At 58.7% G+C, this 57,518-nt stretch carries 49 protein-coding genes, 6 tRNA genes and 1 rRNA gene (1 of these 56 running past the window's edge); 12 read left to right on the top strand and 44 right to left on the bottom strand.

The window, feature by feature from the left end; translation table 11 throughout:
• From CYR55_RS15425 to CYR55_RS15385, 9 genes are all read right to left on the bottom strand, one after another.
• Window positions 1–489: the start of an AbrB family transcriptional regulator gene (locus CYR55_RS15425; protein WP_241522165.1), read on the bottom strand. 579 nt of this gene lie to the left of the window's left edge; the window shows 489 of its 1,068 coding nt (coding positions 1–489); it begins with the start codon at window positions 487–489; the stop codon falls past the left edge of the window.
• Window positions 490–623: 134 nt separating this feature from the next.
• Window positions 624–1,574 carry a magnesium/cobalt transporter CorA gene (gene corA, locus CYR55_RS15420; protein WP_101817265.1) on the bottom strand — a complete coding sequence of 317 codons (951 nt, stop codon included), beginning with the start codon at window positions 1,572–1,574 and terminating at the stop codon, window positions 624–626.
• A gap of 383 nt (window positions 1,575–1,957) precedes the next feature.
• Window positions 1,958–4,120, bottom strand: a complete 2,163-nt coding sequence (uvrD, locus tag CYR55_RS15415) for a DNA helicase II (protein ID WP_101817264.1) — start codon at window positions 4,118–4,120, stop codon at window positions 1,958–1,960.
• A gap of 86 nt (window positions 4,121–4,206) precedes the next feature.
• On the bottom strand, window positions 4,207–4,923 hold the full coding sequence (gene yigB / locus CYR55_RS15410) for a 5-amino-6-(5-phospho-D-ribitylamino)uracil phosphatase YigB (protein ID WP_101817263.1): 717 nt from the start codon (window positions 4,921–4,923) through the stop codon (window positions 4,207–4,209).
• On the bottom strand, window positions 4,923–5,849 hold the full coding sequence (xerC, locus tag CYR55_RS15405) for a tyrosine recombinase XerC (RefSeq protein ID WP_101817262.1): 927 nt from the start codon (window positions 5,847–5,849) through the stop codon (window positions 4,923–4,925). The genes yigB and xerC overlap by 1 nt, the downstream gene beginning before the upstream one ends.
• Window positions 5,846–6,550: a DUF484 domain-containing protein gene (locus CYR55_RS15400; protein ID WP_101817261.1), complete on the bottom strand. Its 705-nt coding sequence runs from the start codon at window positions 6,548–6,550 to the stop codon at window positions 5,846–5,848. Before CYR55_RS15400 ends, xerC begins: the two co-directional genes overlap by 4 nt.
• On the bottom strand, window positions 6,547–7,371 hold the full coding sequence (dapF, locus tag CYR55_RS15395) for a diaminopimelate epimerase (RefSeq protein WP_101817260.1): 825 nt from the start codon (window positions 7,369–7,371) through the stop codon (window positions 6,547–6,549). The genes CYR55_RS15400 and dapF overlap by 4 nt, the downstream gene beginning before the upstream one ends.
• A 76-nt stretch (window positions 7,372–7,447) precedes the next feature.
• The gene (gene lptM, locus CYR55_RS23825) at window positions 7,448–7,642 is read right to left on the bottom strand and encodes an LPS translocon maturation chaperone LptM (RefSeq protein WP_101817259.1); all 195 of its coding nucleotides are present in this window, start codon (window positions 7,640–7,642) and stop codon (window positions 7,448–7,450) included.
• Between the two features lie 159 nt (window positions 7,643–7,801).
• On the bottom strand, window positions 7,802–10,357 hold the full coding sequence (locus CYR55_RS15385; protein ID WP_101817258.1) for a class I adenylate cyclase: 2,556 nt from the start codon (window positions 10,355–10,357) through the stop codon (window positions 7,802–7,804).
• 314 nt (window positions 10,358–10,671) lie between these two features.
• Between CYR55_RS15385 and hemC the strand changes: the two genes are divergently transcribed.
• The 6 genes from hemC (at window position 10,672) to CYR55_RS15355 (ending at window position 16,204) form a co-directional block, all read left to right on the top strand.
• Window positions 10,672–11,613, top strand: a complete 942-nt coding sequence (gene hemC / locus CYR55_RS15380; protein ID WP_101817257.1) for a hydroxymethylbilane synthase — start codon at window positions 10,672–10,674, stop codon at window positions 11,611–11,613.
• A complete protein-coding gene (gene hemD / locus CYR55_RS15375) occupies window positions 11,610–12,350 on the top strand; it encodes a uroporphyrinogen-III synthase (RefSeq protein WP_101817256.1) in 741 nt (246 codons plus the stop codon). The genes hemC and hemD overlap by 4 nt, the downstream gene beginning before the upstream one ends.
• 22 nt (window positions 12,351–12,372) lie before the next feature.
• On the top strand, window positions 12,373–13,500 hold the full coding sequence (gene hemX, locus CYR55_RS15370) for a uroporphyrinogen-III C-methyltransferase (RefSeq protein WP_101817255.1): 1,128 nt from the start codon (window positions 12,373–12,375) through the stop codon (window positions 13,498–13,500).
• Window positions 13,501–13,503: 3 nt separating this feature from the next.
• Window positions 13,504–14,697, top strand: a complete 1,194-nt coding sequence (gene hemY, locus CYR55_RS15365; RefSeq protein ID WP_101817254.1) for a protoheme IX biogenesis protein HemY — start codon at window positions 13,504–13,506, stop codon at window positions 14,695–14,697.
• Between the two features lie 699 nt (window positions 14,698–15,396).
• Complete coding sequence (locus CYR55_RS15360; RefSeq protein ID WP_165699612.1) at window positions 15,397–15,792, top strand: polymorphic toxin type 44 domain-containing protein; 396 nt, start codon at window positions 15,397–15,399, stop codon at window positions 15,790–15,792.
• Window positions 15,770–16,204 (top strand): hypothetical protein, encoded by a 435-nt coding sequence (locus tag CYR55_RS15355; RefSeq protein ID WP_101817252.1) that lies wholly within the window; start codon window positions 15,770–15,772, stop codon window positions 16,202–16,204. The genes CYR55_RS15360 and CYR55_RS15355 overlap by 23 nt, the downstream gene beginning before the upstream one ends.
• A 219-nt stretch (window positions 16,205–16,423) precedes the next feature.
• Here CYR55_RS15355 and CYR55_RS15350 read toward each other — a convergent pair.
• The 18 genes from CYR55_RS15350 to trxA all read right to left on the bottom strand — a co-directional run bounded on the left by CYR55_RS15350 (window position 16,424) and on the right by trxA (window position 32,913).
• Window positions 16,424–16,500 (bottom strand) — tRNA-Pro (locus tag CYR55_RS15350).
• Window positions 16,501–16,556: 56 nt separating this feature from the next.
• Window positions 16,557–16,643, bottom strand: a tRNA-Leu gene (locus CYR55_RS15345).
• Between the two features lie 13 nt (window positions 16,644–16,656).
• A tRNA-His gene (locus CYR55_RS15340) sits at window positions 16,657–16,732 on the bottom strand.
• An 85-nt stretch (window positions 16,733–16,817) separates the two neighbouring features.
• Window positions 16,818–16,894, bottom strand: a tRNA-Arg gene (locus tag CYR55_RS15335).
• A gap of 143 nt (window positions 16,895–17,037) precedes the next feature.
• Entirely contained in the window at window positions 17,038–18,432 is a 1,395-nt protein-coding gene (thrP, locus tag CYR55_RS15330) for a bifunctional threonine/serine APC transporter ThrP (RefSeq protein ID WP_101817251.1), read from the bottom strand.
• A gap of 314 nt (window positions 18,433–18,746) precedes the next feature.
• Entirely contained in the window at window positions 18,747–19,487 is a 741-nt protein-coding gene (wecG, locus tag CYR55_RS15325; protein WP_101817250.1) for a lipopolysaccharide N-acetylmannosaminouronosyltransferase, read from the bottom strand.
• Window positions 19,488–19,495: 8 nt separating this feature from the next.
• Window positions 19,496–20,866: an ECA oligosaccharide polymerase gene (gene wzyE / locus CYR55_RS15320; protein WP_101817249.1), complete on the bottom strand. Its 1,371-nt coding sequence runs from the start codon at window positions 20,864–20,866 to the stop codon at window positions 19,496–19,498.
• Window positions 20,863–21,948, bottom strand: a complete 1,086-nt coding sequence (locus CYR55_RS15315; RefSeq protein WP_101817248.1) for a TDP-N-acetylfucosamine:lipid II N-acetylfucosaminyltransferase — start codon at window positions 21,946–21,948, stop codon at window positions 20,863–20,865. The genes wzyE and CYR55_RS15315 overlap by 4 nt, the downstream gene beginning before the upstream one ends.
• Complete coding sequence (gene wzxE / locus CYR55_RS15310; RefSeq protein WP_101817247.1) at window positions 21,945–23,195, bottom strand: lipid III flippase WzxE; 1,251 nt, start codon at window positions 23,193–23,195, stop codon at window positions 21,945–21,947. The genes CYR55_RS15315 and wzxE overlap by 4 nt, the downstream gene beginning before the upstream one ends.
• A 1-nt stretch (window position 23,196) precedes the next feature.
• Entirely contained in the window at window positions 23,197–24,327 is a 1,131-nt protein-coding gene (rffA, locus tag CYR55_RS15305; RefSeq protein WP_101817246.1) for a dTDP-4-amino-4,6-dideoxygalactose transaminase, read from the bottom strand.
• 4 nt (window positions 24,328–24,331) lie between these two features.
• A complete protein-coding gene (rffC, locus tag CYR55_RS15300; RefSeq protein WP_101817245.1) occupies window positions 24,332–25,039 on the bottom strand; it encodes a dTDP-4-amino-4,6-dideoxy-D-galactose acyltransferase in 708 nt (235 codons plus the stop codon).
• Window positions 25,017–25,898: a glucose-1-phosphate thymidylyltransferase RfbA gene (rfbA, locus tag CYR55_RS15295; RefSeq protein WP_072931276.1), complete on the bottom strand. Its 882-nt coding sequence runs from the start codon at window positions 25,896–25,898 to the stop codon at window positions 25,017–25,019. Before rfbA ends, rffC begins: the two co-directional genes overlap by 23 nt.
• Window positions 25,899–25,960: 62 nt before the next feature.
• Window positions 25,961–27,223 carry a UDP-N-acetyl-D-mannosamine dehydrogenase gene (gene wecC, locus CYR55_RS15290; RefSeq protein WP_101817244.1) on the bottom strand — a complete coding sequence of 421 codons (1,263 nt, stop codon included), beginning with the start codon at window positions 27,221–27,223 and terminating at the stop codon, window positions 25,961–25,963.
• Entirely contained in the window at window positions 27,220–28,350 is a 1,131-nt protein-coding gene (gene wecB, locus CYR55_RS15285; RefSeq protein WP_101817243.1) for a non-hydrolyzing UDP-N-acetylglucosamine 2-epimerase, read from the bottom strand. The genes wecC and wecB overlap by 4 nt, the downstream gene beginning before the upstream one ends.
• Before the next feature lie 66 nt (window positions 28,351–28,416).
• The gene (wzzE, locus tag CYR55_RS15280; RefSeq protein ID WP_101817242.1) at window positions 28,417–29,466 is read right to left on the bottom strand and encodes an ECA polysaccharide chain length modulation protein; all 1,050 of its coding nucleotides are present in this window, start codon (window positions 29,464–29,466) and stop codon (window positions 28,417–28,419) included.
• Between the two features lie 20 nt (window positions 29,467–29,486).
• A complete protein-coding gene (wecA, locus tag CYR55_RS15275; protein WP_101817241.1) occupies window positions 29,487–30,584 on the bottom strand; it encodes a UDP-N-acetylglucosamine--undecaprenyl-phosphate N-acetylglucosaminephosphotransferase in 1,098 nt (365 codons plus the stop codon).
• Window positions 30,585–30,881: 297 nt separating this feature from the next.
• On the bottom strand, window positions 30,882–32,141 hold the full coding sequence (gene rho / locus CYR55_RS15270; protein WP_072931267.1) for a transcription termination factor Rho: 1,260 nt from the start codon (window positions 32,139–32,141) through the stop codon (window positions 30,882–30,884).
• Between the two features lie 445 nt (window positions 32,142–32,586).
• Window positions 32,587–32,913 (bottom strand): thioredoxin TrxA, encoded by a 327-nt coding sequence (gene trxA, locus CYR55_RS15265; RefSeq protein WP_072931266.1) that lies wholly within the window; start codon window positions 32,911–32,913, stop codon window positions 32,587–32,589.
• 118 nt (window positions 32,914–33,031) lie between these two features.
• On the opposite strand from trxA, the gene rhlB reads away from it, so the two are divergent.
• The gene (gene rhlB, locus CYR55_RS15260; protein ID WP_101817240.1) at window positions 33,032–34,324 is read left to right on the top strand and encodes an ATP-dependent RNA helicase RhlB; all 1,293 of its coding nucleotides are present in this window, start codon (window positions 33,032–33,034) and stop codon (window positions 34,322–34,324) included.
• A gap of 5 nt (window positions 34,325–34,329) precedes the next feature.
• Window positions 34,330–35,820 (top strand): guanosine-5'-triphosphate,3'-diphosphate diphosphatase, encoded by a 1,491-nt coding sequence (gppA, locus tag CYR55_RS15255; protein ID WP_101817239.1) that lies wholly within the window; start codon window positions 34,330–34,332, stop codon window positions 35,818–35,820.
• 71 nt (window positions 35,821–35,891) lie between these two features.
• On the opposite strand, the gene rep is transcribed toward gppA, so the two are convergent.
• Window positions 35,892–37,913 (bottom strand): DNA helicase Rep, encoded by a 2,022-nt coding sequence (gene rep, locus CYR55_RS15250; RefSeq protein WP_101817238.1) that lies wholly within the window; start codon window positions 37,911–37,913, stop codon window positions 35,892–35,894.
• Window positions 37,914–38,084: 171 nt separating this feature from the next.
• Here rep and ppiC point away from each other — a divergent pair, with 171 nt between their 5' ends.
• Window positions 38,085–38,366 (top strand): peptidylprolyl isomerase PpiC, encoded by a 282-nt coding sequence (ppiC, locus tag CYR55_RS15245; RefSeq protein ID WP_101817237.1) that lies wholly within the window; start codon window positions 38,085–38,087, stop codon window positions 38,364–38,366.
• A 61-nt stretch (window positions 38,367–38,427) separates the two neighbouring features.
• Here ppiC and ilvC read toward each other — a convergent pair whose 3' ends face one another.
• Window positions 38,428–39,906 (bottom strand): ketol-acid reductoisomerase, encoded by a 1,479-nt coding sequence (ilvC, locus tag CYR55_RS15240; RefSeq protein WP_101817236.1) that lies wholly within the window; start codon window positions 39,904–39,906, stop codon window positions 38,428–38,430.
• 188 nt (window positions 39,907–40,094) lie between these two features.
• Between ilvC and ilvY the strand changes: the two genes are divergently transcribed.
• Window positions 40,095–40,976, top strand: coding sequence for an HTH-type transcriptional activator IlvY (ilvY, locus tag CYR55_RS15235; RefSeq protein ID WP_101817235.1), 882 nt, complete (start codon window positions 40,095–40,097; stop codon window positions 40,974–40,976).
• 81 nt (window positions 40,977–41,057) lie between these two features.
• Here the strand turns inward: ilvY and ilvA are convergent, their stop codons facing one another.
• The 7 genes from ilvA to CYR55_RS15200 all read right to left on the bottom strand — a co-directional run bounded on the left by ilvA (window position 41,058) and on the right by CYR55_RS15200 (window position 49,005).
• The gene (gene ilvA, locus CYR55_RS15230; protein WP_101817234.1) at window positions 41,058–42,602 is read right to left on the bottom strand and encodes a threonine ammonia-lyase, biosynthetic; all 1,545 of its coding nucleotides are present in this window, start codon (window positions 42,600–42,602) and stop codon (window positions 41,058–41,060) included.
• Between the two features lie 3 nt (window positions 42,603–42,605).
• A complete protein-coding gene (gene ilvD, locus CYR55_RS15225) occupies window positions 42,606–44,456 on the bottom strand; it encodes a dihydroxy-acid dehydratase (protein ID WP_101817233.1) in 1,851 nt (616 codons plus the stop codon).
• A 67-nt stretch (window positions 44,457–44,523) separates the two neighbouring features.
• On the bottom strand, window positions 44,524–45,453 hold the full coding sequence (locus CYR55_RS15220) for a branched-chain amino acid transaminase (protein ID WP_101817232.1): 930 nt from the start codon (window positions 45,451–45,453) through the stop codon (window positions 44,524–44,526).
• Between the two features lie 21 nt (window positions 45,454–45,474).
• Window positions 45,475–45,732: an acetolactate synthase 2 small subunit gene (gene ilvM / locus CYR55_RS15215; RefSeq protein ID WP_101817231.1), complete on the bottom strand. Its 258-nt coding sequence runs from the start codon at window positions 45,730–45,732 to the stop codon at window positions 45,475–45,477.
• Window positions 45,729–47,375: an acetolactate synthase 2 catalytic subunit gene (gene ilvG, locus CYR55_RS15210; RefSeq protein WP_101817230.1), complete on the bottom strand. Its 1,647-nt coding sequence runs from the start codon at window positions 47,373–47,375 to the stop codon at window positions 45,729–45,731. Before ilvG ends, ilvM begins: the two co-directional genes overlap by 4 nt.
• A gap of 141 nt (window positions 47,376–47,516) precedes the next feature.
• A complete protein-coding gene (gene ilvL / locus CYR55_RS15205; protein WP_072931242.1) occupies window positions 47,517–47,615 on the bottom strand; it encodes an ilv operon leader peptide in 99 nt (32 codons plus the stop codon).
• A gap of 133 nt (window positions 47,616–47,748) precedes the next feature.
• Entirely contained in the window at window positions 47,749–49,005 is a 1,257-nt protein-coding gene (locus tag CYR55_RS15200) for an MFS transporter (protein WP_101817229.1), read from the bottom strand.
• Between the two features lie 322 nt (window positions 49,006–49,327).
• Between CYR55_RS15200 and CYR55_RS15195 the strand changes: the two genes are divergently transcribed.
• Entirely contained in the window at window positions 49,328–50,851 is a 1,524-nt protein-coding gene (locus CYR55_RS15195; protein WP_101817228.1) for a YifB family Mg chelatase-like AAA ATPase, read from the top strand.
• Window positions 50,852–50,889: 38 nt separating this feature from the next.
• Here CYR55_RS15195 and CYR55_RS15190 read toward each other — a convergent pair whose 3' ends face one another.
• Complete coding sequence (locus CYR55_RS15190) at window positions 50,890–51,228, bottom strand: MaoP family protein (protein ID WP_101817227.1); 339 nt, start codon at window positions 51,226–51,228, stop codon at window positions 50,890–50,892.
• 119 nt (window positions 51,229–51,347) lie between these two features.
• Between CYR55_RS15190 and hdfR the strand changes: the two genes are divergently transcribed.
• Complete coding sequence (gene hdfR, locus CYR55_RS15185; protein WP_101817326.1) at window positions 51,348–52,175, top strand: HTH-type transcriptional regulator HdfR; 828 nt, start codon at window positions 51,348–51,350, stop codon at window positions 52,173–52,175.
• Here the strand turns inward: hdfR and yjfF are convergent.
• From yjfF to rrf, 7 genes are all read right to left on the bottom strand, one after another.
• Complete coding sequence (gene yjfF, locus CYR55_RS15180; protein ID WP_101817226.1) at window positions 52,172–53,170, bottom strand: galactofuranose ABC transporter, permease protein YjfF; 999 nt, start codon at window positions 53,168–53,170, stop codon at window positions 52,172–52,174. The two genes, hdfR and yjfF, sit on opposite strands and share 4 nt — an antisense overlap.
• Window positions 53,170–54,189: a galactofuranose ABC transporter, ATP-binding protein YtfT gene (gene ytfT, locus CYR55_RS15175; protein WP_101817225.1), complete on the bottom strand. Its 1,020-nt coding sequence runs from the start codon at window positions 54,187–54,189 to the stop codon at window positions 53,170–53,172. Before ytfT ends, yjfF begins: the two co-directional genes overlap by 1 nt.
• A 9-nt stretch (window positions 54,190–54,198) precedes the next feature.
• The gene (gene ytfR / locus CYR55_RS15170) at window positions 54,199–55,704 is read right to left on the bottom strand and encodes a galactofuranose ABC transporter, ATP-binding protein YtfR (RefSeq protein WP_101817224.1); all 1,506 of its coding nucleotides are present in this window, start codon (window positions 55,702–55,704) and stop codon (window positions 54,199–54,201) included.
• A 78-nt stretch (window positions 55,705–55,782) separates the two neighbouring features.
• Window positions 55,783–56,739 (bottom strand): galactofuranose ABC transporter, galactofuranose-binding protein YtfQ, encoded by a 957-nt coding sequence (gene ytfQ / locus CYR55_RS15165; RefSeq protein ID WP_101817223.1) that lies wholly within the window; start codon window positions 56,737–56,739, stop codon window positions 55,783–55,785.
• A 447-nt stretch (window positions 56,740–57,186) separates the two neighbouring features.
• Window positions 57,187–57,262 (bottom strand) — tRNA-Trp (locus CYR55_RS15160).
• Between the two features lie 8 nt (window positions 57,263–57,270).
• Window positions 57,271–57,347 (bottom strand) — tRNA-Asp (locus tag CYR55_RS15155).
• 79 nt (window positions 57,348–57,426) lie between these two features.
• Window positions 57,427–57,518, bottom strand: a 5S ribosomal RNA gene (gene rrf, locus CYR55_RS15150); the annotation flags it as partial.

The following is a 57,518-nucleotide window of genomic DNA, read 5'->3' as shown; positions in this document are numbered from 1 at the left end:
CACCAGCGCAGCGGCGGTGGCGACAAACAGCACCCGCAGATATTGCATAAAGGCCACCAGCCGCACATCCGCACCGAAATCACCGGCCATCGCCACCATCGCGGACGCCCCGCCGGGCGACGATCCCCAGGCACCGGTCGGCCCCGGCAGCGCGCTGAAGCGCACCAGCAGCCAGCCGGAGAGGCCGCTCGCCAGCAGGGTGCCGAACAGCACCGCCACCACCATCGGCCAGTCATTCAGCAGCGGCGTAAGAATACCGGGCGACAGGCTCTGGGCGATCATGCAGCCCAGAATGCCCTGCGAGAGGGTGAAACAGCGCGACGGCACGCGGATCGATGCGCCCAGCAACCCCATCACCACCCCGACGATCATCGGCCCCAGCAGCAGCGCCGCCGGCAGGTGACAAGCCTGAAAGCCAAAGCCAACGATCACGGAAAATAACAACAGCAGTGCCCACTGGCGGGCGGGCGACATCCTTTTTATCTGCATGGTGCGTATATCTACATTTCGTTAACAATGAAGGCGATAGTGTACGCTGGATCGGGCAGGAAAAGGCGATGAAGTGTGCGGGAAATCACAGAAAGGGCAAACGGCTCCCCGGCAACCCGGGGAGCAAAAGGCGGTTACAGCCAGTTTTTGCGCTTGAAGTAGAGGTAAGGTGCCAGCCCGGCCAGGATCATCAGGCCAATCGCCGCCGGGTAACCGAATGACCACTTCAGCTCCGGCATAAATTCGAAGTTCATCCCGTAGCTGGAGGCCACCAGCGTCGGCGGCAGGAACACCACGGAAACCACCGAGAAGATTTTGATGATGCGGTTCTGCTCGATGTTGATAAAGCCCATCGCCGCCTGCATCAGGAAGTTCACCTTCTGGAACAGGGATTCGTTGTGCGGCAGCAGGGATTCGATGTCACGCAGCACTTCGCGCGCCTGCTCCAGCTGGCCGTTCGGCAGCCGCGCCTTGCGCACCAGGAAGTTGAGCGCCCGCTGGGTATCCATCAGGCAAAGGCGCACTTTCCAGCCGACATCCTCCAGCTCCGCCAGCGTGGAGAGCGCCGCATCATATTCATCGCCCTGATGTCCTTCCATGATCACCCGGCTCAGTTTTTCCAGGTCGCTGTAGATGTTCTCAATCTCATCCGCCAGCTGTTCGATTTTGGTCTCAAACAGATCCAGCAGCAGCTCGTAGGCGTTGCCGTCAATCAGCATCTGGTTGCGGGCGCGCATCCGGTAGAGGCGGAACGCCGGCAGCTCCCGCTCGCGCAGGGTATAGAGGCGGCCGTCACGGATGGTAAAGGCCACGGTGGAGTTGCCGCCGTGATCCTCTGCATCTTCAAAATAGAAGAAGGAGTGAATGTGCAGGCCGTCTTCATCTTCAAAGAAGCGCGCAGAGGCTTCGATGTCATCCAGTTCCGGGCGGGTGGCCAGGCTCTGGCCCAGTTCCGTCTGTACTTTTTCGCGCTCATCCACGTCGGGCTCGATCAGATCCACCCACAGCGACGTGGTGAGATCGTCCGAGACATCCAGCTCTAAACGGGATAAGCGGCTGTTATCTAATTTGAATGCGCTCAGCATAGGCGATTGCTCCCTTGTGACGACAAAAAGAGGCAACGCAATGGATCACAGAAACCAAAAGGGTGTGTAACACCGGCGTGTTTCAGACCGCGATAGGCTCTGACTCAGGGCGACACAATGGGAGGGTCGCTGACAACCACGAAGGCTATCAGCAAGGAGGATAGCCTTAGAAGTTGCACCTTATGAACAGGTTATTGAGCCAGTATCTACTGGGTGTGTCCAAGGCGAAGATCCTCATTAAGAATAGTGCGCGCATGTTACGCTGAGACGAAAAAGACTGTCAACCGCCGCCCGGCAGTTAATGTGCAACAAACATTCACCGGCCGGGGGCGCAGGGGAAAGGCCGGGCACCGCGCGGCAGCGGGCTTCCGGCCAGGCGGGGATTATACGGTCTCGAGCCGGGCATAAGCGGCCACCAGCCACTTGATACCTTCGCCGTTAAAGGCGATCTGCAACCGGCTGTGATCGCCGCTGCCTTCCAGATTGATAATGGTGCCTTCACCAAATTTCGGGTGGCGCACACGCTGGCCGAGGCTGTAGCCGCTGTCATTTTCCATCACCGGCGCGCCCATGCGGCGGGTGTTGACCGGGCGTGAGACGCTGGCGCGCAGCCGCACCTCTTCAATGCAGTTCTCCGGCAGCTCCGCGATGAAACGCGATGGCCGGTGGAACACCTCTTTGCCGTACAGGCGGCGCGTTTCGGCGTAGGTCAGCGTGAGTTTCTGCATCGCGCGCGTGACGCCCACGTAGGCCAGCCGCCGCTCCTCTTCGAGCCGCCCACCTTCGTCCAGCGCCATCTGACTTGGGAACATGCCCTCTTCCATGCCGACGATAAACACCTGCTTAAACTCCAGCCCTTTCGCGGAGTGCAGCGTCATCAGCTGCACGGCGTCCTGATAGGCGTCCGCCTGCCCTTCGCCCGCTTCCAGCGCGGCGTGGGAGAGAAACGCCTGCAACGGCATCAGGTCTTCATTTTCATCCTGATAACTGTACTGGCGCGTGGCGTTGACCAGTTCCTCAAGGTTTTCGATGCGCGCCTGGCCCTTCTCGCCCTTCTCCTGCTCGTACATCATCCACAGGCCGGAATCCTTGATCACCCGGTCAGTCTGCACATGCAGCGGCATCTCGCTGGTGTCATGCGCCAGCGCATCCACCAGCTCGGTAAAGCGTTGCAGCGCCGAGGCGGCCCGGCCTGCCAGCGCCTTCTCCTGCAACAGGGCGCGGGTCGATTGCCACAGCGTCAGCTGGCGCTCACGCGCCGTCTGGCGCACCACGTCAATGGTGCGGTCGCCGATGCCGCGGGTCGGCGTATTCACCACGCGCTCAAAGGCGGCGTCGTCATTGCGGTTGGCGATCAGGCGCAGGTATGCCAGCGAATCCTTGATCTCCTGCCGTTCGAAGAAGCGCATCCCGCCGTAGATGCGGTACGGCATCGACACCTGTAACAGCGCCTCTTCCAGCACGCGCGACTGGGCGTTGCTGCGGTAGAGGATCGCGCAGTCATTCAGCGCGTTACCCGTTTCCTGCCAGGTTTTGATGCGGTTCACCACGAAACGCGCTTCATCCAGTTCGTTGAACGCGCAGTAGATCGAGATACGCTCGCCCTCGGCGTCTTCCGTCCAGAGGTTTTTGCCCATCCGCCCGTTGTTGTTGGCGATCAGGGTGTTGGCGGCGGTCAGGATGTTACTGGTGGAGCGGTAATTCTGCTCCAGGCGGATGGTTTCCGCCTTCGGGAAGTCTTTGAGGAAGCGCTGGATGTTCTCCACCTGCGCGCCGCGCCAGCCGTAAATGGACTGGTCATCGTCGCCGACAATCATCACATTGGCCTGATCCCCGGCCAGCAAACGGATCCAGGCATACTGGATGCTGTTGGTGTCCTGGAACTCATCCACCAGAATGTTGGTGAAGCGCTCGCGGTAGTGGTTGAGGATATGCGGTTTGTTGAGCCACAGCTCATGGGCGCGCAGCAGCAGCTCGGCGAAATCCACCAGCCCGGCGCGGTCGCACGCCTCCTGATATGCCTGATAGACGCGCAGCCAGGTCTGCTCCACCGGGTTGCCGTAGCTCTCGATATGGTGCGGGCGCAGGCCGTCATCTTTTTTGCCGTTGATGTACCACATCGCCTGGCGCGCCGGCCACTGCTTCTCATCCAGGTTCATCGCCTTGATCAGGCGCTTGAGCAGGCGCAGCTGGTCTTCGCTGTCGAGGATTTGGAAATCCTGCGGCAGCCGCGCATCCAGATGGTGGGCGCGCAGCAGGCGGTGCGCCAGCCCGTGGAAGGTGCCGATCCACATGCCGCCCTGGCTGGTGCCGATCAGGTGCTCAATGCGGTGGCGCATTTCGGCCGCCGCTTTGTTGGTGAAGGTCACCGCCATAATTGAATAGGGTGAGCAATTCTCCACGGAGAGCAGCCAGGCGATGCGGTGCACCAGCACCCGCGTTTTGCCGCTGCCCGCGCCGGCCAACACCAACAGGTTGCTGCGTGGCGCCGCCACGGCTTCGCGTTGTTTATCATTCAGGCTGTCGAGCAGGTCAGAAACGTCCATAGGCACCGTCTGTCTGGGTAAGGAGAAAACGCCGGGCAATAAGATGCCGGGCATTTCACTGGGGATATATACAGAATTGCAGAGGATTATAACAATGCTGTCAGCGAAGCCAACCGCGAAATCTCGATATGGGGCAATAAGCGCGCGTCGCGGATTTTCATCAGATTGCCTTCGCGCAGGTTAATCCAGCAGGATTGCATGCCGCAGCGCACCGATCCGGCCACGTCGGTGGTGAGGTCATCCCCGACGTGCAGGATTTCACGCAGCGGCAGGTCGAGCTGGCGCGCTGCCAGGTGGTACATATCTTCATACGGCTTGGCGCGGCCATGCGGCCCGGAGCGCAGCACACATTCAAAATAGTCACTCAGCCCAAAAGCCGCCGGATCGGCATTGCCGTTGGTCACTGCCACCAGCGGCCAGCGCGCCGCCAGCGCCTTCAGGGTGTCGTGCGTCTCCTGCGGCACCTCAATCCGGCTGCGCCACTGGGCAAAATGCGCCATCGCCTCGTCTGCGCCCTGTGTCGCGTCTGCGTCACTCAGCCCCAGCCGGGTCAGGCCCAGGTGCACCGCCCGCCAGCGCCACTGGGTAACATCGTGGTAAATCTCCGGCTCCTGTTGCCGCAATTCGGCACGCAGCTGCTGGAAGTGGCCGGATTCCACTTCCGCCAGCAGCGGATGGTAGCCGCGCAGGAAGTTCATCGACTCCTGCTCGGTGCGGCGGATCACCGGCACGTTGTCATACAGCGTGTCATCCAGATCGAAGGTAAGGGCCGAAATGGCCTGTAACGGACGATAGACGATCATCAGGATTTTCCTCGTTTGGCTCGCGGGTGCGCGGCATCATACACCGATGCCAGATGCTGGAAGTCGAGATGAGTATAGATCTGGGTGGTAGAAAGGTTGGCGTGACCGAGCAGCTCCTGCACCGCGCGCAGATCGCCGCTCGACTCCAGCATATGTGTGGCAAACGAGTGGCGCAATTTATGCGGGTGAATATGGCTGTTCACCCCCTGTTTGATGCCCCACTCGGCAAAGCGTTTCTGCACGTTGCGCGCCGAGATGCGTTTCCCCTGTTTCGACAGGAACAGCGCGTCATCCAAGGGGCCGAACTGGTCACGCAGCGCCAGCCACTTTTCCAGCCACTCAAGTGCGGTCTTGCCGATCGGCACTTTGCGCTCTTTGCTGCCCTTGCCCAGCACCCACACTTCGCCGCCCACGCGGTCAACATGGCGGCAGTCAATGCCCACCGTTTCCGCCAGACGCAGCCCGGCACCGTACATGATCTCCAGCATCGCCCGGTCGCGGATTGCCAGTGGGTCATTGAAATCGATGGAGAGCAGCTTATCAACTTCGTCCACGTCCATGTTTTTCGGCAGGTGGCGTGCCGCGCGCGGCGTGGAGATGCCTTTGGCAGGGTTGGCCGGCAACGCGCCCTGGCTGACCATCCAGTCCAGGAAACTGCGCAACGCGGACATCCGCAACGCCAGGCTGGCGGCTTTCAGGCCGCTGCGTTTGCTGTTGGCGGCCAGTGATCGTACGCGGGCCGGGTCAAGCTGCGGCCACGCCTGCACGCCGGCTTTGGCGGCCATCTCTACCAGTACGGCAAGTTCATGGTGATAACTTTTAATTGTCAGCGGGCTGAGCTGCCGTTCGTTTTTCAGGAAGCGCAGGAAGCGTTCCACCGGTTCACTGAGCGCCGGGAACAGGGTATCGCCCGCTGCGCCGGTCATGCGCGTTCCACCCAGCGTGCCAGCAGGCCGGGCAACATGCGCGCCAGCTGGTCGAGCATCACGGTGCCCATGCCGGTATGGTAGTGATGCGGATCACGGCTGCTGAAGATCAGCATCCCCAGCCCGCCCTGTTCCCCCATCAGCGACAGCGCAACCGAACCGACCTGCTTCGCCTGCGGCAACAGCAGCAGCAATTCCGGGCCGGTGAGGCTGCCGAGGAAGTGGTTATCCTCGCCCATGCGGGGAATGCGGAACGCCTCGAACGCCATGCGCGACAGCCCCAGATGGGTAAAGTGCGACGGCGCGCCCAGTTTCCAGCTTTCAGAGAAGAGGCGGACATGTGCCCCGGCCAGCCCGAGGCTGCGCGCCCAGCGGTGCAGGCGGTCGAGCATATCCTGTAAACTTTCGGCGCCGGCCAGATCGGCCTGTAGCTGAATCAGGCGGCCAAACAGTGACTCGTTCACCGTGGCCTGCTCCATCAGCAGGGTGATCTCTTCTTCCAGGTGGCGTATCTGGTTGCGCTGGCGGCCAAGCTGCCACTCTACCAGCGACACCGACCCGCGCACCGGGTGCGGCACCCGCAGCTGCTCCACGCGGCGTGCGTTGCGGATAAAGAAATCAGGATGTTGCAGCAGATAGTGCATCACCCGCTCATCGTTAAGGTCAGCGACGGCGGTCGCCTGATCGTCTGCATTACTCATAAATGAATGAACCCGTCATATACATGGGTGGCCGGCCCGGTCATAAACAGCGGGTGGCCCGGCCCCTTCCAGCGGATGTTCAGGTTGCCGCCCGGCAACTCCACCAGCACGCTTTCGGTAAGCAGCTCCTGAAGAATACCGACGGCTGCCGCCGCACAGGCGCCGCTGCCGCAGGCCTGGGTTTCACCGGCCCCGCGCTCAAACACGCGCAGCTTGATGTGATCGCGGCTGACTACCTGCATAAAGCCGACGTTCACGCGCTCCGGGAAGCGGTCATGGTTTTCCAGCACCGGCCCCAGGGTTTCCACCTCAGCGGTCAGCACATCTTCTACCTGCAGCACGCAGTGCGGGTTGCCCATCGACACCACGCCGCACAGGATAGTTTTCTCCGCGGCGCGCAGGATATAGGTTTTTTCCGCTTTGGCGGCGCGGAACGGTACTCCTTGCGGCTCGAAATTCGGCTCGCCCATGTTCACACAGACGTCGTCATTTTCCGTCACGCTCAGTACCATGCGGCCGGTCTGGGTGCTGACGCGGATGTCGCGTTTATTGGTCAGCCCTTTCAGGCGGACAAAGCGGGCGAAGCAGCGGGCGCCGTTGCCGCACTGGGCCACTTCACTGCCGTCAGCATTAAAGATGCGGTAATGGAAATCCAGCTCCGGGTCGTAGGGCGGTTCGACAATCAACAGCTGGTCAAAGCCGACGCCGGTATGACGATCGGCCAGCCGCCGGATCAGGTCGGGTGAGAAATAAACGTTCTGTGTTACGGCATCAACAACCATGAAGTCGTTGCCCAGCCCATGCATTTTGGAGAACTGCATATCTTACTCCGCTTACTGCCGGCGAATTCCGGACGCCGGGTGCGCCTGGCAGGCCGCGCCTGCCTGAGCCACCCTGTTACATACCGGCAGACGATGAGGTGCTCTGCGTACCGGACGATGATTGTTGGTTTCGCTGCCCTTCACCGGTGGAGGGTGAGGTGGCGGCCTTTGGCTTTTCCGCCGGGGGGAAATAGAGCGGGCCTTTCAGGCCACAGCCGGAAAGCCCCAGCAACGTGACCGCAGCCAGCGCCCAGCGTAATTGTTTTTTCATTCTATTGATGCCTGTGTTTCGTGCGTCCAAGCTCTCTATAATCGCAGGTGGATCATGAAAAGCAATAGGAATTGCATCTGAGCGGCGGCATTGCTTTCGCGGGTGCGCCATAAAAAAGGGCCCGGCAAGCCGGACCCTTTTCCAGAGCGGTGGCAGGCATTAATGCAGCTGGTAAAACTGCTTCAGCGACTGCGGCAATGCATCGTTGTTTACGGCCAGGTTCAGCGCGGTGAGCGCCTTGCTGCGGAACGGGATCACCTGCTTGCGCCCCTCAAGTACCACGATCTGGTAGAACTGCGGCAGGTTGAAGTTAATAAAGCTGGAGCCGTACGTGAAGCGGTCATGGGAGGAGGAGTAAAAACGGCTGACATCCTTTACCAGCTCCTCTTTGCTGCCTTCACAGTGATGGAACACCTCAATCCTGTTCGACTCATCAAGAATATAGATGTTGAAGCCGCGGTCATCCGGCGAGTCTTCAAAGAAGAACTGGATAATGCCTTCGCTGGCGTAGCCGTCCACCACCGCCGGCAGGTGCACCTGATCGGACTCCATCTTCACGGACAGGCCATGCAGCTTGTTGTTGGAGATGGCCCCGTAAAATTCCACCGCGTTTTCCAGCTTCTGGACGGAAACGCTTAAGCGCTCAAAGAACAGCCCCCAGGTCTGGCCGGACACCCGCACCGCCTTGAAGCGCCCCGGCTCGTGCCGGGTGCTGGAAAGACGCAGCTCAATGCATTCGGACACCAGCTGTTGCAGGCGCGTGCGGATAAGCCCGCGCAGGTGCTGGCTGTAACAGAAGACTTCCACTGACTCCGGCGGCGCGGCATCCTGGTGCATTTTGCCGAGGATGGTTTTCAGCGCTTCCAGCACCGCCTGTTCGCCGCTGAAATGCAGCGTCCGCACCTCGTTCCAGGAGTTGCGGTAGAGCAGGTCAATACTGCCCACCAGGCACTGCTGCTGCTGGCCGAAACTGAACACGTCAAGTTTGCGGAAATCAAAATGCACCACCTGGTTGCGGAACGCCGCAGTCGGGTCGTGCTCGAGATTGACGATAATCGCCAGATGGCGGATCTCACACGGGCTGTAGAGCGCTTTCGGCGTCGGGGCCGGCAGGCGCAGCGGGAAGTGGTGCGACACATCCGCCACCAGCTCCTGCAATTTGGCGATATCACACAGGCTGCCGCCTTTAATATGCAGGCGGGTGCGCGGCGTCAGCAAACCGTTGAAATAAGCCCACGCCACCAGCTTGTTCAGGTAGCGGTTATATTCCAGCGGCTGGTGGCTGATGATGGCATCCATCGACGGCGCCTGGTTATAGAGATACCAGCCGGTGCGGTTGGCACGGCCCACCGGGACATGGATAAAGGTCAGATCGTTTTCTGACAGATCCGGCGAAATCTGTGGGTTTACCAGCGTCACTTTGCCCGGCAGTGCCTCAAAGGCGGCGTAGAGTTTGCGGGTCAGTACGCCGATGTCCTGCGGGCTGGCGCTGACGCTTAAATTATTGCGGCGGGCGAAACGGATCAGGTTGCGGTAGCTCTGCATCATCGCATCCAGCAGTTCGTTATGCGCCTCGCGTACCCGGCCGATTTTCCAGTTGTTGCGGTTGTCCAGAATCGCCAGCTTCTCGCTGCTCCAGCCCCACTCCTGCACCAGCTGCACCAGAATTTCACGCCGCCAGCCCACGCATTCGCGCCCCTGTGACAACTTTTCGCACACTTTCAGGTAGAAGCAGCGGCGCACCAGATCGAGGCGGGTTTCATCCTCAATCGCCGTCAGGTAACGGGTCACGCGATCCAGCATCATGCAGTAGGCGTCCAGCCCGAAAGAGACGATCTCCCCATCGTGCAGGCGGCGTTTGATGTCCATCGCCAGCAGTTGGGTCTGTGGGTACTCCCAGGAATAGGCTTCCAGCAGCAGGGTTTTCAGCACCGCCTTGTAGGGCGAGTCGATGCTTTTATAGAGCTGCCACAGGCTGGCACCGAAATACTCTTCCGCTGACAGCGTGCTCAGGCCGCCGAGATCCAGCCACTCATTCGGCGTCAGCGCGCCCTGCGCGTAAAGCGACATGACGTAGTCGTCATAATTGCTCTCTTCCTCGCACGGCACCATGTTCCACAAAATGCGCTTGCCGGCCAGCCGTACCGCGCTGCGGTAGAACTCATCCAGCAACAGAATATGTTGGGTGGAACCGCAATCCTCACCGCCCAGGCTGCCGCTCTCATTGTGGCGGAAGCGGTTCTCATCAATCAGGAAGAAGCTGACTTCAATGCCCAGATCGGCGGCCCAGGCCTCCAGCAGGCTGCATTTCTGTTGCAGGCGCTGGCGCTCTTCCGGGTCGAGCCAGGATTGGTGGCAGACCCAGATGTCGAGGTCTGAGCTGTCGCTCTGGCCGATTGAGGAGGTGCTGCCCATGGTGTAAAGGGCCGTTACCGGCAATTCGCCATGGGGGGTCTTATCCAGAGGTTTGCCGATTTTTTCTTCTAAATCAGCAAGATAACGCGATTGCTTTTCATCAGGCGTGAACAGGCAAATGCCGCATGGAACGCTGCCTTCAAGGTAGCCGGGCATCAGAGGGTGGTGGTAATGCAATAAGATCGGCAGCAGACTGTAGACCTGTTGGAAAACCGGCCCGGTGGCCGCCAGGGCGCGATCGACACGCAATTGGTTGATCGCATCCAGTCTCTGCTTGAGTGTCTCAATGTAGAGGTACAAGACGTTTCGCCTGATTTATCCCAGTGTCTTTTAAAATCCCCGTTTTCCACCCTGTCTCTGTTTTAGACGAATAATTGACAGGTAATTGCTGGAAACGTGATCAATTTAACACCTTGCTGATTGACCGTAAAGAAAGTATAGCACCAGACTTATTCTGGTCCCTTTGTATACTCTTCTCCACCCGCCATGTCATGTAAAACCTGTTGGGCGTGCCGTTCTGACCAATCTCTTCCCGGCATACCGGGGCTTCTTCCGCTGACAGCTTTCCCCGGTAGATGGTAGGATGTGGGCGAAATCGTAAAACGGTAACAAGCATGTTAGACAAAATTATCCGGATTGCCACCCGTCAAAGTCCGCTGGCCCTGTGGCAGGCTCACTACGTTCAACACTGCCTGGAGGCAGCCCACCCCGGCCTGCGCGTCGAGCTGGTGCCGATGGTGACACGCGGCGACATTATTCTTGATACACCGCTGGCGAAAGTGGGCGGCAAAGGGCTGTTCGTTAAAGAGCTGGAGCTGGCCCTGCTGGAAAACCGCGCAGACATCGCCGTGCATTCCATGAAAGATGTGCCGGTTGCCTTCCCGGAAGGCCTGGGGCTGGTGACCATCTGCGAGCGCGACGACCCGCGTGACGCCTTCGTCTCCCCGAATTTTGAAAGCCTGGCGCACCTGCCGCCGGGCAGCGTGGTCGGCACCTCCAGCCTGCGCCGCCAGTGCCAGTTGCGTGAAATGCGCCCGGACCTGGTGATCCGCGACTTGCGCGGCAACGTCGGCACCCGGCTTGCGAAACTCGACAGCGGCCAGTATGACGCCATCATCCTCGCGGTGGCCGGGCTGAAACGCCTGGGGCTGGAATCACGCATCCGTAATGCCATCTCGCCGGAAGAGTGTTTGCCGGCAGTGGGCCAGGGCGCGGTGGGTATCGAGTGCCGGCTGGACGACAGCGTCACCCGCGCCCTGCTGGCGCCGCTGAACCACACGGAAACGGACATCCGCGTCCGTGCCGAACGGGCGATGAACACCCGCCTGGAAGGTGGTTGCCAGGTGCCGATCGGCAGCTACGCGGTGCTGGAAGGCGATCGCCTCTGGCTGCGTGCGCTGGTCGGCGCGCCGGACGGCAGCGAGATCGTGCGCGGTGAGCGCCACGGCAGCGCCGCAGACGCCGAGCAGATGGGCATCGACCTGGCCGAAGAGCTGCTTTCGCGCGGCGCGCGTGAGATCCTCGCCGAGGTCTATCAGGGGAACCCGCCTGCATGACCATTCTGGTGACCCGCCCTTCCCCGTCAGGCGAACAGTTGGTCAGCCGGTTACGCCAGCTTGGCCTGGCCGCGTATCACGCGCCGCTGATTGAGTTTACCCCGGGGCGGGACGTGGCCACCCTGCCGGATCGGCTGGCGGCGTGCGCGCCGGGCGATCTGGTGTTTATCCTGTCGCAACATGTGGTGGGTTACGCCCACCATGCCCTGACCCTTCGCGGCATGGCCTGGCCGCCGGCCCTTCATTATTATGCCATCGGCCGCACCACCGGCCTGAAACTGCATACCCTCACCGGCCTGCCGGTCACCTACCCGCCGGGCAGCGAAACCAGTGAAACCCTGCTCCGCCTGCCCGACCTGCAACAGGTGGCGGGCAAAAAGGCGCTGATTTTACGCGGCAACGGTGGGCGGGAATTACTGGCCGCAACCCTGGCGGAGCGCGGGGCCGACGTCAGCTACTGCGAATGCTACCAGCGCAGCCCGATCCACTATAACGGCAGTGAGCAGAGCGCCCACTGGCAGCGCACCGGGGTCAGCAGGCTGGTGGTCACCAGCGGTGAAATGTTACAACAGCTCTATACTTTAGTTCCTGATTACTATCGGACTTCATGGTTGCTGCGCTGCAACCTGGTCGTGGTCAGCGAACGCCTGGCAACACTGGCGCGCCGGCTTGGCTGGCAGGATGTCCGTGTTGCTGACAATGCCGATAATGACGCGCTGATCCGCGCGCTACAATAACCTGACTATGGGATGTGCCAACATGACGGAACAAAAAACCCCATCCGCGCCGGAAGATGAGATCACGCCAGCGGTGGAGACACCCCTCCAGCCAGATGCTGAACCCCGTAAAGCGCAACGTACCGGCGTGGTGTTGGGTGCCGTAGCCATTGCGCTGGCACTCGCCCTGGGTGCGGGCCTTTACTACCACGGGCAACAGCAGGCCAGCGCGCAACGGGCAGAGAATGAGGCCCTGCGTACACAGTTAGCCGCGTTGCAACAGAGCCAGCAGCAGGATAAGCAGCAACAAGGGACACTGTTGCAGCAGCAGGCCAGCGCGCTGCAAAACGCCGATCAGCAACAGGCGGCGTTGGGCCGTCAGCTGAATGAGTTGCAGGAGAAAGTTGCCACCATCTCCGGCAGTGATGCCAAAACCTGGCTGCTGGCGCAGGCTGATTTTCTGGTCAAACTGGCCGGCCGCAAGCTCTGGAGCGATCAGGACGTCACCACTGCTGCGGCGCTGCTGAAAAGCGCTGACGCCAGCCTGGCAGACATGAACGACCCCAGCCTGCTGGAGGTGCGCCGCGCCATCACCGAGGATGTCAGCACCCTGTCAGTGGTATCGCAGGTGGATTTCGACGGCATTATTCTGAAAGTAAACCAGCTCTCCAATCAGGTGGATAACCTGCGCCTGGCGGATGACAACACCGATGATTCGCCAATGGATGAAGACAGCAGTACGCTGTCAGCCTCGCTGTCAGAGTGGCGCCAGAACCTGACCAAAAGCTGGCACAACTTTATGGATGACTTCATCACCATCCGTCGCCGTGATACCAGCGCCGAGCCGCTGCTGGCCCCGAACCAGGATGTTTACCTGCGTGAGAACATCCGCTCGCGTCTGTTAGTGGCCGCCCAGGCGGTGCCGCGCCACCAGAATGAAGTGTACAAACAGTCGCTGGAGACGGTTTCCGGCTGGGTGCGCTCTTACTTTGATGCCAATGACCCAGCCACCAAAGCCTTCCTGGACGATCTGGATAACCTGAGCCAGCAATCTATTTCGATGGATGTGCCTGCGGAACTGAAAAGCCAGCCGATGCTGGAAAAACTGATGCAGACCCGCGTCCGTAACCTGCTGGCGCAAGCGCCGGCCGCTGCCAGCCAGGAGGGCTAAAACATGATTCGTGTTTTAGTGCTGTTCCTCATCCTGATTGCCGGCGTGATCGTCGGGCCGCTGCTGGCCGGGCATCAGGGCTACGTCCTGATCCAGACCGATAACTACAACGTTGAAACCAGCGTGACCGGCCTGGTGATCATGGCCGTGCTGCTGTTTGTGGCGCTGTTCATCATCGAATGGATTCTGCGCCGCATTTTCCGCACCGGCGTGCGTACCCGTCGCTGGTTCCGCGGCCGCAAACGCTCTAAAGCCCACAAACAGACGCAGGCCGCGCTGGTGAAACTGGCAGAGGGCGATCACCGTCAGGCAGAAAAACTGCTGACCCGCCATGCCGACCATGCCGAGCAACCGGTGGTGAACTACCTGCTGGCGGCGGAAGCCGCACAACAGCGCGGGGATGATTTCCGCACCAACCAGTATCTGGAGCGTGCAGCGGAGATTGCCGATAACGATCAACTGCCGGTGGACATCACCCGCGTGCGCATCCAGCTGGCGCAGGGTGAAATCCATGCTGCCCGCCACGGGGTGGATAATCTGGTGGGCCAGGCGCCGCGTCATCCGGAAGTGTTGCGGCTGGCCGAGCAGGCTTACCTGCGCAGCGGAGCCTACGATGCCTTGCTGGAGATTATCCCGTCGATGGCGAAAATCCACCTGTATGACGATGCCCATCTCCAGGCCTTGCGCGAGAAGGCCTATATCGGCCTGATGAACGAAGCGATGGCGAAAGAGGGCAGCGACGGCCTGAAACGCTGGTGGAAAGCGCAGAACCGCAAAACCCGCCACGATACCGCCTTGCAAGTTGCGATGACGGAAAACCTGATCGCCTGTAACGATCATGATATGGCGCAGGAAGTGCTGCTGGATGGGCTGAAGCGTCACTACGATGAACGCCTGGTGCTGCTGATGCCGCGCCTGAAATCCGGCAACCCTGAACAGCTGGAAAAAGTCTTGCGCCAGCAGATCAAACAGCATGGTGCGACCCCGTTGCTGAACAGCACGCTGGGCCAGATGCTGATGAAACATGGCGAATGGCAGGCGGCGAGTGAGTGTTTCCGTGCCGCGCTGGCAGAGCGCCCGGACGGCTATGATTACGCCTGGCTGGCCGACACGCTGGACAAGCTGCATAAGCCTGAAGAAGCCGCCCAACTGCGCCGCGAAGGCCTGCACCTCACGCTGCAACGCCCGGAGGAGTAATTGCCCCAGCCGTTAACCGAAAGGCTCCCGATGGGAGCCTTTTTTACGTCTGCGCCTGACATACAGGCAAAAAAAAACACTTGCCCGCCGGGACAAGTGTTGAAACAAGCAAATTCAGGTCTAGGACAACCGGGGGTGGTACCTCACTCAACGTTATGTCCGCTTGGTGATAACAGGTGTTATCGATAAGGTGGACACTAGGTACCGAAATTGGCTCTGCATCATTCCAGGTTTTATGAAGCCGAAGCAGTCATAACAGGGTGAATGAGCATCTACACCTTAAGTATTGCATATCACGTGCCAGTTTTCATTTGCATGTTATAATTAATTATAACTTATTGAAAATATTATAAATTATTTATAAAAAATAAAGAAGGAATTGTCAGCCTCGGTAATACCGCTTTTGCTTTTAACCGAGTTTTGTCGCCCGAGAACGACACCCATTAAGCATTCTCTGTTTTCTATTTTAATTCAAAAGGATATATGTCACTTATTAACGACAGAGCTTCTCTTCTCACTTGCTAAAAACGACACAGAAAAAATGAAGAATAAAAACGCAGTCCTGCTTAGCCTGGCCATCTGACGATATTGTTATTACATTGATTTTAAACAAATTAGTCTTAAATATTTAATAATTTTGGCAAGTTGATTATTGATACCGTAAGCCTTTAATACACACTAAATAAAAGGTTATCGCCTATGGCATCAATACCCTTGTCAGGCCCGGCTTCGGGCGTAAAAATTATCCATAATAATATGAGGGAGGCCCGTCAACATGGAATGTCCCGGAACATGGCTACAGCGGGCACCTATTACTGGTTTTATCAAAAAGTCAGAAACAAAGGGCCTTGGGACTATAAGCAATTCGACCTTTACTGGGCAGCCTTTGGGAATTTCAATTTTGGTGCCGCAGGGACGGCAGCAGGCATACCTGCAGAGACATTACTTATGGGAGCAGGTTATGCGCAAATACGCGCTGGAACATCAAAACCAGAATGGGGGAAATGGCATCAGAAGCCCCCGTACGGTGATGATCCCACCGACCAGCGAAATATCCGGGAAGGAATAGCCTATGCCATTCAAAACGGCTATTAGATGGGTACATGGTTTTGTCACCCTGGTGCTGCTGGTTCTGGTTGCGGGGTGCTGGTTTATGCATCCTGGCGTCGCTTCTGACGCGGAAGATGAATTACAGCATACTTACCAGTTGAACAATCAGTTGTGGCTTTATATGACTGAGAATCGTCGTGGCGACGCAACGGTTCCCATTATTTACCGTTATTATTTGGGACAAGAGATTAAGGGCAGCGAGCGCGAAATAGTGAAACATCTCAATGCAGATATGCTTTTTCTGGCGGGAACCGGCACTATTTCTGCTATCCATGCTGATAATGAAAATCGGGTTGAGGTCACCTACAGTGGCGAGGTTTTCTCGTTAAGCCGCAAGGTATATTACCAGGACGCCGATCAGACCATGACTGCGCATATTAATTATCAGATTAGGTAAAGGTAAGAGAAGGGTTTTGCTGTTGTCGCCCTATCATCCGCCTGTTGTCGCAGGATGGGACTACGCCACAATCGGACTACGCGCACATAGTCCCAAATATAGTCCCAAACCATCCGGCTAAAACAGTGGCATGCCGGTAAAGGTCGGGCAATAAAATCCGGAACACTTTTGCGGATATCAGAAAGCGAAAAACCCCGCAGAGCGGGGTTATTCTGAATGTGGTCGGCGAGAGAGGATTCGAACCTCCGACCCACTGGTCCCAAACCAGTTGCGCTACCAAGCTGCGCTACTCGCCGATTTTTTACTGCTGTTTTTACTTCTTACTTCAACAACATCTGAGATGTTGTTTGTGTGGTGCGAAGAGAGGGACTTGAACCCTCACGTCCGTAAGGACACTAACACCTGAAGCTAGCGCGTCTACCAATTCCGCCACCTTCGCATCGCCACAAATCTGGGGTGGCTAATGGGACTCGAACCCACGACAACTGGAATCACAATCCAGGGCTCTACCAACTGAGCTATAGCCACCATCACATTACTGCTTTACTGCTACTTCACGCGGTACGTTCTTTCCGAAGAAAGTGTCCACCGCAGCTCTTGCACACAAACTTAATGGTGCGCCCGACAGGATTCGAACCTGAGACCTCTGCCTCCGGAGGGCAGCGCTCTATCCAGCTGAGCTACGGGCGCTTAGCGCCGTTGCGGGGCGGGATATTACGGCTTTAGTGCTGGGCTGTCTAGTGCTTTTTTAGAAGAAATATCGCGTCTGCTTAGAGTTTGTGCGTTTCGTCCTAAAAGTGAGCGCTAAAGCCTTTAATCCCGCCCCTGCCCTGCTATTCTGCGCTGTTTTTCAACGCATCCCGGCGTTTATGCATGCCTGCGCCAACGTAAATTAAGGAGACGGCGGCAATAAAAATGCCCCCTACCAGCAGAGAAATACGCGTATCCGGGTTAATTCCCATCCCTACCAGCACACAAAGCAGGAAAGCGATGGTCAGGTAGTTGGCGTATGGGAACAGCAGCGACTTAAATGGATGGGTTTTCAATGCCTGCTTATGCACCGCACGGAATTTCAGCTGGCTGACCAGCACCACGAACCACGGCACCATGCCCGGCAGCACGCTGGCACTGTAGACGTACACAAACACCTGCTCCGGGTTCGGGATGATGTAGTTCAGGCAGGAGCCGGCCAGCAGGCAAAGAATGGTGATGGCAATGCCATACACCGGCACGCCGCCTTTTGACACGCGGCCCAGGAACGCGGGCAGTTGGCGGTTTTTCGCCAGGGCATAGAGCATACGCCCGCAGCTGTACATGCCGCTGTTACAACCGGAGAGCGCCGCTGTCAGCACCACAAAGTTAATGATACCGGCCGCCGCAGTGATGCCGATCTTCGAGAAGGTCAGCACAAACGGGCTGCCGTGGGTGCCGATCTCATTCCACGGGAAAATAGTAATGATGACGAAGATCGCGCCGACGTAGAAAATCAGGATGCGCCACAGGATGTTGTTGATGGCGCGCTTCAGCGTCACCTGTGGGTTTTTGGCTTCACCGGCCGTGATGCCGACCAGCTCCACGCCCTGATAGGACGCGACAACAATACAGAGCGCAAACAGGAAGCCTTTCCAGCCACCGGCGAAGAAGCCGCCGTGAGTGGTGAGGTTCTCAAAGCCCAGCGCCTGGCCATGGTTGCCGAAGCCGAAGAAGATAACGCCCAACCCCACTACGATCATCACAATAATGGTGGTGACTTTGATCAGCGCAAACCAGAACTCAAATTCGCCGTAGAGTTTCACCGCGGCCAGGTTAGCCAACGCCACCAGCGCAATTGCCGCCAGGGCAGGCACCCATTGCGGCAAATCGGGGAACCAGTACTGCACATAGACGCCCACGGCGGTTATCTCGGAGATCCCCACCGCAATCCACATAAACCAGTAGCTCCAGGCTGTCAGGTAACCAAAGTAAGGGCTGAGGTATTTATGCGCGTAGACAGCAAACGACCCGGCGACCGGCTCCAGGTGCAGCATTTCGCCCATGGCGCGCATGATAAAGAACACAAATAACCCGGCGACGATGTACGCCAGCAGAACCGACGGCCCCGCCCATTTCAACGTACTGCCCGCCCCCATAAACAGCCCGACACCAATGGTGCCGCCCAGGGCAATCAGCTCGATATGCCGTGCCTCCAACCCCCGGTGCAACCCTTTTTTCTCTTCGTGACTCGCCATAGATCCTCTGTTTTCGCGTGTTGTGTATGCCTTCCGGACAGGCCGGAATGTTATTTTTTTGGTGGTAGACCGAAAAAGGCCGCGTAACGCCGCCTGGGGCAAGTGGGCTGGGCCGGGGATTCCCTATAGAAAGAGGATAGGGAAGAAATGGCCCAGCCGCCGTCCGGCAGGTGCCTGCCGGATTTTGCCGGGCGCTATGGTTCCGTATTTTCTCAATAGAAGCAAACCAGAATGTGCAAGCCTTGAAGCAGGCTCACCGCTTTTTTTGCAAAAAGTGTGCAGCGTACGCCCTGAATTGCAGGACGTACGCGGTTTCAGAGTTGATCGGTGAAGTGGTAACGCAGGTATTTCAGCAGCTTTAACTGACGGCCCAGCCGGCTCGGTTGCAGGATCAGCCGGTAGAGCCACTCCAGCCCGGTGTTCTGCCAGAATTTCGGCGCGCGCTTTACATGGCCGGTGAAGACATCGTAGGTGCCGCCGACCCCCATATAGAGCGCGTGCGGGTGGAGCGCCCGGCAGTCCCGCATCAGCACTTCCTGCCGTGGTGAGCCCATCGCCACGGTGACAATCGCCGCGCCGCTGGCTTTCACCCGCTCAAACAGCGGCTGGCGCTGCTCCGGTGTGAAGTAGCCGTTCTGGCTGCCGACAATATTGACGTTCCACTGCGCGCGCAGTTTCTCTTCGGTCTGGGCCAGAATCTCCGGCTTGCCGCCAATCAGGAACACCGGCGTGCCCTCCTGCCCGGCGCGCGCCATCAACGCTTCCCAAAGATCCGCCCCGGCGATGCGCGACACCTCCGCCCCCGGGTATTTGCGGCGGATAGAGCGCACAATGCTGATGCCGTCGGCGTACTTATATTCCACACCGTTAATCAGCGCATGCAATGCGGCATCGCGTTCTGTTGCCAGCACCTTTTCCGCGTTAATCGCCACCAGGGTGCCGGTGCGCACCTGGCGGCCGGCAAACAGGTGGTCAAGAAACTGCGCCATATTTTTAAACCCCCAAATCTCCAGGCCACGGATGGTGTATTTGGGGACAGAACGTAGTGAGTCCATGAATTTCCTTACAGGATGCCGTCCGCCGGGGGCGACGCCGGGGAAGCCCTTTCCCCGCAACCGCCGCGCGGCCTGATCAGGCCGCCCGCATCAAGCATCCAGTACAACAGTTTCGCCGCCACCAGACAGGCACCAAAAATCAGGCAGAAGAAGACCACACGGGAGCCAAAGGCGTCAACGCCCTCACGCGCCAGTACGATCATATTAAACACCGCCCCAAAACAGAACGCCTGCAACACCGCCGATTTATAGCGGTTATTTTCCGCTTTGCCCTGCTCATACAGCCAGTCAAACCATTTAATTACCCAGCCCACCGCCACGGCACCGAGCGGAATAAACCAGACGCCGCCCATCACCACCAGCGAGCCGATAAGCGTCGGCGAAATGGCGAGGCCGGAGTGGTTGTCCAGCACTTCCCAGGTAAAGTAGTTGGCGCTGTTGAGCACTTCCGAAGGCCGCCCCGGCCAGAGCCAGCTCGGGATGAACACGTAGAAGTCGCGCGCCATCGGCGCCAGCCCCTGGAAGTCGATCTTGTCATAGTTTTGCAGCAGCAGCGCCAGGTTCTCCCACGGCGAGAAGGTGTCGCGCGTCAGGTACAGGAAGGTGTAGAACGCCTCCGCGCCGCTGACGTCCAGGCTATAGCGCTTCAGCGCCAGCCAGAACATGCCGACGATGCCGAACACCCCGGCGGCGGCCAGCATCCACAGGGTGATCCAGCCGCGCACAATGCCGATAAACAGGAACAGCGCAAACGCGATGATGATGTTGGCGCGTGTGCCGCCGACGATCATATAGGTCAGGATGCCGAAGGCTACGGTGCTGACCAGGAAGAACAGCCAGCTGCGCAGATCCTGCCGCAGGAAGTAGACCACCAGCATCGCCGGGATGAAGAAATAGAAGAAGCGCTTCAGCGCCACGCCGGACACTTCACTGGAGAAGATCTCGCTATAGGCGTTGAGCTTAAACAGCAGGAAGCCGTTGTGCATAAAGAACACCGTGACGGTGCCTATCGCAATCAGCGCCAGCAACCCCCAGGTGAGGTGCGCCTCTATACGGTTCAGGGTGAACAGCGGTGGCCGCGCGGCGGCGGTGGCGGTGCGTAGCCGCGTTTTGTAGGCCACGTAGTAGATGGCATAGAAACAGGTGGCCGAGAGCAGCGCCTGCAACAGGAATTCCGGCGGCACCACCGCGACATCAAATTCAAACACCAGCAAGCAGGTGAGCGGGAAGCCGAAATAGAAAGTCAGCAGGTAGAGCAGCGAGAAGAAAACGTTGAAGTTAAACCGCACCCGGCGGAACTCCCGGTAGCTCACCGTCAGGATAAACAGCAGCGACGCGAGGTATACCACACTCAGCCCGCCAAATTCGCCCAGCGTCATGGTGCCTCCCCTGCGGCCTGCGCCAGGGCGCTTACCCAGCCATCAATATAGTTCGGGTTGAAGAAGGCGATCGCCTGCTTGTCCACCAGCGCCATCTGCCGTTGCGCCTCGCGCACGGTGGCGTCGTCCAGCGCATCGCCATAAAACAGCACCGGCAGGTGCTGTTCCGCCAGATCCTGCCAGAACGGGTTTTTGCGGCTCAGCACAAACGGAATGCCGGACTGAATCAGCAAACAGAGCGTGCCGATGCCCTGCTGGCGGTTAAAGATAAAGTAGCCGAGGTCACAGCGTTGCAGCAGTGCCAGGTAGTCCGGGAAGGCCATCTGCGCCGTCAGCAGGTGCAGGTTTTCCGGCGGGAACAGCGCCGCCCCCGCCTGCCGGATCTGCGCAATGTACGCCTCGTTATTGGCCGGGTAGCCCAGCGGCACCACGACCTTCACATTGCTGCCGAAATCACGGTGGATTGCCTGCAACGCCTCAATATGGCGGTTGGTGCGGTCGCCGGAGTTCCCCACCAGAATCGTCAGCGGCTGGCCGCCCGCCTGCGTCCGCGCGGGCATGCTCAGCGCCGGGACCATGCGCGTCGGGAAGTAGAGCAAAGACGCCGGAACCCGCGGGTGGCGCTGCCGGTAGTGCTGGATGTCCCCGCGCGTGGCGAACACATGGCCAACGCGCCCCTGCGCCAGCCGCCGCAACAGGTAGAAGGCGCGGAATTTCCAGCCTTTGGCCTCTTCATACAGATCTGCGCCCCAGACATGCCAGTAAACCTGCTGCGGCCGGATTTTGCGTTGCAACAGCGCCAGCCACAGCGCCGGGTTAAATTGCCCGTGCAGGAAAAATCGCGTCTGCCGATCCTGCTGCGCGCGGCGAATCACCGCTTGTGCCAGCGACGGTTTATCCGGGAAAACCTCAATCTTAAGCTCACGGAAAGCCGCGAACGCTGCGGCATCGGCAGCGACGACCATAAAGGTATTCGCCTGCCCGGCCGGGACGCGCGGCAGCAGCACCTCATTAAAGAAGCGCAGCACCGTGAGATTATGGTGTGGGATGTCAGATCCCAGAACGTGAATAAGTGTTGTCATGCCCGCCTACGATAAATCAGGAAAACAGTGCTACAGAGCAAGAAATAGACACAATAGGTGGCCATATAGGCCTGTGCCGCCCCCAGCGCGCCGTGCGCCGGAATCAGCCAGTGGGCAAAACCGGTCAGCAGCAGGAACTGGCTCAGCTCGGTGAGCAGGTAGAAGCGCAACGAGGCGCGGGCGATCACCAGATAGCCATACACATACGCCCCGACTTTCAGCACGTCACCCACCAGTTGCCAGGCGAACAGGTCACGCATCGCGGTGAATTTCTCAGAGAACAGCAGCCAGATCGCCACATCGCGCAGCAGCCAGACGCCGAAGCTCACCGCTGCCACCGCCGGTAACACAAAGGCCAGCGAGCGGCCGATCTCACGGGTGACGGCGGATTTCTCCGTCAGGCGCGACAGCGTCGGCAGCAGGTAAACGCTGAACGAGGCGGTGATAAATTGCAGGTAAGCATCAGAGATGCTGCTTACGCCCTGCCAGATGCCGACCGCGTCCCAGCCATAGTGTGCCGCCAGCAGGTTACGCATCATGATATAGGCGACCGGCAGGGTCACGGCGGTCATCAGCGCCATCAGCGTGAACTTGGCGAACTGCCCGGCCAGCAGCCGGTCCCAGCCCGGTTTCAGATCACGCAGCGGGAAGCGGCGGCGTTTCGCCAGCAGCAGCCCGGCCGGGATCACTGCCAGCGCCGGTACCAGCGCCAGCCCGGCCAGCGCACCTTCATAACCGCCCAGCCGGAAGCAGAGGATATAGGCTACCAGCCCGATCAGGCTGCCGCCGACAATCGCCAGCGCATTGCCCAGCGCGTCGCGGTAACCCTTCAGGATCGCCAGGAAAAAGTTGGCGTAAGCAATGCCCATCTGCACCAGTGCCACGCAGCGCACCACGTTCTGGTAGCGATCGTGGCCGAACAGCCCGGCGCTGATGGGCGCGGCCGCCAGCAGGAACACCAGCGCCAGCAGGGTGGAGAAACCGAGGATTAGCGTGGAAGCGGTGCCGAGCACCGCCCGCAGCCGCGTTGCGTCCTGTTGATGCTCCGCCACGTACTTAGTGACGCCGTTGAAAATACCCGCGCCGGAGAGCACGCCCAGCACGGTGATCAGTTGACGGAAGTTACCCGCCTGCCCGACCCCGCTGGGGCCGAAGCTGACGGCAAGAAGTTTGACCACAATAAGCCCGACGCCAATTTTGATTAACGTCGAGCCTGCGGTCCAGACAGATGCTTTGGCCAGTGACATATCAGGCAAAGAAGCTCAGAAGCGTATTAATGACCGTGCGTTGGTTAACATCAGGCAGGTTGTAGAACAGCGGCAGGCGTACCAACCGCTCGCTTTCGGCGGTGGTGAAGCGGTCTTCCCCGGCGAAACGGCCAAACTGCTGCCCGGCCGGGCTGCTGTGCAGCGGGATGTAGTGGAACACCGACATGATCTCCGCCTCTTTCATGTAGGCGATCAGGGCGTCACGCTCGGCGATGTCCCGCAGCTTGATGTAGAACATGTGGGCGTTGTGCACACAACTGGCCGGGATGGCGGGCAGCGCAATGCGCCCCTGCTTCGCCAGCCGTGACAGCGCTTCATAATAGTTCGTCCAGAGCAGCAGGCGGCGCTGGTTGATGCGGTCGGCCGCCTCCAGTTGCGCCCAGAGATAGCCGGCCTGAAGGTCAGACATCAGGTAACTGGAGCCGATGTCCCGCCAGGTATATTTATCAACCTGGCCGCGGAAGAACTGGCTGCGGTTGGTGCCTTTTTCACGGATGATCTCGGCACGCTCGATCAGCGTGCGGTCATTGATCAACGTCGCGCCGCCCTCACCGCCTGCGGTGTAGTTTTTGGTTTCATGGAAGCTGAAACAGCCGATGTGGCCGATGGTGCCAAGCGCTTTGCCTTTGTATTTCGACATCACGCCCTGCGCGGCATCTTCCACCACGTAAAGGCGGTACTTTTCCGCCAGCGCCATGATGGTGTCCATTTCGCAGGCCACGCCCGCGTAGTGCACCGGCACAATCGCGCGGGTGTTCTCTGTGATGGCCGCCTCGATTTTGGTCTCATCAATGTTCATGGTATCCGGGCGGATATCCACAAACACGATTTTCGCGCCGCGCAGCACAAAGGCGTTGGCGGTCGAGACAAAGGTGTAGCTCGGCATGATCACTTCATCACCCGCTTTGATGTCGAGCAGCAGCGCGGCCATCTCCAGCGACGCAGTGCAGGACGGGGTGAGCAACACTTTCGGGCAGCCAAAATTCTGTTCAATCCACTGCTGGCAGCGGCGGGTGTAGCCGCCGTCACCGCAGAGTTTGCCGCTGCTCATGGCGGACTGCATGTAATCAATTTCAGTGCCCACTACCGGTGGCGCATTAAATGGAATCATAGGATCACCTGTACAACCAAAATGAAGTGGCCGCCACTGACGCGCCACTGCCAATATAAAGACGCATTGCTGCAACGTTCCCGCTCTGGGTCGCTACGTGCAGGTGTGAACGCTGTTCTGCGCGGCACCACTGTTTGGCCGCCTGCATCAGGCAGGTGCCCACGCCGCGCCCACCGGCACCCGGCCAGGCGGCCAGCAGGCCGATGCGCGCCTCATGCTCACCGGTGCGCCGCAAGGTGACAAACCCCTGCGGCCGCTGCCGGCTATCCTCCACCAGCAGGCAAACGTGGTCAAAACTGCCGCGCACCGCGTTGGTGACCCACTGGGCATAGAAGCGGCCGCTGTCCTGCGGCAGATACCAGGGGGCACGGAAACGGCTGAGGGCGAAGGCAGCGGCAGCGGCCTGTTGCAGGGCGGAAATGTCCGCCTCACCGGCCGGCCGCACGGCCAGCGGGCTGGGGCGCACGGCGGCGTCAGGCGTGATTGTCAGGGTAAAATCGACTTCCCCTTCCGCCAGGCGAAACCCCAGGCCGGCCAGCGCATCGGCCAGCGGCAGCTCGGCGGCCGTGATTTTGGCCTGCACAATCTGGTACGCATCCAGCCGCTCGCCGGTCAGCAGTGCGGCCTCCGCAGTGAAATGAAGCTTTGCGCTGGTGCGCTGGAAGAAATCACTCTCCCAGGCCAGCGACTCAATATTGGCGTGGACGCGCATGTAACAGATCCAGCAGGTATTTGCCGTAGCCGGTTTTCGCCAGCGACTGGGCCGCGCGGCGGATCGCCTCGTCATCCAGCCAGCCGTTGCGCCAGCCAATCTCTTCCAGACAGGCGATTTTGAAGCCCTGGCGCTTTTCCACCGTCTGCACAAAGCTGCTCGCCTCGATCAGGCTGTCGTGGGTGCCGGTATCAAGCCAGGCAAAACCGCGCCCCAGCAATTCCACCGTCAGCTCACCGCGATCCAGATACATCTGGTTAATCGAGGTAATTTCCAGTTCGCCACGCACCGAGGGTTTTACCTGTTTGGCGAACTCGACCACCTGCGCATCGTAGAAATAGAGGCCGGTCACTGCCCAGTTGGAACGCGGCTTGAGCGGCTTCTCCTCCAGCGACAGGGCGCGGAAGTTCTCGTCAAACTCCACCACGCCAAAGCGTTCCGGGTCCATGACCTGATAGCCGAATACCGTCGCGCCGCGCTCACGCGCTGCCACGTTTTTCAGTTTCGGGCTGAAGGCCTGGCCGAAATAGATGTTGTCGCCCAGCACCAGGCAGGTGGGTTCGCCGTTGATGAACTCTTCACCAATCAGGAACGCCTGCGCCAGCCCGTCCGGGCTGGCCTGCACTTCATATTGCAGGCGGATGCCGAACTCTTCGCCGCTGCCCAGCAAACGCTGGTAGGAGGCCATGTCTTCCGGCGTGGAGATAATCAGGATGTCGCGGATACCCGCCAGCATCAGCACCGACAGCGGATAGTAGATCATCGGCTTGTCGTAAATCGGCAGCAGCTGTTTGGAGACGCCGCGGGTAATGGGATGAAGCCGGGTGCCGGAGCCGCCCGCCAGAATAATGCCTTTCATATGCTCTCCAGTCCCGCTGCGGCGGGGAATCGTTCAGCCCTAAACGTGCCGGTGGGTGCAGCTCAGCGCCACACCCCTTTGGTATCCACAATCCACGGCTGGCGGACAGTCGCGGCCGGAATGGCTTTAAACACCTGATGGTCCACCAGCATCACCACCACGTCCGCCCGCTGCAACGCCTCATCCAGGCTTACCAGCGTGGTATGGCCGACCAGCGCTTTCGGCAGGTGCTCAACGTGCGGCTCCACCACCAGCGTGTCGCCGCGGTGCCACTCTGCGATCAGCTGCGCAACTTCCACCGCCGGGCTTTCACGCAGGTCATCGATGTTTGGTTTGAATGCCAGGCCAAAGCAGGCGATGGTCACGTCTGACGCGCGCTGGTCATTGGCGGCCAGGCAATCCGCCACCGCGGCTTTGACCTGCTCCACCACCCAGTGCGGTTTGCTGTCATTCACTTCGCGCGCGGTGCGGATCAGCCGCGCCAGTTCCGGGTTCTGTGCCACGATGAACCACGGGTCGACCGCGATGCAGTGGCCGCCGACGCCGGGGCCAGGCTGCAGGATGTTGACGCGCGGGTGGCGGTTTGCCAGCCGGATCAGCTCCCAGACGTTGATGCCCTGCGCGGCACAAATCAGCGACAGCTCATTGGCGAACGCGATGTTCACGTCGCGGAAGCTGTTTTCGGTGAGTTTGCACATCTCGGCGGTGCGGGCGTTGGTTTCCACGCACTCCCCTTCCAGGAAGATGTTGTACAGCGCGCTGGCGCGGGCGGAACAGGCGGGCGTCATGCCGCCGATCACCCGGTCATTCTTGATAAGCTCCACCATCACCTGCCCCGGCAGCACGCGCTCCGGGCAATAGGCGATGTTGACGTCCGCCTGCTCACCCGCCTGCTGCGGGAAGGTCAGATCCGGGCGTGAGTCCGCCAGCCAGCCGGCCATCTGCTCCGTGGCGCCCACCGGTGAGGTGGACTCGAGGATCACCAGATCGCCTTTCTTCAGCACGGTGGCAATAGAGCGGGCCGCCGCCTCGACATACACCATGTCGGGCTGATGGTCGCCCTTGAACGGGGTCGGCACCGCAATCAGGAAGGCATCGGCGGGCTGCGGGGCAATCACCGCGCGCAGATACTTCTCCTCAACGGCGCGCCTGACCACCACATCCAGATCCGGCTCGACGATGTGGATTGCGCCGCGGTTAATGGTTTCCACCGCGTGTGGGTTGATGTCCACACCGATCACGTTTTTCTGGCGGGAGGCAAACGCCGCCGCCGTCGGCAGGCCGATGTAGCCCAGGCCGATCACAGAGATAGTTTCAAAACTCATGGCTTCACCTGATGGGTCTTTAATGCGTGAAGAATACGCTGGCAGGCGTGTCCGTCGCCGTAAGGGTTATGCGCCCGGCTCATGGCGTGATATTCGTTGTCATCGGTCAGCAGGCGGGTCACCTCCTGCACGATTTTTGCCATGTCGGTGCCGACCAGCCGCACGGTGCCGGCGTCCACCGCTTCCGGGCGCTCTGTGGTATCGCGCATCACCAGCACCGGTTTGCCGAGCGAAGGCGCCTCTTCCTGAATGCCGCCGGAATCGGTCAGGATCAGGTAGGCACGATCCATCAGATAGACAAACGGCAGGTAGTCCTGCGGCTCAATCAGGAAGATGTTACCGATGCCGCTGAGGATGCGGTTGACCGGCTCGCTGACGTTCGGGTTGAGGTGCACCGGGTAGACGACCTGCACGTCCGGGTGCCGGCGGGCAATCTCCGCCAGCGCGGTACAGATGCGCTCAAACCCGCCGCCGAAGCTTTCGCGCCGGTGGCCGGTCACCAGAATCAGTTTCTTGTTATTGTCTAAAAAGGCGTAGCGCCGGGCCAGCTCACCGACCAGTTCGGCATTGCCGAGGATGCGGTCACGTACCCACAGCAGTGCATCAATCACCGTGTTGCCGGTGACCACGATGCGGCTCTCCGGCGTGGACTCGCCCAGCAGGTTGCGGCGCGAATTCTCTGTCGGCGCAAAGTGCCAGGTGGCGAGGGTGCCGGTAAGCTTGCGGTTGGCCTCTTCCGGCCAGGGGGAAAAGAGATCGCCGGTGCGTAACCCGGCCTCCACGTGGCCGACCGGGATGCGCTGGTAAAACGCCGCCAGGCTGGTGGCCATGGTGGTGGTGGTATCGCCGTGCACCAGCACCACGTCCGGCCGGAACGCCTCCAGCACCGGCTTTAGCCCCTCAAGGATGCGGCAGGTGATTTCGGTCAGCCCCTGGCCGGGGCGCATGATGTTGAGATCAAAATCGGGTTCGATATCAAACAGACGCAGAACCTGATCCAACATCTCACGATGTTGAGCCGTTACGCATACTTTTGCTTCAAAGGCCTCATCCTGGGCCAGAGCGTGTACCAGCGGGGCCATTTTAATGGCTTCCGGGCGGGTGCCGAAAACAGTCAACACTTTCACAGCGAATCTCTTTTAAGTCGTGGGGACGCGGCCCGCGGGTGCCTGGCGCGTCCGTTTATCGTTCAGTTAAGCCCGTCGGCGCACCAGAGCAATTCCCGCGCCGATCAACGCTCCCACAACGCCCCACATTACCATCAGGAATGCGCGGCGCGGGCTATCACGCGTGACCGGCTCCTCCGGCGTACGCAGATAGCGGTAGGTCTGGAATTTTGCATCTAACGTCGGCCCTACGTTGAGGGTCGATAACATGGCCCGGTTCTGATCGTAACTGATGTCATAACTCGGGCCGGACGCCTGTAAAGACTCCAGGCGGGCCTGCAACATCGGCGTGCCCAATAAAAACATGTCGGAATCCGGCAGCTGCTCGGCCGGGGTATCCGTCTGGCTGCGGCTGATGTTCTGCTGGCGGGCAATTTTCAATGCCTGCTCCACGCTGTTCATCGCGCGCTTATACACCGCCGCGGCCACCGCTTCCTGCCGCTTCACCTGCGCCAGCATCGAGACGGTGCGCGCCGCCCACGCCCCCTGCAACTCATCGTTCAGGTGTTGCACCGCCCGCTGGCTGGCAAAGGCCACATACTGGCGTAACAGTTTATTGGCATCCACGGCGGTTTCTGCCGTGAGTTTCACACTGTCATTCAGGAATTTTTTGTCATCACGCGGAATGAACTGAATGGTGCTGATCAGCTTATCCAGTAATGCGGCATCCGCGTTGACATCCCCTTCCTGGCGCTGTTTGTAATAATCCGTCTGCAACCAGAAGTCACGGCGCGTGTCATAGGCCGCCAGCTGCATGATGAATTCATTATAGGCCTCATCTGAGATCGAGGGCTGGTCGCCCACCGGCGCATTGGCCGCCCGCACATCCAGGTTGCGCAGGAACTGCTGCTGCGAATAGTAGCCGCCCAGGTTATTGACCGTCGGCCGGTCAGTGATGGCCGTCGTACTCCATTTCTGCTCTACCAGGTAAGAGACGCCCAGCGCCAGAACGGCGAACAGCAAGGCCAGCCCGATTATCCAGCGTTTGCCGCGCCACAGCGCACAGCACAACCCGCGGATATCCAGTTCATTTTCTACAGGGTGTGTCTTGGAAGTCGGTAACGTCTCAGATTTCATCACTGCCGGAACACCTCGGGTTAAGATACGTGCTTATTGATCGTGGAGCGGCGCATGCGGCGCTTAATACGTTTGATAAACCGGGCCACGCGCCAGGCGCGTTTGATGCAGTAGCCATACAGCAGAAACGCCAGCAGGAACAGGAACAGCATCATCCACTCCGGCACAAACACCAGCCGTTCACCAATGACCCCGATCGCCGCCAGGATGGCCGCTGCCAGCGTAATCAGCACGAACGCCTGCCGGGAAGAGAATCCGGCGCGCATAATCAGATGGTGGATGTGCTGGCGGTCCGGCGAGAAGGGGCTCATGCCCTTGCGCAGGCGGCGGTACATGATGGCGATCATGTCCATCAGCGGAATGGCGATAAGCCACAGCGCCGTGACCGGGTTCATCGGCGGGGTTGGCCCCTGGGTGCTCTGCATCAGGATCCAGATGGCGGTAAAGCCAATCAGCGTGCTGCCGGCATCGCCCATGAACACCTTATAACGCCGGCCGAGCGCACCGAGGTTAAGCAGGATATAGGGGATGATGGCGGCAATCATCGCGAAGCACCAGAGCGCCAGGTCAACATGCCCGGCCTGATAGACCAGGATGCCCATCGCCCCGAAGGAGACGCAGGAAAGCCCGCCCAGCAGGCCGTCGATGCCGTCCACCATGTTAAAGGCGTTGATCGCGGCCCACACGGCAAACAACGTGACCAGATAGCCGAACGGCCCCAGCACCATTTCCCACGGCCCCAGGATATGCCCCAGGCTTTTCAGCGTCAGCCCGGCAAACACCATCATGGCGATGCCGACCAGCGCCTGCACCAGCGCGCGGATTTTCACGCTGATGTCATAGCGGTCATCCAGCGCCCCAACCAGCACCAGCACACCGGCGCAGCTCAGGTAAAGCAGGGAATGGGGGATATGGAAATCGGAGATCAGGAAGGTAAAACAGATTCCGGCGAAAACCGAAATGCCGCCGACCAGTGGAATCAGCCCCTGATGGCGTTTACGGTAATTAGGTTTATCAACGAGACCAATTTTCTTCGCGACTTTACGGGCAGCAAATAAAAAACAGAAGGAAAACAGGAAGATAAAGAGAAGATCAGTACTCATAGTGAGTAGATTCACAGTTAACAGCTCTCTGCAAAATGATAAGGCACTCTGGTTTGCAACCTGGCAATGTCATAAACCCTCGTGGCCTTACAGTCCTATCCTATGGTGACAGTTATGGTTCTGGCGTGTCAAAAACCTTACGGATTGCGCTGCGTGCTCACCCGGAAAATCCATTAACTTAGAAAAACAGTCACTAAAACGCCATCCGTCATTATCTGAATATGACATTCATGAAACTTTTAATGGCTTATCGTAACTATCAAAAGCAAAAAACGCCACGACTTAGCGTGGCGTTCCCCGAGTTTTACAGAATTATGAGCGCTTCATCATGTCGAAGAATTCATCATTCGTTTTGGTCATCGCGAGCTTATTAATGAGGAATTCCATCGCGTCGATTTCGCCCATCGGGTGAATAATCTTGCGGAGGATCCACATTTTTTGCAGCTCTTCCTGCGTAGCCAGCAACTCTTCTTTACGGGTACCGGAGCGGTTGTAATCAATCGCCGGGAAGACACGTTTTTCAGCAATTTTACGCGCCAGGTGCAGTTCCATGTTACCTGTACCTTTAAACTCTTCGTAAATCACTTCGTCCATCTTCGAACCGGTATCGACCAGTGCAGTCGCGATGATGGTCAGGCTGCCGCCCTCTTCCATGTTACGTGCCGCACCGAAGAAGCGTTTCGGACGGTGCAGGGCATTGGCGTCCACACCACCGGTCAGTACCTTGCCGGAAGCCGGTACCACGGTGTTGTAGGCACGCGCCAGACGGGTGATGGAGTCCAGCAGGATGATCACATCTTTTTTGTGCTCAACCAGGCGCTTGGCCTTCTCGATCACCATTTCCGCTACCTGCACGTGACGGGAAGCCGGTTCGTCGAAGGTCGACGCGACTACTTCACCCTTCACCAGACGCTGCATCTCGGTCACTTCTTCCGGGCGCTCGTCAATCAGCAGCACCATCAGCACGCAGTCCGGGTGGTTGTAGGCGATGCTCTGCGCAATGTTCTGCAGCAGCATGGTCTTACCGGCTTTCGGCGGTGCCACAATCAGGCCACGCTGGCCACGGCCAATCGGGGAGGCCAGATCCAGCACGCGTGCGGTGATGTCTTCGGTGGAACCGTTGCCGCGTTCCATACGCAGACGGGAATTGGCATGCAGCGGGGTAAGGTTTTCGAACAGGATTTTGTTGCGGGCGTTTTCTGGTTTGTCGTAGTTGACTTCGTTAACTTTCAGCAGCGCGAAATAACGCTCACCCTCTTTCGGGGGACGAATCTTACCGGAAATGGTGTCACCGGTACGAAGGTTAAAGCGGCGGATTTGGCTGGGAGAAACGTAGATGTCATCAGGACCGGCGAGGTAGGAGCTGTCTGCAGAACGGAGGAAGCCGAAGCCATCCTGCAATATCTCCAGTACGCCGTCGCCGAAGATATCCTCACCACTCTTCGCATGCTGCTTAAGAATGGAGAAGATAATGTCTTGTTTGCGCATGCGGGCCAGGTTTTCCAGCCCCATATTTTCGCCGAGAGTAATCAGCTCAGAAACCGGCGTGTTCTTTAATTCGGTAAGATTCATAATGGTGGGTTCTTAAACTCGGGGTATGTCTCGAACTTTGTCGTGAATGGTATGGCAGCGAATTCCGTGCCTGTTTACTGGCATTCAATCTCAGTGCGTTTTATCTGAAGAGAGACCGTGAGCAAAATTACGGTATTCATGAAAATGTGGCAGACTGAGAACGAAAGTGCCTAAATGATTTTAGCAAAACCGTGTGACTGTCAAATGCATCGTAAGTTTCGTGCTGGTAAATAATAACGTGATGTTATTGCCGCGCAGAAAGCAATGCGTTCAACACAGAGCAAACCCGGAAGGTTCTGGATCTACACTGTTTTAGGATTCAAACTACAGGTAAGTTCTATATGCAGTAGAAGTAAACTTAACACGCTTCTTTGCAGGCGTCTAGCGGCCAACGTGAATTTCACATTCCCCGCTAAACACCCGGCTTATCGGACGTCCGTGCCGATTACATATTGGCGGTCAGGAACTCTTTCAGCTGACCTTTAGACAGCGCGCCCACCTTGGTGGCAGCGACTTCACCGTTTCTGAACAACAGCAGGGTCGGGATACCACGGATGCCGTATTTCGGCGCGGTGCCCGGGTTGTCATCGATGTTCAGTTTGGCGATGGTCAGCTTGCCGTCAAACTCTTGCGCAATTTCATCCAGAATCGGAGCAATCATCTTACAAGGACCACACCACTCTGCCCAGAAATCGACCAGAACCAGCCCCTCGGCTTTAAGCACATCGGTGTCGAAACTGTCGTCAGTCAGGTGAATAATTTTATCGCTCATGTTTTACTCCAAAGGATTATGTCTACCTAGTTGATGTAGCATTAACCAACATTAGGTTGACTTTATTTCACCGGATACGCTTTCGTAAAGCAATAGTTAGCTGATATTCTACCACACTATGAGCAAAACACACTTAACCGAACAGAAGTTTTCCGACTTCGCCCTGCACCCCCTCGTCGTTGAAGCCCTTGAAAATAAAGGCTTTCACAACTGCACGCCTATTCAGGCGTTAGCACTGCCGATTACCGTCTCCGGACGGGATGTCGCGGGTCAGGCGCAAACCGGTACCGGCAAGACGCTGGCGTTTCTGGCGTCTACTTTCCACTATTTATTGTCGCACCCGGCTGACGCCAACCGTCAGACCAACCAGCCGCGCGCCTTGATCATGGCGCCAACCCGTGAACTGGCCGTGCAGATCCATGCGGATGCGGAAGCGTTGTCCCAGGTAACCGGCCTGAAACTCGGCCTGGCCTACGGCGGCGACGGCTATGACAAACAGCTCAAAGTGCTGGAGAGCGGCGTTGATATCCTGATCGGCACCACCGGCCGCCTGATCGACTACGCCAAGCAGAACTACATTAACCTGGGCGCGATCCAGGTCGTGGTACTGGATGAAGCTGACCGCATGTTCGACCTCGGCTTTATTAAAGACATCCGCTGGCTGTTCCGCCGGATGCCGCCGGCTGACCAGCGCCTGAACATGCTGTTCTCCGCCACCCTCTCCTACCGGGTGAAAGAGCTGGCGTTCGAGCACATGAACAACGCGGAATCCATTGAAGTGGAACCGGAGCAGAAAACCGGCCACCGCATTCAGGAAGAGCTGTTCTATCCGTCGAACGAAGAAAAGATGCGCCTGCTGCAAACGCTGCTGGAAGAAGAGTGGCCAGATCGCTGCATTATTTTCGCCAACACCAAACACCGCTGTGAAGACATCTGGGGCCATCTGGCCGCGGACGGCCACCGCGTCGGCCTGTTGACCGGTGACGTTGCCCAGAAAAAACGCCTGCGTATTCTGGATGATTTCACCAAAGGCAATATCGACATCCTGGTCGCCACCGACGTCGCCGCGCGCGGCCTGCATATTCCTGCCGTCACCCACGTCTTTAACTATGACCTGCCTGACGACTGCGAAGACTATGTGCACCGCATCGGCCGTACCGGCCGCGCCGGGGCCAGCGGCCACTCCATCAGCCTCGCCTGTGAAGAGTATGCGCTGAACCTGCCGGCGATTGAGGCCTATACCGGCCACAGCATCCCGGTGAGCAAATACAACAGCGATGCGCTGCTGACCGGCCTGCCGGCACCAAAACGTCTGGCCCGTGCGCGCACCGGCAACGGCCCGCGCCGCAACGGTTCCGCACCACGCCGTAACAGCGGGGCATCCCGCACCAACCGTAAACGTCCGGGCTAACCACGATGCTCAGTTCCTCCCTCTATGCCGCCATCGATCTGGGCTCCAACAGTTTCCATATGTTGGTGGTGCGGGAGGTGGCGGGCAGCATCCAGACGCTGGCACGCATCAAGCGCAAAGTCCGGCTGGCCGCCGGTCTGGGCAAAGATAACCGGCTGTCCCATGAGGCGATGCAGCGCGGCTGGCAATGCCTGAAACTCTTCTCGGAACGGCTGCAGGACATCCCGCGCGATCAGGTGCGGGTTGTCGCCACCGCCACGCTGCGGCTGGCGACCAACACGGATGAATTCCTGGAAACGGCGCAGGCGATCCTCGGCTGCCCGATTCAGGTGATCAGTGGGGAAGAGGAAGCGCGCCTTATCTATCACGGCGTGGCGCACACCACCGGCGGCCCGGATCAGCGTCTGGTGGTCGACATCGGCGGCGGCAGTACCGAGCTGGTGACCGGCACGGGCGCGCAGTCTACCGCGCTGTTCAGCCTGTCGATGGGCTGCGTCACCTGGCTGGAACGTTACTTCGGCGACCGCAATCTGGGTAAAGCGAATTTTGACCAGGCTGAGGAAGCCGCGCTGGCGATGATTGCGCCGGTGGCGGATGCCCTGATTGAGAAAGGCTGGCAGATTTGCGTCGGGGCGTCCGGCACGGTGCAGGCGTTGCAGGAGATCATGGTGGCGCAGGGCATGGATGAACGCATTACCCTGCCCAAACTGCAACAGCTTAAACACCGCGCCATTCAGTGCGGCAAGCTGGAAGAGCTGGAAATTGAGGGGCTGACGCTTGAGCGTGCGCTGGTGTTCCCCAGCGGCCTGTCGATTCTGATCGCCATTTTCAAGGCGCTGAACATCGACACCATGACGCTGGCCGGTGGCGCACTGCGTGAAGGGCTGGTGTACGGCATGTTGCACCTGCCGATTGAGCAGGACATCCGCCACCGCACACTGCGCAATTTGCAGCGCCGCTACCTGCTGGACAGCGAACAGGCGGCACGGGTTGCCCAGCTAGCAGAGAGTTTTGCCCTGCAACTGGCGCAGGCGTGGCAACTGGATGCTCTCGCCCGTGAATTGCTCAACAGCGCCTGTCTGATCCATGAAATCGGCCTCAGCGTTGATTTCCGTCAGGCCCCGCACCACGCGGCTTACCTGATCCGTCACCTTGACCTGCCCGGCTTTACCCCGGCGCAGAAAAAGCTGCTGGCGACGCTGCTGCAAAACCAGAACAACACCCTGGACCTCACGCTGCTTGACCAGCAGAACGCCTTGCCGCCGCGCCAGGCTCAGCGCCTCTGCCGGTTGTTACGGCTGGCGATTATCTTTGCCAGCCGCCGCCGCGATGACACCCTGCCGGCGGTGCGCCTGCATGCCGAAGAGGATGTGTTGTCGGTACAGGTGCCGCATGGCTGGCTGGAACAGCATCCGCTGCGGGCGGAAGAACTGGAACATGAGAGCCATTGGCAAAGTTATGTCCACTGGCCGCTGACCGTGGAAGAAATGACGTAACGCCTGCTCAGCAAAAAGCCCGGCTTGCCGGGCTTTTTGCTGTTTGTTATGGGCGTTTACGTAGTGCGGCGTCAGCCGCCGCGCGCTTTTGCCAGCATTTCGCGGATATTTGCCAGGCTGGACTGTCCTTTCTGCATCCGCTCCTCCGCGCTGACCACTTTGCGTTCCGTCTCCCACGCCAGATCGTCCTGCGGCAACTCCAGCAGAAAACGGCTTGGCTCCGGGCGCACCAGCTCGCCATACTGACGGCGTTCGCGGCACAGGGTAAACACCAGCTCTTTTTGCGCGCGGGTAATGCCGACGTAAGCCAGGCGGCGCTCTTCGTCCACGTTCTCTTCATCGATGCTGCTCTGGTGCGGCAACAAGCCCTCTTCCATGCCGACCAAAAAGACGTAGGGGAACTCCAGCCCCTTCGAGGCGTGCAGCGTCATCAGCTGAACCTGATCCAGCTCCTCATCGCTTTCGCCGCGCTCCATCATGTCGCGCAGGGTAAAGCGCGTCACCACCTGAGCCAGCGTCATCGGCTCATCGAGGTCGGTGCCTTCCAGCATTTCGGTCATCCAGCTGAACAGCTGGTTGACGTTCTTCATCCGCATTTCGGCGGCTTTGGCGCTGGGCGAGGTCTCATAGAGCCAGCTTTCATAGTCGATGCCGTGGATCAGGTCACGCACCGCGGCCACCGGGGTACGTTCAGCCAGGTCCGCCACGCCTTTCAGCCAGTGGGTAAAGCGCTGTAAGGATTCCAGCCCGCGCCCGGTCAGGTACTGGCCCAGCCCCAGATCGAAACTGGCGGCAAACAAACTTTTATTGCGCTGGTTGGCCCATTCGCCCAGCTTTTGCAGCGTCGCGGGGCCGATTTCACGTTTCGGCGTGTTGACGATGCGCAGGAACGCGCTGTCATCCCCTTCGTTGGTCAGAATGCGCAGATAGGCGAGTAAATCTTTAATCTCCGGCCGGGAGAAGAACGAGGTGCCGCCGGAAATCCGGTACGGGATGCGGTTTTGCATCAGCATCTTTTCAAACAGCCGCGACTGGTGGTTACCCCGGTACAGAATCGCATAGTCGCTGTACTGGGTTTTCCGCACAAAGCGGTGGGCGATCAGCTCGCCGACCACCCTTTCCGCTTCGTGATCCTCATTATTGGCGGTCACCACTTTCAGCGCCTCGCCGTAGCCCAGCTCGGAGAACAGCCGCTTCTCAAACACATGCGGGTTGTTGGCAATCAGAATATTGGCAGCCTTCAGGATGCGCCCGGTCGAGCGGTAATTCTGCTCCAGCTTGATCACCTGCAACGCCGGGAAATCCTCTTTCAGCAATACCAGGTTCTGCGGCCGCGCGCCGCGCCAGGAGTAGATCGACTGATCGTCATCGCCCACCACGGTAAAGCGTGCACGGTTGCCCACCAGCAATTTCACCAGTTCATACTGGCTGGTGTTGGTGTCCTGGTATTCATCCACCAGCAGGTAGCGGATGCGCTGCTGCCAGCGCTCACGCACTTCCTCATTGCGTTGCAGCAGCAGCGTCGGCAGCAGGATCAGGTCGTCAAAGTCCAGCACGTTACAGGCGCGGAGATGATCGTGGTAGAGGCTGTAGCAGTGGGCGAACAGCTTTTCGCGCTCGGAACGTGCCCGGCCTGCCGCGCCCTGCGGATCGACCAGATCGTTTTTCCAGTTTGAGATCGTGGAGATCAGTTGCTGGAGCAGCGTCTTGTCATTTTCCAGCCATTTTTCGGTCAGTTCTTTCAGCAGCGCCAGCTGATCCTGATCGTCAAACAGCGAGAAGTTGGATTTCATGCCGAGTGCGGCATATTCACGTTTGATAATCTCCAGCCCCAGCGTATGGAAGGTAGAAATCATCAGCCCGCGCGCCTCCTTGCGGCCCATGGTCTGGGCGACACGCTCTTTCATCTCGCGCGCGGCCTTGTTGGTAAAGGTCACGGCGGCGATATGGCGTGCCTGATAGCCACACTCACGGATCAGGTGGGCGATTTTGTTGGTGATCACCCGGGTTTTTCCGGAGCCGGCCCCGGCCAGAACCAGGCAAGGTCCTGTGACAAATTCGACGGCGTGTTGTTGGCTGGGGTTTAATCGCATGGCGCTATTTTGCTCAAGAGATGGACGGGCGGCGATTGTATCAGAAAGGCGGGCGGAGATTGACCGCCTTTACTTTCGGATTATGGCACGGTAAACCGGCGGGTTGTCCACATCCGGCGCGGCGGGTGGTAGAGTAGGCGCTGACATTCATTTCGTAAAAAAGGCTTTATTATGGCGAATACTGCGTCTGCACTGCATATCCTGGTCGATACCGAACAACAGGCCAACGACATTCTGGATAAACTGGCGCAAGGTGCCGACTTCCAGGAGCTGGCCCGCAAGCATTCTACCTGCCCGTCCAAGCGTGCCGGCGGCTCGCTGGGTGAATTCCGCAAAGGCGACATGGTGCCGTCCTTTGACAAAGCAGTGTTCAGCTGCGAATTGCTGAAACCTTACGGGCCGGTAAAAACCCAGTTTGGTTACCACATTATCAAGGTGCTGTACCGCAACTGATCGGCGGCGACAGGCATAAAAAAGGGCGACATGATGTCGCCCTTTTCTGTTTCCGCTGCGGTTAGCCGGCAACCGCGATGCGTTTCATGTCCGTCATGTAGCCACGCAGTTTGCGGCCCACGGATTCGATCGGGTGGTTGCGGATCGCTTCGTTAACGTCACGCAGTTGCGCGTTGTCCACCGAGGTACCCGCCACGGACTGACCCAGGTCGCCGGTTTGCAGCGAGGCCATGAATTTCTCTTTCAGCAGCGGCACGGCCGCGTTGGCGAACAGGTAGTTGCCGTACTCTGCGGTGTCGGAGATCACCACGTTCATCTCATACAGGCGCTTACGGGCGATGGTGTTCGCGATCAGCGGCAGCTCGTGCAGGGATTCGTAGTACGCGGACTCTTCAATGATACCGGCGTCCACCATGGTTTCGAAGGCCAGTTCTACCCCGGCTTTCACCATTGCGATCATCAGCACGCCGTGGTCGAAGTACTCCTGCTCAGCAATTTTACCCTCTTGCTGCGGCGCATTTTCAAACGCGGTCGCACCGGTCTCTTCACGCCAGGTCAGCAGTTTCACATCGTCTGCTGCCCAGTCTGCCATCATGCCGCTGGAGAATTCGCCGGAGATGATGTCATCCATATGTTTCTGGAACAGCGGCGCCATGATGCCTTTCAGCTGTTCAGACAGTGCATTGGCACGCAGTTTTGCCGGGTTGGAGAGTCTGTCCATCATCAGGGTGATGCCGCCCTGTTTCAGCGCCTCGGTGATGGTTTCCCAGCCGAACTGAATCAGTTTTTCCGCGTAGGCCGGCTCAGCGCCGTCTGCGACCAGCTTGTCGAAGCAGAGCAGCGAACCGGCCTGCAACATACCGCACAGAATGGTCTGCTCACCCATCAGGTCAGATTTCACCTCTGCCACGAAGGATGACTCCAGCACGCCGGCACGGTGGCCGCCGGTAGCGGCAGCCCAGGCTTTGGCGATCGCCATGCCTTCGCCTTTCGGGTCATTTTCCGGGTGAACGGCAATCAGCGTCGGTACGCCAAAGCCACGTTTGTACTCTTCACGCACTTCGGTGCCGGGGCACTTCGGCGCCACCATCACCACGGTGATGTCTTTACGGATCTGCTCGCCCACTTCCACGATATTGAAGCCATGGGAGTAACCCAGCGCCGCGCCATCTTTCATCAGCGGCTGTACAGCTTTCACCACCGCGCTGTGCTGCTTGTCCGGGGTCAGGTTAACCACCAGATCGGCCTGCGGGATCAGCTCTTCATAGGTACCGACCTTGAAGCCGTTTTCTGTGGCTTTACGCCAGGAGGCGCGTTTTTCGTCAATCGCTTCCTGACGCAGGGCGTAGGCGATGTCCAGGCCGGAGTCGCGCATGTTCAGGCCCTGGTTCAGGCCCTGAGCACCACAGCCCACAATCACCACTTTTTTCCCTTTCAGGTAGCCGGCTTCGTCGGCAAATTCGTCGCGGGACATAAAGCGACATTTACCCAATTGGGCCAGCTGCTGGCGCAGGTTCAGGGTGTTGAAGTAATTAGCCATGGTAAGACTCCGTTGATGTTGTGTTCGCTGTTTTTTTCACTTCCCCCTCTCTGTGGGGGGGAATTCGTTGAAATCTACTATAGGCTATGCCGCGCATTGCTTAAATTGATATATTACGAATCTGTCATTGCAGAAACTGCAACATGTGACCGCCTTCACATCCCTTTTTGGAACCTGACGACTGCCCTATGGATATCCGTGACCTGAAACTGTTCCTGCACCTGACCGAGAGCCGCCACTTCGGCCGCACCGCTAAAGCGATGCACGTCAGCCCGTCTACGCTGTCACGCCAGATCCAGCGGCTGGAGGAGAGCATCGGCCAGCCGCTGTTCCTGCGTGATAACCGCACCGTGCAACTCACCGATGCGGGTGAACAGGTGCGCGGGTTCGCCCAGCACACCTTGTTGCAGTATCAGCAGTTGCGCCATGCGCTGGGGCAGAAAGGGCCGACGCTCACCGGCGAGCTGCGGCTGTTCTGTTCAGTCACGGCGGCTTACAGCCACCTGCCGCCGATCCTCGATCGCTTCCGTGCCAGATACCCGTTGGTGGAGATCAAGCTGACCACCGGCGATGCCGCCGACGCGGTGCAGAAAGTGCAGTCCAATGAGGCCGATCTCGGCATCGCCGGGCGGCCGGAATCTCTGCCTTCCAGCATCGGCTTTACCAAAATCGGCGAGATCCCGCTGGTGCTGATCGCCCCGGCGCTGCCGGGTACGGTACGCAGCCAGGCCTCTGAGCCGCAGCCCGACTGGTCACAGATTCCGTTTATCCTGCCGGAGCATGGCCCGGCGCGCCGCCGCATCGATTTATGGTTCCGCCGCCATCACATCACCAACCCGCAGATTTACGCCACGGTGTCAGGGCATGAGGCGATTGTGTCGATGGTGGCGCTGGGATGCGGCATCGCGCTGATCCCGGATGTGGTGCTGGATAACAGCCCGGAGCCGGTGCGCAGCCGCATTTCGGTGCTGGACCATATTTCGCTGGTCGCGCCATTTGAACTGGGGGTCTGCGTGCAAAAGAAACGGCTGAGCGAAACGCTGATTGAGGCGTTTTGGGGATTGCTGTAGCGCAAACGAGAGCTGTAGCGCAAACGAGAATAGCAAAAAAAACGGGCCGTCTGAGCGACCCGTTCACGGTATTAAGCAACGCTAGCCCGCCAGGAAAAAGCGGAATGACGGGTTGTTGGTTTCGTCGTGGCAATCGTAACCGAGCGCCGTCAGGTGACGGTCAAACTCTGGCTCCTGCTCGCCCAGCTCAAACGCCGCCAGCACCCGGCCGTAATCGGTGCCGTGGCTGCGGTAATGGAACAGGGAGATATTCCAGTGGGTACCGAGGGTATGCAGGAATTTCAGCAGTGCGCCGGGTGATTCCGGGAACTCAAAGCTGTAAAGGCGTTCGCGCAGTGGCTTGCTGGGGCGGCCGCCCACCATATAGCGCACATGCAGCTTGGCCATTTCGTCATCTGAAAGATCCACCACTTTGTAGCCCCCGGCACCGAGATCGTCGAGGATCTCCTGCCGCTCCAGGTGGCCGCGCGTCAGCCGTACCCCAACGAAAATGCAGGCGTTGTCGGCATCGGCATAGCGGTAGTTGAACTCCGTGACCGAGCGGCCGCCAAGCAGCTGGCAAAACTTCAGGAAGCTGCCCTTCTGCTCCGGAATGGTCACCGCCAGCAGCGCTTCACGCTGCTCGCCCAGCTCACAGCGCTCCGAGACATAACGCAGGCCGTGGAAGTTAAGGTTGGCTCCTGACAGCACATGCGCCAGCCGCTCGCCCTGAATGTTGTGCTGCTGCACGTATTTCTTCAGCCCGGCCAGCGCCAGCGCCCCGGAGGGCTCGGCAATCGCCCGCACATCCTCAAACAGATCTTTCACTGCGGCGCAGATGGCATCGCTGTCCACGGTGATGACGTCGTCGAGATACTCCCGGCAGAGCCGGAAGGTTTCATTGCCGATGCGCTTCACCGCCACGCCTTCGGCAAACAGCCCGACACGCGGCAAATCCACCGGCTCACCGGCATCCAGCGCGGCGCGTAAACAGGCGGAATCCGCCGCTTCCACGCCAATCACTTTGATCTGCGGCATCAGCTGCTTAATCAGCACTGCCACGCCGGCCGCCAGCCCGCCGCCGCCTACCGGCACGAAGACCCGGTCAAGGTGGGCGTCCTGTTGCAGCAGCTCCATCGCCAGCGTGCCCTGCCCGGCGATCACCGCCGGGTGGTCAAACGGCGGCACAAACGTCATGCCCTGCTGCTGTGACAGCTCAATCGCCCGCGCTTTCGCCTCATCAAAATTAGCTCCATGCAGCAGCACTTCGCCGCCGAAGCTGCGCACCGCATCCACTTTAATGTCGGCAGTTGCCACCGGCATCACAATCAATGACTTAATGCCGCCGCGCGTGGCAGAGAGTGCCACGCCCTGCGCATGGTTACCGGCCGAGGCCGTCACCACGCCGCGCGCTTTCTCTTCCTGCGTCAGCCCGGCGATCATCGAATAGGCCCCGCGCAACTTGAAACTGTGTACCGGCTGGCGATCCTCACGTTTCACCAGCACGGTATTGCCCAGCCGGGCGGAAATTTTATCCATCACCTGCAATGGGGTGACCTGCGCCACCTCATACACCGGGGCGCGCAGCACCGCTCTCAGGTACTCCGCGCCACAGGGGGCATCGGGCAAAGGTTGTGATACCGCCATGGATCAGCCTCCCAGCTTGCTCTTATCACGGACTGCGCCTTTGTCGGCGCTGGTCGCCAGCGTGGCATACGCCCGCAGAGCATAAGAGACCTGACGCACACGCGCTTTCGGCGTCCAGGCTGCGTCGCCGCGGGCAGTTTCCGTTTCACGCCGCGCTGCCAGTTCGCTGTCTGCCACATCCAGGGCGATGCTTCGGCCGGGGATGTCGATGTCGACGATGTCGCCATCCTGCACCAGCGCAATCAGGCCGCCGCTGGCCGCTTCCGGTGAGACGTGGCCGATAGAGAGGCCGGAGGTGCCGCCGGAGAAGCGGCCATCGGTGATCAGCGCGCAGCTTTTGCCCAGGCCCATCGACTTCAGGTAAGTGGTCGGGTAGAGCATCTCCTGCATCCCCGGCCCGCCTTTCGGCCCCTCGTAGCGGATCACCACAACGTCACCCGCCACCACTTTGCCGCCGAGGATCGCCTCTACCGCGTCATCCTGGCTTTCGTACACTTTGGCCGGGCCGCGGAAAGTCAGGCTCTCTTTCTCTACACCGGCCGTTTTCACGATGCAGCCATCTTCCGCGATGTTGCCGTACAGCACCGCCAGCCCGCCGTCCTGGCTGAACGCGTGCTCGCGGGTGCGGATGCACCCCTCTTTACGGTCGGTGTCCAGCGTCGGCCAGCGGCAATCCTGCGAGAACGCCTGGGTGGTGCGGATGCCGGCCGGGCCGGCGGCGAACATCTTTTTCACCTCAGGGTTGTCGGTCACCATCACGTCATACTCAGCCAGCGTCTGCGGCAGGGTCTGCATCAGGACGTTATTCACCTCGCGGTTCAGCAGCCCGGCGCGATCCAGCTCGCCGAGGATGCCGATCACGCCACCGGCGCGGTGCACATCTTCCATATGGTATTTCGGCGTGCTCGGGGCCACTTTGCACAGGTGCGGCACTTTGCGCGACAGGCGATCGATATCCGTCATGGTGAAGTCGATTTCGCCTTCCTGCGCGGCGGCCAGCAGGTGCAGCACGGTATTGGTGGAGCCGCCCATCGCAATGTCCAGCGTCATGGCGTTTTCAAATGCCGCCTTGTTGGCGATGCTGCGCGGCAGCACGCTCTCATCATCCTGCTCGTAATAGCGTTTCGCCAGGCTGACGATGCGCTCACCCGCTTTCAGGAACAGTTCTTTACGGTCGGCATGGGTCGCCAGCAGCGAGCCATTGCCCGGCTGTGACAGGCCGAGTGCTTCCGTCAGGCAGTTCATGGAGTTGGCGGTGAACATGCCGGAACAGGAGCCGCAGGTCGGGCAGGCGGAGCGCTCGATCTGCGCGCTCTCTTCGTCAGAGACTTTCGGGTTAGCGCCCTGAATCATCGCGTCGATCAGGTCCAGCTTGATGATTTTGTCAGAGAGCTTGGTCTTACCGGCTTCCATCGGGCCGCCGGAAACAAAGATCACCGGAATATTCAGCCGCAGGGAGGCCATCAGCATCCCCGGGGTGATTTTGTCGCAGTTGGAGATACAGACCATCGCGTCCGCACAGTGTGCGTTGACCATGTACTCCACGGAGTCCGCGATCAGTTCACGCGAAGGCAGCGAGTAAAGCATGCCGCCGTGGCCCATGGCGATGCCGTCATCCACAGCAATGGTGTTGAACTCTTTGGCCACACCGCCGGAGGCTTCAATCTGTTCTGCCACCAGCTTGCCCAAATCGCGCAGGTGGACGTGGCCCGGCACAAACTGCGTGAAAGAGTTGACCACCGCGATAATCGGCTTACCGAAATCGTCGTCGGTCATCCCGGTTGCGCGCCACAGCGCGCGGGCACCGGCCATGTTACGGCCGTGGGTCGTGGTAGCGGAACGGTACTTAGGCATGCTCATTACTCCAGTTATTCTGATACGCAGGCGGGGAACGACCGCCTGCCGTTTCTTCTAGTATGCGTTACTGCGGGTTGACCGGATCGAGCCAGCCATATTTATCTTCAGTCTCACCGGTGAACAGGCCAAAGAACGCTTGCTGGATGCGTTTGGTGACCGGGCCGCACTTGCCGATGCCAACCTGAATGCCGTCCACGCTGCGTACCGGGGTGATTTCTGCCGCGGTGCCGGACATGAACACTTCGTCTGCCAGGTACAGGGATTCGCGCGACAATACCTGCTCGCGGACTTCAATGCCCAGATCTTTCGCCAGCTTGATGATGGCGTCACGGGTGATGCCCGGCAGTGCGGAGGAGGTGAACGGCGGGGTGAACAGGATGCCGTCTTTGACTTCAAACAGGTTTTCGCCTGCGCCTTCAGAGACATAGCCGTGTACGTCCAGCGCGATCCCTTCCTGATAACCGTGGCGGCGCGCTTCGCTGCCTACCAGCAGGGAGGAGAGGTAGTTACCGCCCGCTTTCGCGCCGGTCGGGATGGTGTTGGCGGCCACGCGGTTCCACGAGGAGACCATCGCGTCGATGCCCTGATCCAGCGCTTCTTCACCCAGATACGCGCCCCACGGGAAGGCGGCGATGATCACATCGGTCTGGTAGTCATCCGGCGGGTTCACCCCCATGCCGACATCGCCCACAAACACCAGCGGGCGGATGTAGGCGCTGGTCAGGTTGTTTTTACGCAGGGTGGCGCGGCACGCTTCCATCAGCTCATCCACGCTCTGGGAAACCGGCAGGCGGTAAATTTTGGCGGAGTCACGCAGGCGCTGCATATGTTCACGGTGGCGGAAAATCGCCGGGCCGTTGTTGGTCTGGTAGCAACGCACGCCTTCAAAGACGGAAGTGCCGTAGTGCAGCGCATGGGACATTACGTGTACTTTGGCTTCTGCCCACGGAACCATCTCGCCATTGAACCAAATATAATCCGCTTTCTTAGTCATGCTTCTTTTCCTTCTGACGCTTCAGGCGCGTATTTGTTGTGATGTGTGTTGTTGGATTTCGACGCAGGCGACATCCATCAGTTTGCTTAACTGACTAGACAGTAGATCCACCGGCCGCTGGCTGGCAACGGTCAATTCAATATTCACGTTATCGCTGTTCCCGGCGTGGCCCATGTTCATGGCGCAAACCTGAAAACCACGGTGCCGCACCACGCGCAGGACGCGTTCTAACATTTCGGGGCGGAAGCGGGCCTGAATGGATACCTGATGTTGCATCATGACATTTTCTCCAACATGGATTCGTTACCGGCGCCCGGCGGCACCAGCGGCCAGACGTTCTCGTTTTCGTCGATGGAAACCTGGAGCAGATAGGGCCCCTCGCTGCGGTACAGGGCGTCCAGGGCGGCCTCGACCTCGTCTTTACGGCTGATACGCTGGCCGGGAATGCCGAAAGCGGCAGCCAGCATCAGAAAATCGGGGTTATCAGACAGGTTGGTTTCACTGAAGCGGCCCTCAAAAAACAGCTCCTGCCACTGGCGCACCATGCCTAACCGCTGGTTGTCGATCAGCACGATTTTCAGCGGCAGCTGTTTGCGCTTGATGGTGCCCAGCTCCTGCACGTTCATCATGAACGAGCCGTCACCGGAGACGCAGATCACCATGGCATCCGGGCGGGCCACCTGTGCGCCGACCGCAGCCGGAACGCCGAAGCCCATGGTGCCCAGCCCGCTGGAGGTGATGAAGTTCTCCGGGCGGTTAAACGTCATGTGCTGGGCTGTCCACATCTGGTGCTGGCCGACGTCGGTCGTGACAATGGTGTCCGTGGGTTTGCGGTCAGAAAGCTGTTTCAGGAACAGCGGGGCGTAAATGGCCTCGCCGGGGTGATCGTAACGCCAGCCGTTGGCGGCCTTCAGCGCCATGATCTCCTGACGCCAGCCGTCAATCTCCAGCGGCTGTTGCAGCGCCGGCAGCAGGGTGTTCAGGTCGCCTTGTAACGCCACATGCGCCTGACGCAGCTTGTTCATTTCTGCCGGGTCGATGTCCATGTGGATGACTTTCGCGTGCGGGGCGAAGGTATTCAGTTTGCCGGTGACGCGGTCATCAAAGCGTGCACCTACCGCGATCAGCAGGTCACACGCCTGCACTGCCAGGTTGGCCGCTTTGGTACCGTGCATCCCCAGCATCCCGAGATAGCACGGGTGATCGGCATCCGGTGCGCCCAGCCCTTTCAGGGTCGCCACTGCCGGGATGCCGGTTTCAGCGATAAAGGCGCGTAATGCCGGCACGGCCTGCGCCATCCCCACCCCGCCGCCGACATACAGCATCGGCTGACGCGCCTGCGCCAGCATCTCACGCGCCTGCGCCAGTTCTGCGGCCGGGTGAACCTGTTGTTCTTCGACCGGCATCAGGTGCGGCGTCAGATCGCCGATGGCCAGCTGAATATCTTTAGGGATATCAATCAGCACCGGGCCGGGGCGGCCACCAGCGGCAATGGCGAACGCTTCAGCGATGATGCCCGGCAGCGCGTCCAGTGATTCCACCAGGAAACTGTGTTTGGTACAGGCCAGTGACAGGCCCAGAACGTCGATCTCCTGGAAGGCGTCGGTGCCGATCAGCGCCGAACCCACCTGCCCGGTGATAGCGACCACCGGGATGGAGTCGAGCAGTGCATCGGCCAGCCCGGTGATCAGGTTAGTCGCGCCGGGGCCGGAGGTGGCAATACACACCCCGACTTTGCCGGTGGCGCGGGCATACCCAATCGCTGCCATCGCAGCGCCTTGCTCATGGCGACACAGTAGGTGTTCCACACCGCCGTCATACAATGCATCGTACACCGGCATGATGGCTCCGCCGGGGTAGCCGAATACCGTGTCCACTTCCTGTGCGCGCAACGCTTGTACAACCCACTGTGCACCATTCATGGTTATTCCCCCGCCTTACTGCGGGAAGCGCAGAATATTATGCTGTTGTTCATCTTCTGTCCTCGCTTCACTTTTCACTGGCCATAAAAAAACCCCCGGACCTTACGGTGCGGGGGTTCTCTTCAGTTTCAGACTTGTTTTCTAAGCCTTTCTTCGTCCAAGTGCAGCCCCGCACGGTGGGATAATAATCACCACCACGCTAATCACGACTAGGCTAACTACCTGGAACAGGGCTTTCATATACGGGTCTGACACTCTTCATCTGTCGAATTAATGCCTACAGAGTTATCACAGGCGCTTAAACGATGACAATACTTTTTTTGCGTGACTATTCATCAGCCAGTGATAGCAGTTCAAATAATTAGCCTGTAAATCAATTACTCACACCCGAATGCGTGGCCACGTTTTCGCCAGATGAATTTTTTGCAACTTCAGGGTTCAGCGCCTGCCCGCGGGTATCGCGCCCAAACGCCACCAGCACCGCAATCACGATGGCGACCGTCCCGGCCACGATGGCCATTGCCAGCCCATAATTGCCGCCATGGCTCTCGGCAATGTACGCCTGCAACGTGGCATTGACCGACGCGATCAGGTTACCCAGCTGATAAACAAAGCCCGGCAATACCGCCCGGGTATTCGGCGGCACCAGTTCTGTCAGGTAACTTGGCACCACGCCCCAGGCACCCTGCACCATGAATTGCATCAGGAACGCACCCAGCCCCAGCATCCAGCTGCCGCCGGAAAACGCCCACAGCGGAATCACCGGCAAGGCCAGCAACGCAGCAATAATAATGGCTTTCTTACGGCCAATTTTTTCTGATAACACGCCAAAAAATACGCCGCCCATAATGGACGCGATATTGTAGGAAACGGCGATGATACTCACCATATGTGGGGTGAAACCGTGCTGAACTTTCAGGAAAGCCGGGTAGAGATCCTGCGTGCCGTGGCTGAAGAAATTGAAGGCCGCCATCAGCAATACCAGGTAGACGCACAACCGCCAGTGTGTTTTGAGAACCGGCAGCAGCGCCGTACTCTCGTGGCGCTCCCGCGCAGCGAGCCAGACGGGCGACTCCTGCACGCAAAAGTAGATAAAAGGCAGTAAAAGCAGGGGAACAGCGCCGATAATGAACATGCCACGCCAGCCAACGGCGTCAAAGAAGAGGCCATAAACCACCGCCGCCAGCAGGTAGCCGAACGGGTAACCGGCCTGGAAAATACCGGACATCAGCCCGCGTGAGCGGTCAGGGATGGTTTCCATTGCCAGTGACGATGCCACGCCCCAGATGCCGCCCATCGCGACGCCATACAGCACGCGCAGTACCAGGAAAAAGGTCAGGGAAGGCGACGCAGCGGAACAGAGTTCAAACACCGAAAAGAACAGAATATTGACCATCAGCACCGGCTTGCGGCCAAAACGCTCCGCTGCCCGGCCAAACAGCAGCGCCCCTATCGGCCTTACCGCCAGCGTCAGTAAGATCGCCAGCGTCACCTGCTTGATATCGACCTGGAACGCCTGCGCGAGATCGCTGAGCAGAAACACCAGCACAAAAAAATCAAACGCATCCAGCGTCCAGCTCAGAAAACTGGCGATAGCAACATTACGTTGCCGGGGTGACCATCCGAACATGAGATATCCCTTTTATAGCGTACTGCGTGAGGGGTGCAGCCCCGGAACAGGGCGCGCCTGAGATGTTATTTTTTACTGCTAGATGTTTTCTAATTGTTAAATACACGCCTGATGCCTCGCTGCCAAGATAATTAGGATGCTAATTTGTTTCAGCGCGCGAGGATCTGTTAGCGAGTATTGCCTGTTGGAATCCGCCTCTCAGGAAAACCGGGTAACCGGCTGATATGCAGCTTTTTTCCGGCAGGCAGGTTCCGGTCTGGGATGTTGTGGCTATGACTGACCGGGCAACGGCGCGATGATGCGCTTTTTGCAAGGAGGCTTTATGGCACTGGCCGTTATCGCGACCCGCGCTACTCTGGGCGTACAGGCCCCTGACGTCACTGTTGAAGTGCATATCAGCAACGGGCTGCCCGCCCTCACGCTGGTCGGCCTGCCGGAAACCACGGTAAAAGAGGCGCGTGACCGGGTACGCAGCGCCCTGATTAACAGCGGCTTCGCTTTTCCGGCTAAGCGCATCACCGTCAACCTGGCCCCAGCCGATCTGCCTAAAGAGGGCGGCCGCTATGATCTGCCGATCGCGCTGGCCATTCTGGTCGCCTCTGAGCAATTATCGGCAGATACTCTTTCCCGCTATGAATTTCTGGGGGAACTGGCGCTCTCGGGGGATTTACGCGGGGTCAACGGTGCCATTCCGGCAGCACTGGAAGCGGTGAAGGCCGGACGGCAACTCATCCTGCCCGCAGATAATGCCGCTGAAATGACGTTGATCGCACCGGGACAGGCGCTGATTGCGCGGGATCTGTTGCAGGTATGCCACTTTCTGGCGGGCGATGCCACGTTACCGGCGGTGGAGCCGTTGCCGGCACAGGAGACCGAGGGTGATGCCCCCGATCTGAATGAGATTATTGGTCAGGAGCAGGCGAAACGAGCGCTGGAGATCGCCGCGGCCGGGGGCCATAACCTGTTGCTGCTTGGGCCGCCCGGCACCGGGAAAAGTATGCTGGCTTGCCGCCTGAACGGGTTATTGCCGCCGCTGACCGATCAGGAGGCGCTGGAGAGCAGCGCGGTCGCCAGCCTGGTGGAAGTAGGCGGTAATGCGCGTGCGTGGCGTGCGCGCCCCTTTCGCGCGCCTCACCATAGCTCGTCGATGGCGGCACTGGTCGGCGGCGGCTCCCTTCCGCGACCGGGCGAGATCTCGCTGGCACACAATGGTGTGCTGTTTCTGGATGAGTTGCCGGAGTTTGAGCGCCGGGTACTGGATGCACTGCGTGAGCCGCTGGAGTCCGGGGAGATTGCCGTTTCACGCACGCGGGCGAAAGTCTGTTTCCCGGCCCGGGTGCAGCTGATCGCCGCGATGAACCCCAGCCCGACCGGCAATTACCAGGGCCTTCACCACCGCACGTCGTCCCAACAGGTATTACGCTATCTCGGCCGCCTTTCCGGCCCTTTCCTCGACCGGTTTGACTTGTCGATTGAGGTGCCGCTGCTGCCGCCGGGCACCCTGAGCCGCACTCGCCCGCCCGCAGAGCCGAGCCGGGAGGTTCGGCAGCGGGTCATGGCCGCGCGGGAAATACAACTGGCGCGGGCAGGAAAAATTAATGCACGGCTCAGCAGCCATGAGATTGATCACTTTTGCGCACTGTCGCCCGAAGACGCGCAGTTTCTGGAAAGCGTATTAACCAAGCTGGGGTTGTCGGTACGCGCCTGGCACCGCATTTTGAAAGTGGCAAGAACCATTGCCGATCTGGCAGGGCAACCTGCCCTTCAGCGTTCACATCTCGCAGAGGCGCTCAGCTATCGCTGTATGGATCGACTACTCTTAAAACTGCACCAACAGGGTGAATAGCGGACAAATAAAAACGGGGCCACTGGCCCCGTTGAGTATTAGTCGTCGCTTTCGGTGTAGTCTTCGACGGTATCCATCTGCGGCTTGCCGCCCGACAGAGTATGGAAGCGTTTCGGACGGCGGATACGGGTAACGTATTTAGTCCAAACTTTTTCAGCTTCCGTCGTTGGCTCGCGATCGCCGCGGCAGACTGCCAAAAACTGCACTTCTTCATCCGTCACCGGGTCGCGTTTTCCCAGATCCAGCTCGTTAAACGCATAGCCGTGGCGCTCTAGCAATTGCGCCTCTTTAATGGTGAAATCGCCGTGGCGGGAGAACCCGCGAGGATAGTGTTTGTTATCAAAAAAACGATTTGTCGTGGTGAAGCTTTCCGCCATCTGACACGCTCCTAATTCATTCATGGCCGTGCTGTTTATGGCGCGGAGTATTAGTTAGGCTTGACATTGTGTAAAACAAAACATTTAAATCTATACGACAAAAAATTTTGGAGATGGGTGTGGACACGGAATTACTGAAAACCTTTCTGGAGGTCAGTAGAACTCGCCATTTTGGTCGCGCGGCGGAATCACTGTATTTGACGCAATCTGCGGTAAGCTTCCGTATCCGTCAGCTTGAAAACCAGTTGGGTGCCAATCTGTTTACCCGTCACCGCAATAATATCCGCCTGACGCCGGCAGGTGAGCGGCTGCTCCCGTATGCGGAAAGCCTGATGAGCACCTGGCAGCAGGCGAAGAAAGAGGTGGTGCGCTCCCTGCAACATGCGGAGCTGTCAATTGGGGCAACGGCGTCATTATGGGAGGCGTTTCTCACGCCCTGGCTGCAAACCCTCTACCAGACGCATAACGCGTTACAGCTGGAGGCCAGGGTTGCCCTGCGCCATTCACTGGTCAAACAGTTGCATGAGCGGGAATTGGATCTGCTGATCACCACAGAACAGCCGAAAATGGATGAGCTGGCCAGCCAGCTGCTGGGGAATTTTTCGTTACGTCTTTTTACCGGCTTGCAGAATGGCCCACCCTCCCGCAAAAATTACATCCGGCTGGAATGGGGCGCAGATTTTACCCAGCATGAGAGCCGGATTATTTCGAACGACCAGGAACCAATGTTGACCACGACGTCTGCCTATCTGACCCGTCAACTGGTGGAAACCACCGGAGGATGTGCTTTCTTGCCCAGCCACTGGGCGCGCCTCTACCCAAAACTGGAGGTGAACGACGATATCCCTACCCTCGTCCGCCCCCTGTATGCCGTCTGGCTGCAAAACAGCGATCAACATGCTTTAATCCGGCTGTTGCTGAAAACACCGGTACAGACAGAAGTTTAAGAGGCTGCCGCGTCGGGGCGAGGATGACGCAACCTGGCCCGCCGGGCAATCCAGAAGACGTTCATGCCTTTTTGCATACCGATAAAGACAAACAGCAAAATTCCGATCACAATTTTGGTCCACCAGGAACTGAGTGTGCCGTCAAAGGTGATGTACGTCTGAATCAGGCCCTGAATCATCACTCCGAACAGGGTACCCAGCACCGTGCCCACGCCACCGCTCAGTAAGGTACCGCCAATGACTACGGCGGCTATCGCATCCAGCTCTACGCCACTGGCTGCCAGCGCGTAACCTGCCGACGTATAGAGTGAAAAAACAATGCCGGACAGCACCGCCAGGGTGCTGGAGAGCATGTAAATATAAATTGTGGTTCTACGCACCGGCACGCCCATCAGGCCCGCCGAATGCGCATTACCGCCGATGGCGTAGACGTTATTGCCAAAGCGGGTACGGTGCGCCAGCACAATGCCCATCCCGACCACGATCAGCATCACCAGCGCCAGCAACGTAAAGCGGCCGCCGCCCGGCATTTTCCAGGCATAGCTGGCAAGTGTGGTGTAGACCGGGTGATCAATGGGAATCGACTCTTCAGAGACGATGAAACTCATCCCGCGGATAAAGAACATACCAGCCAGTGTAATGATAAAGGCCGGAAGTTTCAGCGTGTCGATAATCCATCCCATCAGCCCGCCAAACAATGCGCCCATCACCAGCACAATGCCAAATGCGGCAAAGGGGTTAATGCCCATATCACCAATCAGTTTAGCCAGCAGCACGCCGGTAAAAGCAATCACTGAGCCGACCGACAGATCAATACCGCCGGACAGGATAACAAACGTCATACCGACCGCGACTATGCCTAGGAAGGCGTTGTCGGTCAGCAGATCGCCCATGACACGGGTAGAAGCAAAGCCGGGAAATTGCGTCAGGCAGTAGCCATACCCCAGGATAAACACCACGATGGTGATCAATAGGGGAAGATTGCGTTTCAGCATCAGGGTTTTCTCCGTAACAGGCCGCGCAGGGAGACGCGCGGCGACTGCACCACCAGAACGGCCAGCACCACCACCGCTTTCAGTACCAGGTTAAACTCCGGTTTAAAACCAGAGAGCAGAATGCCGGTGTTCATGCCCTGGATGATCAGTGCACCAATCACCGAGAGCAGCAGGTTAAAGCGCCCACCAAGCAGCGAACCGCCACCAATCACCACGGCCAGAATCGCATCCAGCTCCAGCCATAATCCGGCATTATTGGCATCCGCCCCCCGGATATCAGCGGTGACAATCACCCCAGCCACTGCCGCACAAATACCGCAAATCACATACACGGCAACCAGTACTAACCGGGTATTCACCCCGGCGTTATAGGCGGAGCGCAGATTAATGCCGACAGATTCAATAAACAGCCCGAGTGCGGTTTTGCGGGTCAGCAGCCATACGGCCAGTAACATCACGGCCGCGATGATGATCGGCATCGGCAGGTAGAAAAGCGCGCCGCTACCCAGATGGGAGAAGGTGCCGCCATCAAAGGTAACGATCTGCCCCTGGGTAATCAGCTGGGCAATACCGCGCCCGGCGACCATCAGCATCAGGGTGGCGACAATAGGCTGGATCTGTAAAACCGCCACCAGAAAGCCGTTCCACAGCCCGCAAAGTGCCCCCACCGCCAAGGCCGCCGGCAGCACCACGGCCAGTGGCTGCCCGGCACTGGTCAGGGTGGCAGCGGTAGCACCGGCTATGGCCATCACGGCGCCGACCGAAAGGTCGATGCCGCCGGTGGCAATGACCAGCGTCATGCCCAGCGCCAGTAAAGCAACCGGCGCGCCACGGTTAAAAATATCGATCAGGCTGCCGAACAGACGGCCATCCTGAATGTGAACAGAGAAAAAATGTGGGGCGACCAGGCTGTCTATCAGCAAAATAATCGCCAGTGCGCCGAACTGCGTGGCGCCTTTGGGGAGAACCCAGCGAATCTTGCGGGGAGTGCCTGTCATCGGTACGCTCCTGTGGTTCATGGCGGGCTCCTATTGCACAGCAATGGCTTTCATAATAGACGGGACACTGATCTCATCATGCTCAATCGTGGTGATATGCCGCCGGTCACGCAGGACCACCACGCGATCTGCATACCCGGCCAGTTCCTCGAGTTCTGATGAGATCACCAACAGCGCCAGCCCATCAGCGCACAACTTTTCAATCAGCCGGATAATTTCCGCATGGGCACCGACGTCAATGCCGCGTGTGGGTTCATCAAGGATCAGGAATTTGGGCCGGGTCGCCAGCCAACGGGAAAGCAGGACTTTTTGCTGATTGCCGCCGGAAAGGTACTGGATCTCCTGTTCCGGCCCGGGGGTGCGGATGCCGAGCAGTTTGATAAATTCCGCCGCAATCTGCTGTTGCTCCTTAAACGGAATCGGGCGTAACCATCCCCGCTGCGCCTGCAGGGCGAGGATAATATTTTCACGCACCGTCGCCGCCCCTATGATGCCGTCAGTCTTGCGATCTTCCGGGCAATAACCAAAACCGAGCCGGGCGGCTTTACGCGGGGTCGTCACCTTGACCGCCCGCCCCTGCACTTTCGCCCGGCCGGAGTCATATTTTCTGATACCAAAAATCAGTTGTGCCGTTTCCGTGCGGCCGGAACCCAGTAATCCTGCCAGCCCGACAATTTCCCCAGGACGTACCGCAAGGTCAAAATTTTCCACCACGCCACGGCGGCCGTAATCTTTAAACTCTACCCATGGTGCGCCCTGCGCCGGCGCATGGTCGGCCCGTTTCAGCAACGCCTCATCAAAACTGTGGCCCAGCATCATCTGTACCAGTTCCAAACGGGGCAGTTCCGCAGTGGCACGGGTGCCGACCAGCGCGCCATTGCGCAGCACGGTGATGCGGTTGCTGATGCGGTAGACCTGATCGAGGAAATGGGTGACGAAAATCATCGCGACACCGCGATCGCGCAGTTGCACCAGGATCTCCAGCAACATGCTGACTTCTTTGGCGTCCAGGCTGGCGGTCGGTTCGTCCAGAATCAGCACTTTTGCTGACAGATCAACCGCGCGTGCAATGGCCACAATCTGCTGTATCGCGATGGAATAGATGGACAACGGCTGGCTGACATCCAGATGCAGGCCATAGCCTTCCAGCAATGTTTGTGCCTGGTGTTCCATGCGCGCCTGGTTAACCATGCCAAAACGGGTTGGCTCCCGGCCGATAAACAGGTTGGCTGCAACAGAGATGTTCGGCAGCAAATTCACTTCCTGATAAACCGTACCAATGCCGAGCGCTTGTGCCTGAGCAGTGCTGACGGGATCAATCAACTGCCCTTCGAGCCGGATGGTTCCTTCTGAGCGACGATAGACGCCGGTGAGTGCTTTAATAAGTGTTGATTTACCCGCGCCGTTTTCTCCCAGCAGCGCCACAATCTCGCCACGGTTCAGCGTAAAATCAACCTGTTGTAATGCTTTCACGCCCGGGAATTCAACGGATAAGCCGCGAATCTCAAGCAAAGGTTCAGTGTGCGGATTTTCCATTGCTTACCTCTGTGCGCCCTGGTGTCAGTGCAACATACCGTGAAAAAAACCGGCACCGCAGGGGTGCCGGCTCAGCACTCAGTAGCCCATGCTTTTCTTTTGGTCATACTCTTTTTGCGCTGTATCCGGCAGCATCAGCGTAGAGGCCGTCTGGATAAATTTTGGCGGCTGGGTGCCGTCTTTCTTCATCGCCAGCAGTGCATCAAACGCTGGGCCGGCCATATTTGGGGTCAGCTCGACGGAGGCATTGGCCTCACCATTCAACATGGCTTTGTAAATATCAGGCACGCCGTCAATAGAAACGATTTTGATCTGTGAACCCGGCTTCAGACCGGCTTCTTTGATGGCCTGGATAGCGCCAATGGCCATATCATCGTTGTGCGCGTAAACCGCACAAATGTTTTTGCCGTTTTGCTCTGCCTTAATGAAGCTTTCCATGACCTCTTTGCCCTTACTGCGGGTGAAGTCACCGGATTGGGAACGGATAATCTTGATACCTGGTGCTGAAGCAATACCTTCGGCAAATCCTTTTTTACGGTTGATGGCGACACTGGCTCCTACTGTGCCCTGTAATTCCACCACGTTGCATGGCTTACCTGCGGCTTCTTTCACCAGCCATTGGCCTGCTACTTCGCCTTCATGCACGCTGTCTGAGGCGATAGCTGCGGTATAGAGTGAGGGATCACTGACTTCGATCGTACGGTCGAGCAGGAAGACCGGAATATTGGCCTCTTTCGCTTCGGTTAATACAGGGGCCCAGCCGGTGGCGACGACGGGAGCAATGAAAATAGCATCAACACCCTGAGCAATGAATGAACGAATCGCTTTGATCTGGTTCTCCTGTTTTTGCTGCGCGTCGGCAATTTTCAGGGTAATACCGCGTTTCTCTGCCTCCAGCTTTGAGACTTTTGTCTCTGCGGAGCGCCATCCTGATTCTGATCCTATCTGGGAAAAACCTACAACCAACGGGGCAGCCTGCGCTGCTCCACAGAGCGTGGACGCTACGGCGGCCGCTATCAGTAATCGCCTGTACATATTGTTCTCCTCGCGGGTAGTCTTTGGCTACGCTGTTATTGTGATGTGGGGGTACAGCAGACATTTCATCGCTCAGTGAGGGCCTGGCGTTCTGGCTTCAGGCAACATGGGTGGGCTCAGCCCTGCCCATTTCAAAGACGCACTGACTCAGGATGATGCTTAGTTGTAGTACATTGGAAGAAATGAATAATGAGCCTGATCACATCCCCATATAACAATTATTTTGTACATATCTTCAGCAAAAATAGCCTGAAAAGGGAACGATTCCGCTTAAGGCATTATGTCGGATGCCGTAAAACATGCGCCTAAAAAACAAGCCGAGGAAAAAAGGGATTCAGAATAAAGGGAGAGAGGAAGGAATCATAAAAGGAGAAAGAGAAGGAAAGAAATGCTATTGCCGATCGATAGACGAAAAAAAACCCTTCGCTTTCACGAAGGGTTTTTATCTGGCAGGGGCGGAGAGACTCGAACTCCCAACACCCGGTTTTGGAGACCGGTGCTCTACCAATTGAACTACGCCCCTAAATAGGGTGGCGGTGCGGACGGGACTCGAACCCGCGACCCCCGGCGTGACAGGCCGGTATTCTAACCGACTGAACTACCGCACCACCGATTCTTTTACGTTAACAGAGAGGTCATTCTGTTAACCGGTGTCACTTGCCTGTCTTTCGACAGGCTTAATTTGATGCCTGGCAGTTCCCTACTCTCGCATGGGGAGACCCCACACTACCATCGGCGCTACGGCGTTTCACTTCTGAGTTCGGCATGGGGTCAGGTGG

Origin of the sequence: Chimaeribacter californicus, assembly GCF_002858675.1 — a bacterium.
Classification (GTDB): domain Bacteria; phylum Pseudomonadota; class Gammaproteobacteria; order Enterobacterales; family Enterobacteriaceae; genus Chimaeribacter; species Chimaeribacter californicus.
Note: the sequence above shows the minus strand (reverse complement) of the source record. Positions and strands in the feature narration are given on the sequence as shown.

What these genes read in the sequence shown, in the direction of transcription:
- ytfQ (WP_101817223.1), bottom strand. Translation starts at nt 56,739, where the DNA reads ATGTACAGGCGATTACTGATAGCGGCCGCCGTAGCGTCCACGCTCTGT.
- CYR55_RS15200 (WP_101817229.1), bottom strand. Translation starts at nt 49,005, where the DNA reads ATGTTCGGATGGTCACCCCGGCAACGTAATGTTGCTATCGCCAGTTTT.
- rfbA (WP_072931276.1), bottom strand. Translation starts at nt 25,898, where the DNA reads ATGAAAGGCATTATTCTGGCGGGCGGCTCCGGCACCCGGCTTCATCCC.
- ilvC (WP_101817236.1), bottom strand. Translation starts at nt 39,906, where the DNA reads ATGGCTAATTACTTCAACACCCTGAACCTGCGCCAGCAGCTGGCCCAA.
- hemC (WP_101817257.1), top strand. Translation starts at nt 10,672, where the DNA reads ATGTTAGACAAAATTATCCGGATTGCCACCCGTCAAAGTCCGCTGGCC.
- hemY (WP_101817254.1), top strand. Translation starts at nt 13,504, where the DNA reads ATGATTCGTGTTTTAGTGCTGTTCCTCATCCTGATTGCCGGCGTGATC.
- CYR55_RS15220 (WP_101817232.1), bottom strand. Translation starts at nt 45,453, where the DNA reads ATGACTAAGAAAGCGGATTATATTTGGTTCAATGGCGAGATGGTTCCG.
- ilvM (WP_101817231.1), bottom strand. Translation starts at nt 45,732, where the DNA reads ATGATGCAACATCAGGTATCCATTCAGGCCCGCTTCCGCCCCGAAATG.
- wzyE (WP_101817249.1), bottom strand. Translation starts at nt 20,866, where the DNA reads ATGACGCTGGGCGAATTTGGCGGGCTGAGTGTGGTATACCTCGCGTCG.
- CYR55_RS15315 (WP_101817248.1), bottom strand. Translation starts at nt 21,948, where the DNA reads ATGACAACACTTATTCACGTTCTGGGATCTGACATCCCACACCATAAT.
- wecG (WP_101817250.1), bottom strand. Translation starts at nt 19,487, where the DNA reads ATGGACTCACTACGTTCTGTCCCCAAATACACCATCCGTGGCCTGGAG.
- rffC (WP_101817245.1), bottom strand. Translation starts at nt 25,039, where the DNA reads ATGCGCGTCCACGCCAATATTGAGTCGCTGGCCTGGGAGAGTGATTTC.
- rep (WP_101817238.1), bottom strand. Translation starts at nt 37,913, where the DNA reads ATGCGATTAAACCCCAGCCAACAACACGCCGTCGAATTTGTCACAGGA.
- yigB (WP_101817263.1), bottom strand. Translation starts at nt 4,923, where the DNA reads ATGATCGTCTATCGTCCGTTACAGGCCATTTCGGCCCTTACCTTCGAT.
- dapF (WP_101817260.1), bottom strand. Translation starts at nt 7,371, where the DNA reads ATGCAGTTCTCCAAAATGCATGGGCTGGGCAACGACTTCATGGTTGTT.
- ppiC (WP_101817237.1), top strand. Translation starts at nt 38,085, where the DNA reads ATGGCGAATACTGCGTCTGCACTGCATATCCTGGTCGATACCGAACAA.
- xerC (WP_101817262.1), bottom strand. Translation starts at nt 5,849, where the DNA reads ATGACCGGCGCAGCGGGCGATACCCTGTTCCCGGCGCTCAGTGAACCG.
- CYR55_RS15360 (WP_165699612.1), top strand. Translation starts at nt 15,397, where the DNA reads ATGGCATCAATACCCTTGTCAGGCCCGGCTTCGGGCGTAAAAATTATC.
- corA (WP_101817265.1), bottom strand. Translation starts at nt 1,574, where the DNA reads ATGCTGAGCGCATTCAAATTAGATAACAGCCGCTTATCCCGTTTAGAG.
- ilvD (WP_101817233.1), bottom strand. Translation starts at nt 44,456, where the DNA reads ATGCCTAAGTACCGTTCCGCTACCACGACCCACGGCCGTAACATGGCC.
- wzxE (WP_101817247.1), bottom strand. Translation starts at nt 23,195, where the DNA reads ATGTCACTGGCCAAAGCATCTGTCTGGACCGCAGGCTCGACGTTAATC.
- ytfT (WP_101817225.1), bottom strand. Translation starts at nt 54,189, where the DNA reads ATGAACCACAGGAGCGTACCGATGACAGGCACTCCCCGCAAGATTCGC.
- ytfR (WP_101817224.1), bottom strand. Translation starts at nt 55,704, where the DNA reads ATGGAAAATCCGCACACTGAACCTTTGCTTGAGATTCGCGGCTTATCC.
- ilvA (WP_101817234.1), bottom strand. Translation starts at nt 42,602, where the DNA reads ATGGCGGTATCACAACCTTTGCCCGATGCCCCCTGTGGCGCGGAGTAC.
- hemD (WP_101817256.1), top strand. Translation starts at nt 11,610, where the DNA reads ATGACCATTCTGGTGACCCGCCCTTCCCCGTCAGGCGAACAGTTGGTC.
- thrP (WP_101817251.1), bottom strand. Translation starts at nt 18,432, where the DNA reads ATGGCGAGTCACGAAGAGAAAAAAGGGTTGCACCGGGGGTTGGAGGCA.
- gppA (WP_101817239.1), top strand. Translation starts at nt 34,330, where the DNA reads ATGCTCAGTTCCTCCCTCTATGCCGCCATCGATCTGGGCTCCAACAGT.
- CYR55_RS15190 (WP_101817227.1), bottom strand. Translation starts at nt 51,228, where the DNA reads ATGGCGGAAAGCTTCACCACGACAAATCGTTTTTTTGATAACAAACAC.
- wzzE (WP_101817242.1), bottom strand. Translation starts at nt 29,466, where the DNA reads ATGAAATCTGAGACGTTACCGACTTCCAAGACACACCCTGTAGAAAAT.
- hemX (WP_101817255.1), top strand. Translation starts at nt 12,373, where the DNA reads ATGACGGAACAAAAAACCCCATCCGCGCCGGAAGATGAGATCACGCCA.
- CYR55_RS15195 (WP_101817228.1), top strand. Translation starts at nt 49,328, where the DNA reads ATGGCACTGGCCGTTATCGCGACCCGCGCTACTCTGGGCGTACAGGCC.
- trxA (WP_072931266.1), bottom strand. Translation starts at nt 32,913, where the DNA reads ATGAGCGATAAAATTATTCACCTGACTGACGACAGTTTCGACACCGAT.
- yjfF (WP_101817226.1), bottom strand. Translation starts at nt 53,170, where the DNA reads ATGCTGAAACGCAATCTTCCCCTATTGATCACCATCGTGGTGTTTATC.
- ilvG (WP_101817230.1), bottom strand. Translation starts at nt 47,375, where the DNA reads ATGAATGGTGCACAGTGGGTTGTACAAGCGTTGCGCGCACAGGAAGTG.
- CYR55_RS15355 (WP_101817252.1), top strand. Translation starts at nt 15,770, where the DNA reads ATGCCATTCAAAACGGCTATTAGATGGGTACATGGTTTTGTCACCCTG.
- ilvL (WP_072931242.1), bottom strand. Translation starts at nt 47,615, where the DNA reads ATGAAAGCCCTGTTCCAGGTAGTTAGCCTAGTCGTGATTAGCGTGGTG.
- rffA (WP_101817246.1), bottom strand. Translation starts at nt 24,327, where the DNA reads ATGATTCCATTTAATGCGCCACCGGTAGTGGGCACTGAAATTGATTAC.
- lptM (WP_101817259.1), bottom strand. Translation starts at nt 7,642, where the DNA reads ATGAAAAAACAATTACGCTGGGCGCTGGCTGCGGTCACGTTGCTGGGG.
- rhlB (WP_101817240.1), top strand. Translation starts at nt 33,032, where the DNA reads ATGAGCAAAACACACTTAACCGAACAGAAGTTTTCCGACTTCGCCCTG.
- ilvY (WP_101817235.1), top strand. Translation starts at nt 40,095, where the DNA reads ATGGATATCCGTGACCTGAAACTGTTCCTGCACCTGACCGAGAGCCGC.
- CYR55_RS15400 (WP_101817261.1), bottom strand. Translation starts at nt 6,550, where the DNA reads ATGAGTAATGCAGACGATCAGGCGACCGCCGTCGCTGACCTTAACGAT.
- rho (WP_072931267.1), bottom strand. Translation starts at nt 32,141, where the DNA reads ATGAATCTTACCGAATTAAAGAACACGCCGGTTTCTGAGCTGATTACT.
- wecC (WP_101817244.1), bottom strand. Translation starts at nt 27,223, where the DNA reads ATGAGTTTTGAAACTATCTCTGTGATCGGCCTGGGCTACATCGGCCTG.
- uvrD (WP_101817264.1), bottom strand. Translation starts at nt 4,120, where the DNA reads ATGGACGTTTCTGACCTGCTCGACAGCCTGAATGATAAACAACGCGAA.